37 protein-coding genes and 1 pseudogene (1 of these 38 running past the window's edge) are annotated in these 43,183 nt (G+C 46.9%); 35 read left to right on the top strand and 3 right to left on the bottom strand.

Going from position 1 to position 43,183, the window contains the following annotated elements:
- The 11 genes and pseudogenes from EKM75_RS08610 to EKM75_RS08560 form a co-directional block, all read left to right on the top strand.
- Positions 1-2,478 (top strand): annotated as a pseudogene (locus EKM75_RS08610) (serine-rich repeat glycoprotein adhesin); the annotation flags it as partial.
- Positions 2,479-2,626: 148 nt separating this feature from the next.
- On the top strand, positions 2,627-4,267 hold the full coding sequence (locus EKM75_RS08605; protein WP_125693784.1) for an AGE family epimerase/isomerase: 1,641 nt from the start codon (positions 2,627-2,629) through the stop codon (positions 4,265-4,267).
- A gap of 16 nt (positions 4,268-4,283) precedes the next feature.
- Entirely contained in the window at positions 4,284-4,487 is a 204-nt protein-coding gene (locus EKM75_RS08600) for a hypothetical protein (RefSeq protein ID WP_125682688.1), read from the top strand.
- Between the two features lie 391 nt (positions 4,488-4,878).
- Positions 4,879-5,274, top strand: a complete 396-nt coding sequence (locus tag EKM75_RS08595) for an HAD family hydrolase (RefSeq protein ID WP_125693782.1) — start codon at positions 4,879-4,881, stop codon at positions 5,272-5,274.
- The gene (locus tag EKM75_RS08590; RefSeq protein WP_125693780.1) at positions 5,271-6,917 is read left to right on the top strand and encodes a sugar phosphate nucleotidyltransferase; all 1,647 of its coding nucleotides are present in this window, start codon (positions 5,271-5,273) and stop codon (positions 6,915-6,917) included. Before EKM75_RS08595 ends, EKM75_RS08590 begins: the two co-directional genes overlap by 4 nt.
- Positions 6,918-6,919: 2 nt before the next feature.
- The gene (locus EKM75_RS08585; protein ID WP_125693778.1) at positions 6,920-7,141 is read left to right on the top strand and encodes a glycosyltransferase family protein; all 222 of its coding nucleotides are present in this window, start codon (positions 6,920-6,922) and stop codon (positions 7,139-7,141) included.
- Between the two features lie 51 nt (positions 7,142-7,192).
- Positions 7,193-7,639: a glycosyltransferase family protein gene (locus EKM75_RS08580; RefSeq protein ID WP_125693776.1), complete on the top strand. Its 447-nt coding sequence runs from the start codon at positions 7,193-7,195 to the stop codon at positions 7,637-7,639.
- Entirely contained in the window at positions 7,636-9,423 is a 1,788-nt protein-coding gene (locus EKM75_RS08575) for a hypothetical protein (RefSeq protein ID WP_125693774.1), read from the top strand. Before EKM75_RS08580 ends, EKM75_RS08575 begins: the two co-directional genes overlap by 4 nt.
- Before the next feature lie 4 nt (positions 9,424-9,427).
- On the top strand, positions 9,428-11,221 hold the full coding sequence (locus tag EKM75_RS08570) for a CapA family protein (protein ID WP_164508773.1): 1,794 nt from the start codon (positions 9,428-9,430) through the stop codon (positions 11,219-11,221).
- A gap of 59 nt (positions 11,222-11,280) precedes the next feature.
- Complete coding sequence (locus tag EKM75_RS08565; protein WP_125693770.1) at positions 11,281-13,137, top strand: hypothetical protein; 1,857 nt, start codon at positions 11,281-11,283, stop codon at positions 13,135-13,137.
- Positions 13,138-13,801: 664 nt separating this feature from the next.
- Positions 13,802-14,635 carry a CatB-related O-acetyltransferase gene (locus EKM75_RS08560; protein WP_225426687.1) on the top strand — a complete coding sequence of 278 codons (834 nt, stop codon included), beginning with the start codon at positions 13,802-13,804 and terminating at the stop codon, positions 14,633-14,635.
- An 85-nt stretch (positions 14,636-14,720) separates the two neighbouring features.
- Here EKM75_RS08560 and EKM75_RS08555 read toward each other — a convergent pair whose 3' ends face one another.
- Positions 14,721-15,584, bottom strand: a complete 864-nt coding sequence (locus tag EKM75_RS08555; RefSeq protein WP_125693768.1) for a CatB-related O-acetyltransferase — start codon at positions 15,582-15,584, stop codon at positions 14,721-14,723.
- 256 nt (positions 15,585-15,840) lie between these two features.
- Positions 15,841-16,470, bottom strand: a complete 630-nt coding sequence (locus tag EKM75_RS08550) for a copper homeostasis protein CutC (RefSeq protein WP_225426686.1) — start codon at positions 16,468-16,470, stop codon at positions 15,841-15,843.
- Between the two features lie 82 nt (positions 16,471-16,552).
- Between EKM75_RS08550 and EKM75_RS08545 the strand changes: the two genes are divergently transcribed.
- The 4 genes from EKM75_RS08545 (at position 16,553) to EKM75_RS08530 (ending at position 22,125) form a co-directional block, all read left to right on the top strand.
- Entirely contained in the window at positions 16,553-17,728 is a 1,176-nt protein-coding gene (locus EKM75_RS08545) for an AI-2E family transporter (RefSeq protein WP_125693763.1), read from the top strand.
- On the top strand, positions 17,715-18,566 hold the full coding sequence (locus EKM75_RS08540) for a methyltransferase domain-containing protein (protein ID WP_125693761.1): 852 nt from the start codon (positions 17,715-17,717) through the stop codon (positions 18,564-18,566). The genes EKM75_RS08545 and EKM75_RS08540 overlap by 14 nt, the downstream gene beginning before the upstream one ends.
- A 667-nt stretch (positions 18,567-19,233) precedes the next feature.
- On the top strand, positions 19,234-19,746 hold the full coding sequence (locus EKM75_RS08535) for a tRNA (cytidine(34)-2'-O)-methyltransferase (protein ID WP_125693759.1): 513 nt from the start codon (positions 19,234-19,236) through the stop codon (positions 19,744-19,746).
- Positions 19,747-19,767: 21 nt separating this feature from the next.
- On the top strand, positions 19,768-22,125 hold the full coding sequence (locus EKM75_RS08530; RefSeq protein WP_125693757.1) for a DNA translocase FtsK: 2,358 nt from the start codon (positions 19,768-19,770) through the stop codon (positions 22,123-22,125).
- A gap of 516 nt (positions 22,126-22,641) precedes the next feature.
- On the opposite strand, the gene EKM75_RS08525 is transcribed toward EKM75_RS08530, so the two are convergent.
- The gene (locus EKM75_RS08525; protein WP_125682660.1) at positions 22,642-22,758 is read right to left on the bottom strand and encodes a DUF4044 domain-containing protein; all 117 of its coding nucleotides are present in this window, start codon (positions 22,756-22,758) and stop codon (positions 22,642-22,644) included.
- Positions 22,759-23,445: 687 nt separating this feature from the next.
- On the opposite strand from EKM75_RS08525, the gene EKM75_RS08520 reads away from it, so the two are divergent.
- The 20 genes from EKM75_RS08520 to EKM75_RS08425 all read left to right on the top strand — a co-directional run.
- Positions 23,446-23,799, top strand: a complete 354-nt coding sequence (locus EKM75_RS08520; RefSeq protein ID WP_125693755.1) for a DUF3397 family protein — start codon at positions 23,446-23,448, stop codon at positions 23,797-23,799.
- 201 nt (positions 23,800-24,000) lie between these two features.
- Positions 24,001-24,432, top strand: a complete 432-nt coding sequence (gene mraZ, locus EKM75_RS08515) for a division/cell wall cluster transcriptional repressor MraZ (RefSeq protein ID WP_125682656.1) — start codon at positions 24,001-24,003, stop codon at positions 24,430-24,432.
- Between the two features lie 21 nt (positions 24,433-24,453).
- Positions 24,454-25,398 (top strand): 16S rRNA (cytosine(1402)-N(4))-methyltransferase RsmH, encoded by a 945-nt coding sequence (rsmH, locus tag EKM75_RS08510; protein ID WP_125682654.1) that lies wholly within the window; start codon positions 24,454-24,456, stop codon positions 25,396-25,398.
- Positions 25,399-25,440: 42 nt separating this feature from the next.
- Positions 25,441-25,842, top strand: coding sequence for a cell division protein FtsL (gene ftsL / locus EKM75_RS08505; protein ID WP_125693753.1), 402 nt, complete (start codon positions 25,441-25,443; stop codon positions 25,840-25,842).
- Positions 25,842-28,001, top strand: coding sequence for a penicillin-binding transpeptidase domain-containing protein (locus EKM75_RS08500; RefSeq protein WP_125693750.1), 2,160 nt, complete (start codon positions 25,842-25,844; stop codon positions 27,999-28,001). Before ftsL ends, EKM75_RS08500 begins: the two co-directional genes overlap by 1 nt.
- Before the next feature lie 21 nt (positions 28,002-28,022).
- Positions 28,023-28,994, top strand: coding sequence for a phospho-N-acetylmuramoyl-pentapeptide-transferase (gene mraY, locus EKM75_RS08495; protein ID WP_164508774.1), 972 nt, complete (start codon positions 28,023-28,025; stop codon positions 28,992-28,994).
- A gap of 150 nt (positions 28,995-29,144) precedes the next feature.
- Positions 29,145-30,524 carry a UDP-N-acetylmuramoyl-L-alanine--D-glutamate ligase gene (gene murD / locus EKM75_RS08490; RefSeq protein ID WP_125693748.1) on the top strand — a complete coding sequence of 460 codons (1,380 nt, stop codon included), beginning with the start codon at positions 29,145-29,147 and terminating at the stop codon, positions 30,522-30,524.
- Positions 30,524-31,618: an undecaprenyldiphospho-muramoylpentapeptide beta-N-acetylglucosaminyltransferase gene (murG, locus tag EKM75_RS08485; RefSeq protein WP_125682645.1), complete on the top strand. Its 1,095-nt coding sequence runs from the start codon at positions 30,524-30,526 to the stop codon at positions 31,616-31,618. Before murD ends, murG begins: the two co-directional genes overlap by 1 nt.
- Before the next feature lie 35 nt (positions 31,619-31,653).
- On the top strand, positions 31,654-32,511 hold the full coding sequence (locus tag EKM75_RS08480; protein WP_125693746.1) for a cell division protein FtsQ/DivIB: 858 nt from the start codon (positions 31,654-31,656) through the stop codon (positions 32,509-32,511).
- A gap of 141 nt (positions 32,512-32,652) precedes the next feature.
- Complete coding sequence (gene ftsA, locus EKM75_RS08475; RefSeq protein ID WP_125693744.1) at positions 32,653-33,981, top strand: cell division protein FtsA; 1,329 nt, start codon at positions 32,653-32,655, stop codon at positions 33,979-33,981.
- 22 nt (positions 33,982-34,003) lie between these two features.
- On the top strand, positions 34,004-35,266 hold the full coding sequence (ftsZ, locus tag EKM75_RS08470) for a cell division protein FtsZ (RefSeq protein ID WP_125693743.1): 1,263 nt from the start codon (positions 34,004-34,006) through the stop codon (positions 35,264-35,266).
- 38 nt (positions 35,267-35,304) lie between these two features.
- On the top strand, positions 35,305-35,736 hold the full coding sequence (locus EKM75_RS08465; protein WP_125693741.1) for a cell division protein SepF: 432 nt from the start codon (positions 35,305-35,307) through the stop codon (positions 35,734-35,736).
- Between the two features lie 12 nt (positions 35,737-35,748).
- A complete protein-coding gene (locus EKM75_RS08460; RefSeq protein ID WP_125693739.1) occupies positions 35,749-36,033 on the top strand; it encodes a YggT family protein in 285 nt (94 codons plus the stop codon).
- Positions 36,034-36,052: 19 nt separating this feature from the next.
- On the top strand, positions 36,053-36,832 hold the full coding sequence (locus EKM75_RS08455; protein WP_125693737.1) for a YlmH family RNA-binding protein: 780 nt from the start codon (positions 36,053-36,055) through the stop codon (positions 36,830-36,832).
- A 19-nt stretch (positions 36,833-36,851) separates the two neighbouring features.
- The gene (locus EKM75_RS08450) at positions 36,852-37,553 is read left to right on the top strand and encodes a DivIVA domain-containing protein (protein ID WP_125693735.1); all 702 of its coding nucleotides are present in this window, start codon (positions 36,852-36,854) and stop codon (positions 37,551-37,553) included.
- 714 nt (positions 37,554-38,267) lie between these two features.
- Positions 38,268-41,078, top strand: a complete 2,811-nt coding sequence (gene ileS / locus EKM75_RS08445) for an isoleucine--tRNA ligase (protein ID WP_125693733.1) — start codon at positions 38,268-38,270, stop codon at positions 41,076-41,078.
- Positions 41,079-41,642: 564 nt separating this feature from the next.
- Complete coding sequence (locus tag EKM75_RS08440) at positions 41,643-41,867, top strand: cold-shock protein (RefSeq protein ID WP_125682627.1); 225 nt, start codon at positions 41,643-41,645, stop codon at positions 41,865-41,867.
- Between the two features lies 1 nt (position 41,868).
- Entirely contained in the window at positions 41,869-42,411 is a 543-nt protein-coding gene (locus EKM75_RS08435; RefSeq protein WP_125693731.1) for an NUDIX hydrolase, read from the top strand.
- Positions 42,412-42,420: 9 nt separating this feature from the next.
- Positions 42,421-42,720, top strand: a complete 300-nt coding sequence (locus EKM75_RS08430) for a hypothetical protein (RefSeq protein WP_125693729.1) — start codon at positions 42,421-42,423, stop codon at positions 42,718-42,720.
- A 17-nt stretch (positions 42,721-42,737) separates the two neighbouring features.
- Positions 42,738-43,183 carry the 5' portion of a 5'-methylthioadenosine/adenosylhomocysteine nucleosidase gene (locus EKM75_RS08425; protein WP_125693727.1) on the top strand. 247 nt of this gene lie beyond the right edge of the window, so 446 of the gene's 693 nt are visible here — the first part of the coding sequence; it begins with the start codon at positions 42,738-42,740; the stop codon falls past the right edge of the window.

The following is a 43,183-nucleotide window of genomic DNA, read 5'->3' as shown; positions in this document are numbered from 1 at the left end:
GACAGTGATTCTGATTCCGACAGTGACTCAGACTCTGACAGTGATTCCGATTCCGACAGTGACTCAGACTCCGACAGCGATTCCGACTCCGACAGTGACTCCGATAGCGACAGTGACTCCGATAGCGACAGCGACTCGGACTCCGACAGTGATTCAGACTCTGACAGCGATTCAGATTCCGACAGTGATTCCGATAGCGACAGCGACTCCGATAGCGACAGTGATTCCGATTCCGACAGTGACTCAGATTCCGACAGTGATTCTGATTCCGACAACGATTCCGATAGCGACAGTGACTCAGATTCCGACAGTGACTCGGACTCCGACAGCGACTCCGATAGCGACAGCGATTCAGACTCCGACAGCGACTCCGATAGCGACAGCGATTCAGACTCCGACAGCGACTCAGATTCCGACAGTGACTCAGATAGCGACAGCGACTCAGACTCTGACAGTGATTCCGATAGCGACAGTGACTCAGATTCCGACAGTGATTCTGATAGCGACAGCGACTCAGATAGCGACAGCGACTCAGACTCCGACAGTGATTCGGACTCCGACAGTGATTCCGATAGCGACAGCGATTCCGACTCCGACAGTGACTCCGATTCCGACAGTGATTCGGACTCCGACAGCGACTCAGATTCCGACAGTGACTCAGACTCCGACAGTGATTCTGATTCCGACAGCGACTCAGACTCCGACAGTGATTCCGATAGCGACAGCGATTCCGACTCCGACAGCGACTCCGATAGCGACAGCGACTCCGATAGCGACAGTGATTCTGATTCCGACAGCGATTCCGATAGCGACAGTGATTCTGATTCCGACAGCGATTCCGACTCCGACAGTGATTCTGATTCCGACAGTGATTCCGATAGCGACAGCGACTCAGACTCCGACAGTGATTCCGATAGCGACAGTGATTCTGATTCCGATAGCGACAGCGATTCAGACTCTGACAGTGACTCAGATAGCGACAGTGATTCTGATTCCGACAGTGACTCAGACTCTGACAGTGATTCCGATTCCGATTCCGACAGTGACTCAGACTCCGACAGTGATTCCGATAGCGACAGCGATTCTGATTCCGACAGTGATTCTGATAGCGACAGCGATTCAGACTCCGACAGCGACTCCGATAGCGACAGTGATTCCGATAGCGACAGCGATTCAGACTCTGACAGCGATTCCGATAGCGACAGTGACTCAGACAGCGACAGCGACTCAGACTCCGACAGTGACTCGGACTCCGACTCTGACAGTGATTCTGATTCCGACAGTGATTCCGACAGCGACAGCGATTCAGACTCCGACAGCGACTCCGATAGCGACAGTGATTCTGACAGCGACAGCGACTCCGATTCCGACAGTGATTCTGACAGCGACAGCGACTCCGATTCCGACAGTGACTCAGACTCCGACAGTGATTCCGATAGCGACAGCGACTCCGATTCCGACAGTGACTCCGATTCCGACAGTGACTCCGATAGCGACAGCGACTCCGATTCCGACAGTGACTCAGACTCCGACAGTGATTCCGATAGCGACAGCGATTCAGACTCCGACAGTGATTCCGATAGCGACAGCGACTCCGATTCCGACAGTGATTCCGATAGCGACAGCGATTCGGACTCCGACAGTGACTCCGATAGCGACAGCGACTCTGATTCCGACAGTGATTCGGACTCCGACAGTGACTCCGATAGCGACAGCGACTCTGATTCCGACAGTGATTCTGATTCCGACAGTGATTCCGATAGCGACAGCGACAGTGATTCAGACTCCGACTCCGACTCCGACAGCGACTCAGACTCTGGCAGTGATTCAGATTCTGATGGCAATTCCGGTTCTGGCGACTCCGACTCAGATAGTGACTCCGATTCTGACAGCGATTCTGATACGAATGGTGGTGCAGGAGATGGAAACGGTTCTGAAGGCGACGGTGGCCCAGGTTCTGGTTCAGGGTCTGGTAATGGCTCCGGTTCTGGCTCCGGATCCGGTAGTGGTAACAGCAACTCCAATAATGGTGAATCTGGAACAACTGGTTCAGGCAATTCCAATGGCGGGGCATCTGCTGGTACTAATGGCGGGACTTCAAATGGTGGTGCTGCTACTACAACGCTTGCATACGCAGGAAACAATGGTGCTGTGACGCCAACTGCTACAAGCTACGCGCAACCTGTTGTAACGGACCTGACGAGTACTAACGGAACGAACGAAGATGGTAACGACTCTTCTGCAGACAAATCTAACGACAAGGCCAGCGACGATAATAACAAGTCGACTGACAAGTCAAATGCTTCGAAGAGTGGTGCAGCTGCTGATGCAACCAACCAAACTGCGGATGCTGATAAGGCATCACAGGCAAATGATGGCAATGGTTGGACTCTCTGGGGGTCAATCTTAGCTGCCATTGCTGCAGTAACTGGTGGTTCATGGTGGTACTTCGGCGGTAAAAAAAAGAAGAATGACTAAGTAAATAATTCTTCGAGAATTACCATGCAAAGCAACAATATGGTCCAAGAGTGGGTATGATCAATTTATGCTCAGCGGGTCCCCTTCGGGTCAAACTGGGGGGACCCTTATTATTAAAATGAAGTTAGTAGGAAAGGCGGCTCAATCTATGAAAAAGTCAGTAATCAAGCAATATCAGGTGGCTATTAGCAATCTTGGTAGTGTCAAGGATCGGGTGACTGGAAAGGTTACGCTGGCTTTGTCGGTATCTGATCGGCGTCATCGGGCAAAAATCCATTTTCTTCGGGATACCAGCATTGAACGTGTCTGGAGTCAGGTTGAGAGTATCTTGGCTGCGGCGCCACAGCATGCTTGGGTACGGATTGAAGTTGTTGAAGCAGTTCAAAGACAAAAGTTAAACAGTCTCAAGCAGAATCTGAATGATATGTTTCGCATGAATTACTGGCGTCGGGGTGTCAGTTTTGATGCTGACTTCAAGACAGCACTGTTAGAAATGGAAATTAATGGTCACGAGTTTTTTAAACCCAGTAAGCAACATAAAGTTGGCAAAAATGCTTCAGAATCTTGGATTGATTTTGACCAAATTAAAAAGTATCTCCAAGCTCGAGATGATCGTTCAGCTCAAGGCATTGAAGATACCCAATATGTTTGGACATTTGTTACTAAAGGTATTTTTTCAGATGGTGAAAAGATCTGGCCATTGCGTGAGGATGAAAGTCGGGGGATTGGCGTCAGGGAGCTCACTAATCCAAGAGAGGAGATCAACAGCTACCTGCACGCGGGTGAAAAATTTTTGATGAGGCAGATTAAGGATGATGGTCAGTTTATTTATGGTTACTACCCAGCATTGCAGCGAGTTCTGACAAATTACAACAGCGTGCGCCATTTTTCCTCGATCTATGCCTTATTGGAGGCGATTGATTTCACCAATCAGAATGAGGATGTTGCAAAGGCAAAGCTGGCACTTCAATGGGGGATTGATAACCTCACGTTTACTAAAGGTGATGCACTGTTTGCTGTTGAACATAATAAGAAGGCCAATGATGAGGTCAAGCTTGGTGCTCAGGCGATGTTGATATTGGCGCTGTGCAAGTACCAAGAAATCACAACGGATGATTCGTTTCTGAAATACGCTCAGCAGGCGTTCAATGGCGTCACAGCGTTCCGTCAAGAATCAGGACGCTTCAATCACGTATTGAATGTGGATTTGAGTGTTAAAGATGCTTTTCGAATTATTTATTACGAAGGTGAAATTACGTTTGCACTGGCTCGCTTGTTTGAATTGACTGGCGACGAGGCGGTTAAGCAACTGATCAAAGAAACATTAGACTTCATGGTTGCGAATAATTATGGACAGTACCATGATCATTGGATTTCTTACGCTGTGAACGAAGCGCTTCAAATTTTCTCAACAAATCGGGATTACATGTCGATGGGTCTAAAGAATGTTTTTGATCATCTAGACTTTATTGAGAAGCGGGATACTTCCTACCCGACGTTACTGGAGTTGTTAAATGCAGCCGTTAAGATGACGGACACCATTAAAGCAACTGGCAATGATGACCTGATGGAAGGCTATGATCTAGTTCGGTTACGGCGGGTTTGGCGTCAAAGGGCCGAACACGAAATGGCGACGGGAACGTTTGAGCCGGAACTGGCAATGTACTTTTACTATCCTGAAAAGTTTGTGGGCGCATTCTTTGCTCGGCATGATCACTTTAGAACGCGGATTGATGACTGTGAACACTTTCTGTCTGGCTTAATTAACTACTATAATTACAAATACTAAAGAGGAGTGAGTCTTGATGATAATTCTAACCAGTTTCTTTGCTTACAAGAAGGTCCAATTCTTCGTTCGAATGAGTATCTATGTGGTATTGGGAGTGGCAGTATTATTCGTCAGATTTAGAAATAAAAAGAAAACCCGTAAGCGATTGGATAAGCGGACTGAACGTATGATGAAACATACGCCAAAGAATGCGGATGGCAAGTATCCTTGGGAAGAATAGGGCTGAAAGCTTCAGGTGAATAGTTGGTAGCATACAAAAACTGCACACATGTATAAATATGTGCAGTTTTTGTTGAATTTTGATAGAAGTTATAAGTGGTTTAATTTTTTGAAGTAAGGCAAATTGACTAACTTATTCAAAACCCTAATAAACCAGCTACCCTCCACCAACACTACGATTAAAGCTCACGTTGGTGAGAATTCAAGAACAACAATCGGGTAACTTAGAACTAACCCAGACGGCAATAAAATAGTTATAGTAAAATAATGTATGTACAGTAAATTTGTGTTAACATGAACTTGTAAGCGCTAGCTCTTTCTTTGAGCTGGTGTAATGGTGTTTTAGATAATCTGTTGATGAGGGTAAGGCATCACTTGAGGAGGAATATGACATGGATAAAACAACCAGTTTAGTCGTTGATATTGATGGGACTTTGTGTGATTTAAAAACAAGTGACCAAAGTTATTTGGACGTTGCACCTAAGACAAGTGTCATCAATAAAATTCGAGAATGGCAGAAGCTAGGGTATCGAATCATTCTATTCACGTCTCGTCAGATGAGAACTTACGAAGGGAATTTGGGGAAGATCAATAAGTATACGGCACCCATCACTGAGAAGTGGTTAGCCAAGTATGATGTTCCGTATGATGAAATTATTTTTGGTAAGCCTTGGGCTGGCCGGGGTGGTTATTATATTGATGATCGGGCGTTTCGGCCGAGTGAGTTCCTTAAGAGTTCTCCCGAAGAATTAGAAGCGTTAGTAGATAAGGAGCGTGACGTACATTGACTAAGACATTGCTTATGCTTTCGGCTGCCAAAGTTGCCGATGATATGCAAGTGACCTTTGGGGATATCTATCCGGCTATGATTCCGGTGACTGATGGACAGTTGATTATTGATCGAACTGTTCAGCAGTACGCACCGCTCGGTTATCAGATGTACGTTGCGGTTAGTGCCAGTGATGAGAGCGTTGAAAGTCATATTGAAAAAAAGAACTTGGCAATTCGTCCCATCAAAGTGGCCAGCGGATTGAATCTGAGTGAAGCTGTTGCTCAATCAATGCAGACGTTGCGAAAAAAAGGCGACCTGCAAGAGCTGACCGTTATTTTTGGGGACACGGTCGTTGAAGCAACTGACCTAACCAGACCAGACACAATTTTCACGCATCACGTAGCCGACGCTGGCCGGTGGACCACCGTGACTTTTGATGAGCAGCAACATGTGAAATTTATAGATAAGATGGTTCCGCAAGGTGATCAGACTGAATATCAGGCGGCAGTCGGGGTTTTCAACTTCAGTGACGGGCGACACTTGGCTGATGAGTGGCAAGGTGCCAAGTCATTCTATGAGAACTTAAAAATCTACGATGAACAGCATCCACTGACTACTGCCGGTACGAAGCAGTGGTTGGACTTCGGTCATAGTGATAAGTATGCCGAAGCTAAACAAGTTGAAGCGAGATTCTTTAATAAAACCAATATTGATTTCAAACGTGGGATTATTCGGAAAGAGAGCACGGATGTTGATAAATTTTTGGGTGAAGTTAAGTGGTACTTGAAGCTGCCCAAGCGGTTGTCCTATATTGCACCGCGGATCTTTGATTATTCGTTGAACTATAATGCACCGTTCGTTGAGATGGAGTATTTTTCCTATGAGAGCCTGCACAATCTCTTCCTGTATGGGAATTTCGAACTAGGTTTTTGGCGAGAAATTATTGATGAAATGTTCTTCTTGCGCTCTGAAATGAACCAGTATCAGGTGACAGTCGATCACGATGAATATCAGAAGACAGTTGCGGATATGTATTTGAACAAGACGGTGGATCGGTTACACCGGTTGATTAAAGAAGATGAGTTCTACGCCAAGATTGCTGACAAGCCGCTGGTTATTAATGGTGAACAATACCCAAGCATCAACGCGATTATAGAAGCACTGCCAAAGGTGCTCGAAGAAAGTGGCGTCCTTAAGGGTGAGAATTTTGCGGTCATCCACGGTGACTTCTGCATGACCAATATTTTGTACGACAACTCTAAACACGTGATGCGGTTGATTGACCCCCGAGGCAAGTTTGGTAAATTTGATATTTACGGTGACGCTAAGTATGATTACGCTAAGATGATGCATAGTTTTTCCGGCAAGTATGACTGTATTATTTCGGACATGTTCCACGTCGAGGCGGATACGGATGGTCATTTGGACTATGGCTTGAGTGTTTCCGGTAATGAAGAACAGATTGGCCAATTATTTGAATCGATGCTGCAAGAACATTTGAATGATGCCGCTGCCTATGAGCAAATTCAATTGATTGAATCGTTGTTATTTTTGAGTATGATTCCGCTGCACAAAGATAAGCCAGAGCGGCAAAAGGCCATGTTGGCAGTGGGAGTCACTAAGTTCGCACCGTTTATGGAAAAGACTTTGGAGGGGTAATATTGCAAATTGTGGTCACGATGGCTGGACAAGGGTCCCGCTTCAGAAAAGTTGGGTATACAGTCCCTAAGCATGAAATTGAAGTTCGTGGTAAGAGTCTGTTTGAATGGGCCATGCTGTCGTTGAAAGACTTTGTGGATGAGGAGTTCGTCTTCGTTGTTAGAAAAGGGCAGTATGATCGTGAGAGATTGGAGAATCTGATTCAGCAGGCAGGTATTCATTAATTTCAGTTAGTTGAAATTGACGAATTGACCTCTGGCCAGGCATCGACGGTCATGGCTGCTAAGAACGTACTCAAGCCAGAAGCTGGGGTTGCCGTCTACAATATTGACACTTACGTAGAACCGAACAATATTTTAAAGGCAGACTTGGCAGGTTGCGATGGTAATCTGACGACCTTCACGGCTCCGGGGGATCACTGGTCTTTTGTGCAACTAGATGAAAGCGGTCACGTCACTGATGTCGTGGAAAAGCGGCGGGTCTCTGACCACGCCTCCGTTGGGTTCTACTATTTTGCCAGTTTTCAGCAATTTGCTGATATTTACCAGCGGTACGGAGCAGCTATCAAACAGGAATACGGCGAGGTTTATGTGGCACCGATGTATCATTACATGCTTCAAGAGGGTGCCAAGATAACTTATACGGATATTCCGTTTGATGTTGTACATGTGCTGGGAACGCCAGAGGAACTGGCGGTCTTTAAGGAGGCGGCAGCCAAATGAAACATGTTTGGGCAATTGTTTGTGGGACGCTCCGAGATGAAGTTGAGTTTAGTTTGATTATTGATCGGTTGTTAACGTGGAGAGAAAAGGGGACGATTGAGGGAATTGTCTTTTCAACCTGGAAGGATGAATTGGGTGAGAAGCAGGCATTGCGGGAGAAACTAAGGTTAAATGATGTGAAGTTGGTAGAGTCATTGCCTAATGATTCACGAGTAGGAACATTAAAGAGCAATTCAATAAATTATTGGCGACAAGCGACGCAATTGCAGGCTGCCTTAGATGTTATTCCTCGTGGAACGGTTATTTTAAAAACCCGTACAGATCGAGCATTACCAGCAACCCAGCGTTTAGTTGCAATACTCTCTGATGCCAACCCGTTACCAAAGGTGTCAAATGCTGCTGATAACTTTAAATTAAAGAATTTCCCGATTGAGTTTGGCCATCAAATTGCAGTTTTACAGGCTCGTTCCAGTAGAATTATGCAGTATACAGATTATGCTTTTTTGGGATATCACGATGATATTGAAAAGTTGATAAATTTTGACGTTTCCGAATTTTATCTGTCAAGGGATTTGGTTGCTAACACACAATTTTTCATATATCCATTTTTCAGAGATTTTCCTGTGATCAAGGACTATTTTCATCTGATTAATTTCCGCCCGCTAATTGGTGATTTAGAAAATTATACGTTGCATGAAGGAAAAAAATTCCCGCAATTTTTTGAAAGGGTATATGCTGCATTTTTCCAAATTCTATTGACACATTTTCGACTATTAAGCCCAAATCCAGAAAAATTGGGGTCTACTGGGCAACCAATTGAGTTTGCTGATTTCTTTAAGACTGGGCATAACGGTCATCTTGTTCATGATGCATTAGGAGTATCTTTTAATTCAAAAGAAATACTTGAAGATTTCGTGAAGCAAACAGGAGTTGAAAACAATTTGAGTACAAAGAACGTACTTAAATTATTTTCAACATTTGTACCTGATAATTTGCAGAGAGCTACTCCAAAGGAAATGGACGAGCTTGATGTTTTTCAAAAAGATGAAGCTTTTTCAGCTCACCATTGGCTTCGTAGAACGCGGATTGAGGTAAAGTCTACAAAATCGAACTATAGTGTTCCAATGTCATTTACTTTTCCAGGAGTTTCGTCTGAGGAGCAAGCGAAAATTTGGAATGCCTGTTCAAAATCAACTAACGTACCAAACTTTTTATTTGAATATTGGTGTAAGCATCAGCTTACACCAGCTGATACGCCAGTATACCTGTTGAGTTGTGCGAAGGCTGGTAATCAATATGGTATTTTGACTTTGACCAGATTATTAAGAGGACACAAGCTGAGCGATGAAGTTGCAAAAGAAGTAGTGCGTATCAATAATTTTCGGGCGAGCATGCATCGACTTCACGGAACAATCAACGTCAAGGTGAGTTGTTATATCTTGAGTTATTGGGCATATGTTCGGCACGAGCAGCAGGAAGTGACACCTGAGCTTTCAAAACAGGTTTATGCAGTACTGAACCGTTATCTCCCGGGAAGAGCTGAGGCATTTATGTTGGCTTCCAAGGAGCCCACAAAATTAGAAATGTTCTTTGACGAACAATTATCCAAGGTTGACGATGGTAAGCATCAAGTCCGTTATCGTCGACTAGTAGAATTAGCTCTAGAATTAACGAAGAAGAGTAAATACTGGGATATTTTAAATGGTCTTTTTACGACGAAAGAACCAAGAAACAAGGCAAACTACGAATTTGCTATTCGAAATTCGCTGTTGGGAGTTGATTGAAGCAATGTTTGCTCAAAAAATTTTGCTGGAACACAATCAGATTTTGAAAAGTATTGGGGATTCAAACACCCAAGTTGAATCTGGTATTGGGAATGCGGTTACGTTGTATGTTTTTCTGAATCTGATGAGCATTCAAAAAATCGAACCTAATACGATGACTCAACTATCAAAAAAATTTGTGAAGGAAAATGACCCAAGTCATAAACTTTTCGAAGAGGAAGAGGTGCTGAGTGCACAGCAATTAGTTGACTTGATGTTAGTTACGTCTAATCCAGCTGTGGCACTCGCGATTTGCCAGATGGTGCGCGAACAAACTCATAAAAAAATGAGTGCGCTTTATCGAGAACTTCCTTGGATAAATAAAATGGAAGGAGCTCTGGCAAATCAAACAGGGCGGATTCGGAATTCTGTTAGGCAAATATACGATATTAGAATGCTTCGCTGCTTAGGAGTGGTCTTCTCACAGCTGAAATTGTCGTATAGGGATTTGATGCATCAAACTGATTGTGTCCAATCAGGCAAGTACTTTTACAATTCGACGATGTTAGTGAAAAATGGTGAATTGACAGGTGGCTACTTTTTCGGACCAAACAATGGTGATGCTATTGCATTTGACCATACGAACATGTATGTGATATTGGGTGCAGAGAATGGATATCAGCGCGACATTATTCTTTCAAAACTGGTTGAAGATGTATATGAGATTTCTGGCTCTCAGTTGTCTGCTTATGCAATCGAGGAATTGAATCTAAAGTCCAATCAACCAGTCGTCAGCTTTTGGGGAGATGTTTATCCAGGTGAATTTTATTCTAAGCGGCGTTTGAAACGTCAACAATGGGATCCACTCTCGGAAAAAGGTTATGACTATACTTTTTTAGGGATGAAGTCCTATCTCCAAAAAAATAGCCTTAATGTCTTTAATTTGGAATCAGTTTTAGTGGATGATCTTGAAAGCTCAAAATTACTGAATTCAAAGGCATTTGTACTTGGAAGTAAGCCTCGTAAAACATTGCAGGCTCTTAAGAAAGCAAATCTAGGATTGGCTTTGATGGCCAATAATCATGGTGGGGATTATGGAGAAAATGGATTTGAACAATCCATCGAATATTTAGAAAAAGCAGAGATTCCTCATATTGGTGTGGGACAGGATATTGATAAGGCAACAAACCCCGTACGAATAAATGGACAGGGTGTCAAGATTTCTCTCTTTAATGCATATTGGTACAACAAGAGATATTATCGGGAATACGAGTTTTACTCGTTGTTTGGCAAGATGGGTGTATCACCATTAGGTGAAGTACTATTTCGTAAAATTGCTTGGGAACGACTCCAGAATCCAGAGAGGTTGATAGTTGTTTCACCACATTGGGGTACGGATTTTCAACCGGTAGCTGAACGTCAAAAACAATTAGCAATGAAAATGATTGGCGCAGGGGCAGATATCATCATAGGACATGGGGCACACGCGTTGCAGGATATTGAGTTGATTTCAGGTCATCCAGTTTTTTATGGTCTTGGGAATGCTTTTTTCAACAGTGAAGGAGAATTTAAAAAATACCCTCATTCATTACCTTTTGGTGGGTTCGTCGAAATAAGTGCCAATGAGGATGGTATGTTGTTAACTGTCCGATTTATGAACGCTGAAAATCATGAAACCAAATTTCAACCACGTGTGGTCACAGAAAATGAGTTTTCCAAGTTACTTCTAGGCTTGAAGTTAAATGGGAGTGAGTTAGACAACTGGAAGATTGACAATCAAACGTTGCAGTACGTGTATCGAAAAAATAGATTAAAATAAACAATTCAGCATATTTATATGGAATGCTAAATCATTAAATCTTTGTGGAGGGGATTCACTTGCGGACAGTATGGGCAATGGTTTGTGGAACAGTTAGAGATCAGGTTGATTTTAGTATGATAATGGATTTTTTATTGAAGTCCAGGCAGAAAGGAATCATCCAAGGTATCGTGGTAACTACTTGGAAAGATGAGTTCGCAAATCTGAAGTCGCTCCGTGAAAAGCTGATAGAGAATGACGTCGCGATTGTAGAATCTGAGCAGAATGATCATTTAGTTGCGGGGATGCGGTCAGGTTCAGTGAACTACTGGCGTCAGGCTAAGCAAATGCAAGCGGCTTTGGATGTGATACCAGCTGAAGCTATCGTTTTAAAAACGAGAACTGACCGAGCATTGCCAAGTACACGTAAGTTTTTAGCAATGCTTGATGAACCCGATCCACTCCCAAGGGTGGCTGATAAAGTTCAACAATGGAATCTACCAAATTTCCCACAAGTCTTTGAACATCAAATCGCAATCTTTAAAGCACGTACGGGTAGAATTCTTCAGTTTTCAGATTTTGCATTCATGGGTTATAGCGCAGATGTTCGCAAGTTAATTAACTTTGATATTGCAGAATTTTCGTTCACTAGGGGATTGGTTGCTAATATTCAATTCTTTATTTATCCGTTCATTCGACAATATCCAATCATCAGGGATTATTATCGGGTAGTTGATTTTTACCCGTTACTCGTAGATTTAAAGGAGTATACGCAGAATGGTGGAACTAAATTTCCGGGCTTTCTTGAAAGACTCTATGCAGTTTATTTTGGGATATTAGCAATACACTTTAGAATTAGTAGTTTTCAACCGGAAGGATTTTTCGAAGATACAGAGCTACCTATTGAATTTAGTGATCTTTTTCATTCCGGTCATAAAAAGCTTTTAGTACACGATGCTTTGGGTGTTACGTTTAACGCGCAATTGATTCTAGATGAATTTTTAAAGCAATCGATTAAAGAAAAAAATGTCACCAAAAAAAGCTTATTTAGTAGGTGGGTTAAATGGTCCGATGAACCCACAAGTGAGTCCGTCGTGGTACATGAAAGATCGACAAAAAACGTTTTGGCAATCTTGAAATCAAAGCAGACCGATATTTTTGATCGCATTACTAATACTGAACTAGCCGAATTAAAAAGCTTTTCACAGAACAAAGATTTTTCACCTAATCATTGGCTGAGAACAAATACTTCTACGTTGGTTGAGCAAGATATTGCTTATAAAAAATCACTGAGATACGAATTGCCGGGTATTTCGGATGAGCAGCGTCAGGCTATCTGGCAGGAGTGCGAGAGTGATCTAAGTGCAAGTAGTGTTTTATTCAAATTCTGGATTTCACATGATGTGGCGCCTAAATACAGTGCTCCCTACTTGATGAGCAGTGCTCGAACGAATAATCGTTTTAGTATTTTGACAGGAACAAGGCTTTTGCAAGCTGGTTATTTGAATGAAGGAGAGACTTCTGAAATACTTCGAATCAATAATTTTTTTGCTGGTTTTCATGTTCATCATCACGAAATGAATGCAGAAATTGCTTGTTATATTTTGGCTAGATATATGTACCTGAACGAGCATAAGATGAATATTCCTCGTGCAACGATAGCTCAAGTGAAGTATGTTTTTGAGCGGTTTTTGCCAGGAAAGTTCAGTGAATTTAATCAGCTTGTTAGTGAACCGCAAAAATTAATGACTTTCTGGGATAATCAGGTAGAACAACAAACTAGGGATTTTGCGCGGCAACGTGTCTTAGAATTGGCGTTAGAGACTACGCATCGGCAAGAATATTGGCAACAGCTTGAACCAATGATAAGTCATAAACCGAAGTTCTATAACTATTTGGCTGCATATCGGTATGGCGTAAAATGGCAATTGCTTTAGATCTATCAATAATTTTAGGCATTAGATTAATGTGATTTGCAATTTCGAAACAGAAATTGCAGATTCTAGGTCGTGAATTGCTTTCAGATTAGTATATGCAAGATTATGTGATCTGAGTCTTAAGGATAATGGGATGATTAGCAATGTCTTGGCTTCGTTGTTGTCTATCTTCTCCTAGGAGAAGATATTTGTTAGTGCGAATCATCGACTCACGCACACTCTAACCAATTAAGTATGTAAAGTATACGAGCAACCGAAATAATGATTACTATCGGATTGAGGTTGGAAATGAACAGTATGTCGTGGGTGTTGGGACTTTTGGATAACTGTTAAGTAGTTTATTGAGAATGTTTATTTTCACTTTAACGTGGTTATGGTTGAAAAATGGGATGCTGAATTCAGCATCCCATTTTTTATAAATCCAACATCATTTGAAGTTAAGAAACTATTAGTTGAACAAAAAAATTGTAATGAATCTCAGGAACAAACATTTTGTTACAATTTTAATTATGTGTAAGAATATTTTGAAAAGTGTTTGACTGAATCAAACTTAATCATTAATGAGAGAAGTGGTATATTGAAAACAGTTGATATTTTAGAGGCAGTTTTTGACAAAGGTGTTATAAGTAGTTTTTAATGAATAAATTAAGGGTGTGAATATGATATGGCAACAGAAATAAAAGGCGTCACTTTTTTTCAAAAAGGTTTAGTTTATGAGAAAGAACAATTTAGCAAAAGATTTGATTTTGCACCAGAAACTGGCAAGATGCTTAAGGACCACAAAATTTTTACCCGTTTTATGTCTGCAGATATCCGATTCAAATTGAATGAGAGACTTCATGTGGCCCGGAATGTGTCTGTAGAACCATACACTATTTTTGCTTCAGGGGGATATTTTTTTTCGATGGGCGCATTTAGTTATTCTCAAAGTAATTTACCAATTCATACGATTATTGGCCGGTATTCGGTGATTTCTGGTGCAGTGAGGGAAATGGGGCCTAACCATCCAATGAATCGCTTTACCTCGTCAATTCTGACCTACGACCCCCACAACGCTGCTCTCAATACATATAAAGAAGATTTCAACGCACATATTGAACCGGTTCGAAGTGATGTGACAAGGGAGTATCCAATCATCATCGGCAATGATGTCTGGATTGGAGAAAATGTGACCTTTTCTTCTAAGGGGATTGTGGTCAATGACGGTGCCGTCATTGGTGCTGATTCGGTAGTTACCAAAGACGTTCCACCATACGCAGTGGTAGTTGGTGTTCCAGCTCACGTGATTAAATATCGTTTTGACCCAGATACCATTAAAAGATTAATGGCATTGAAGTGGTGGCAATATGATTTTGGACAATTTACAAATATTAAAGTTGATGATCCAATCGACAAATTTTTGGACGAGGTTGAGAGCCTACAAGCAGCTGGTAAACTCAAGCCTTATGAACCTGAAATTGTGACGATGGCGGATTTTGACCGTTTAGAAGAAAAATAATTTGGTTACTTATAAAGAGAGGTTACTGATATCTGATCAGTAGCCTCTCTTTTAAGTACTTTTGATAGAGTAAAGACTAAAAAAACTAGTTGCTTTGGGGCTTTTTAGGGTCTTCCTCTTCAGTCTGAATGAAATCATCGATTCCGATTGGGGTGGGATTAAATGGTTGAATGTCACCCATGTCGATTAGGTGCTCCATTGAATGAATGAAATCTTCGATTTTGTCATCGCCACGAATGCCCTCGAAGTCAGCAAAGCCATATTGCCACCACTGAAGTTTTAATAGGTGTTGAATAATTTCAGGTGGGAATCGATATTTGAGAATTTTAGCGGGTACCCCGCCAACCACAGCGTACGGTGGGACATCTTTAGTGACTAACGCACCACCAGCAATGACGGCACCGTTGCCGACTGTAACACCTTTAGGAACAAAGGTAACGTTTTCGCCAATCCAAACATCATTCCCAATGGTAATCGGGCCACCATTTTTGACCTTGCTAGGAACATTTTGGAAGGATTTTCCCGCTTCCTCTAGGTAGTCCTGGTAGGCACTGTTATGCATATCATAGGTTAGCGTTGATGAGGTGAAACGATCGATTGGGTGGCTACCCTGCATTCGTCTAACTCCGCTAGCAATGGAGGAGTATCGACCAACGACAGTATTAAGTGGTAAATCATTATTACCTGTCAAGCTAAACGCACCCATGGAGAAAAAACGTCGGCCGCCAAGAAATAATGTATAAGGTTCTATTTGAGCATTTAGTGGAACTTCAATCAGAGAATCATATCTTAAACGGTGAGAGCCGTCTTTAATTATCCGTGTATAAATATGTTTCTCATTGAACATGTCTCGCAGTGACTGGTTAACCTTAAATTGCTTACGACGAGGCAAGTACATTGCTTCTAAACCATTCTGAGCAAAAGTAATGCCATTGATTTTTGATGTCATCCGGATGCTTCCTTTACGTTAAAGTTATTAGGTAGCAATACTAGCACTGTGAGATTACTCTTGCTGCCAGTTTATTTTTTATAATAACATTTTAAACTATTAAATAGCATTTGTCAGCAGCGAATACTAAGTTATAGGCTAACCAAGAAATATAAAAACCCCATGATTCGATATCTGTGCAAATAAATATTCTAAATAAAAAGATGAAATTGGGTAGAGAGTGCAATGCTCCCGTCCCAATTTCATCGTCAATTGCTTACAGCACATTTTCCCCATAAACCAATTTAACACCTAACGCATCAGCCACACTGGCTGCTTCATCAGCCGTCACATCAGCCGGTACGAGCACCACGCTATCTGCATCGGCCAAGCGTTTGCTGGCGATCCAGTCGGCTTCACGGTCGTCACTGAACTTACCCGTGCTCAGGACGCGGTCGACACCCTGACTACCCAACCAATCCAGTGCCGCACCGCGGTCCTGTGGTCGGATCTGATCGAAGGCCGTATCAAACGTCAACGTCATGCCACCAGCAGCGGCAATCAGCGTACTGAGGACTTCAACGTCCAACTGGTTCTGGTCGGTGAGGGCACCAAAGATGGCGCCGTCCGCTCCTAATTGTTGGGCTTCTAACAAGTCAGCCTCCATCATCTTGATTTCTACGCCGTTGTACGGTGATTTGCCACCCCGTGGCGCGATGATCAAGTCGAGGGCTACCTGGTGCTCATGAGCGTAACGTACGGCTTCACCCATGACGCCCTTGCTGACCGTGGTGCCACCAGCCGCCAAGTTATCAGCGAGGGCCACCCGTTTGGCACCCGCTCTAATAGCAGCGGGTAATTCAGTATAATTTTCTAGTAACGGTTCAACTAACAGCAAAATCGTCATCCTTTCTCTGGCCGCTTGCGATACAGCGGCGAACAGTATGGTACAATGTACGCACCATTTTATTTCTTTAGGGGTGAAACTATTGAAACCGGAATCTAAGCAGCATCGGTCGTGGTTCTGGAGCTGGGTCGTCAATAACCGCCTAGTTTCCATCCTGACAATCACGCTTCTTATTTTACTCATTTTACTTGTCCTAAGTAAAGTCCCATGGCTCGCAACCCCGTTTGTTTTGGTGGGACAGATTCTGGGACTACCGATTATTTTGGCCGGCGTGGGGTATTATCTCTTAAATCCCATGGTGGATTGGTTGGAAAAACGGGGGATTCACCGCAGTTGGTCCATCATTGGGCTCTTTATTTTGGTGGCCCTTTTGATTGCCTGGGGACTGCTCAGCCTGATTCCCATGATTCAGCGGCAAATGACGTCACTCATTACGGAGTGGCCGCACTACTGGCACCAGATTACGCAGACCAGTATGACCTGGCTGAAAGACGACCGGCTAGATGGCATTCGCAGCCAACTGGACCAATTCAACCAGCAACTTTCATCTAGTTCGTCGACCGCCATCTCCTCATTTGCCAAGAGTACGGTCAGCTCGGTAGGGGGAATCGTGAGTCGCGTTGTCTCCGTGGTGGTTGCTGTGGTAACGGCACCATTTATCCTGTTCTATCTCCTGCGAGATGGTCACCAGTTGCCTGATTATCTGGCAAAAATCTTACCGGTTAAACGCCGGGCCTCCGTGGTTCAGCTTCTGCGCGAAATGAATCGGCAGGTCAGTAACTACGTCCGGGGTCAGTTGATTGTGGCGTTCATTGTGGCCATTCTCTTCTATCTTGGTTTCTTGATTGTTGGCCTGCGGTTTGCCTTACTCTTAGGCATTGTTGCCGGGGTACTGAATCTGATTCCGTATCTGGGGTCGTTCCTGGCCATGGTACCGGCAGTTGTAGTGGCTGCATTCATTTCACCCTGGATGTTGGTCAAGGTGCTCATCGTCTTTATTATTGAACAAACGTTAGAAGGGCGAATCATCTCGCCACTTGTGTTAGGAAGTTCCCTCAAGATTCACCCGTTGACCATTATCTTTATCCTGTTAATTGCAGGGAAAGCATTTGGGGTGCTCGGGGTCGTCTTGGGAATTCCAGGCTACGCCGTCATTCGAGTCGTTGCCACGGAAATCTTCCATTGGTATCAGAAATTTGCGGGTGGTTATGAAGAACCCGTTGTCGAACAAGGAGTCAGTGAAAATGAAGAAAATTGATCAAGCGACGGCTTTTCTAGCCGCTCGTCCCACACTATTTCGGTGTCCTGTCTGTCTAGAACCGTACGCCACGGTCGAGGGTCACAGCCTCATTTGTCCGAACGGCCACAACGTTGACCTTTCTAAGAAGGGGACACTGTATTTCATGCAGCGCGCAGTTGCCAGCGAATATGACAATGCCATGTTAGCTGCTCGCCGGCGGATGTTACAGGCTGGTTTGTTTAAGGGCATCACGGATGCCTTTGCGTCTAAGTTACCAGCAACGCCACAAACGATTTTGGACGTTGGCTGTGGGGAAGGGACGCCGTTAGACGACGTTCTCGCCCAACGTGATGGGCAGGACACGGCTGTTGGTTTCGACCTGTCTAAGCCAGGAATCAACCTCGCCACGCAGCTTGAGAACAACGCGTTCTTCTGTGTGGCGGACCTAGCCCAAATGCCATTCGCTGACAGCCAATTTACGGCGATTTTAGACCTATTCTCGCCGTCTGCCTATAATGAGTTCAACCGGGTCTTGGCGCCTGGAGGACAGCTCCTAAAGGTGATTCCTAACGCCGATTACTTAATTGAGTTGCGACAAGCTATCTTCCCAGCTGGCAGTACCCACGCGACCTACGATAATAGCAACGTCTTGAACTTGTTCCAGCAGCATTATCCAGATTCAAGTGTTGAACGGATCCGTTACCAGGTACCGGTCCCAGCTGAGCTATTCAGCGACCTGATGTTGATGACGCCCATGCACTGGGGAGCATCGGAAGACCGGTTGGCCGCAGTTAAGGCTGATCCGTTCCCAGAGATCACCGTGGACGTGACCCTCTTAACGGCACAAGGGATTTAGTAAAACGTTAAAAAATCTTATGTAAAGTTCTTGAACAGCTAACGGGGGAGTGTTATATTGACCTATGAGAAATCGTTTGGCGGTCGACATCAGTGAATAACTGTTAGCGGCTGACAAGTAGCACTTCACTAAAGTAGTTCCTCGCCGTGCCCACACCGAGGAACTGCTTTTTATTTTGTCCTTTTTTAGATGGGCGAGGGAATTGCGCGGCCCTTTTGACTTGATCCAGTGACAGGTTTTTTGTGGCAGGCAATTGCTAGCCTGACCTGGTCTATTTGAGGTTTTAGTTGAATAGGCATTAGGTTGAAATCAGCTAATGCTAGTGGTCAATGGCATAATTCGATAAAACTTTATTGTAAGAAGTCAGCAATTTAAAGCGGAGGCGGTCGGGGTGGGGGCCAGCAGTGAAAATGTCGTTAGCTAGCGTATTTTGCTAGGTTACGACATGGGCGAATTTGAAGACCCATGAGTTTACGGGTCTTCAAATCGAGCGAGAAGCCCGGTCTTTGGCTGAAGCGTCCCCACAGCTGGTCCCCACCCCGACCGCCGGAGCGCGATTCACAAAATCTGCCTTTACCCCCGTTACTCTCTTGTCAAAGCCCACTGAAAATGGCTATAATGATGGGACAGAACGAATGTTTGATAACAGAACGGAGAAGAGAATTTTATGGCAAACCATATTGCGTTATTTGAACCGCTATTTCCCGCTAATACGGGAAACATTGCCCGGACCTGTGCCGGGACGGATACGATTTTAGACTTAATCAAACCCCTGGGTTTTTCCGTCGACGACGCCCACTTAAAACGGGCCGGCTTGGACTATTGGGACAAGGTTGACGTCCGGTATCATGAGAATCTCCCTGCCTTTTTAGACACGATTCCAGAGCCAACGCAACTCTACCTGGTCTCCAAGTTTGCTGACCAAGATTACACGGAACCGGACTATAGTGTGAACGAGAATGATCACTACTTCCTATTTGGGAAGGAAACCACGGGGTTGCCAGAACCATTCATGCGGCAACACAGTGAAAAGTGCATTCGGATTCCGCAAGACGACACACACATTCGGGCTCTCAACCTGTCCAACAGTGCCGCCATTGTGATTTACGAAGTCATGCGCCAACAGGCTTTTCCTAATTTGGAACGGGTGCACACTTATCCACACGATAAATTAAAATAAAAATTGAAAGGAGGCTCACCGTTGGCTACCAAACGAAAAACAACGCGCCGGAAAACGACGAAGCGCCAGCCAACGAAACGCCGAAAAACTTCGGCTAAAAAGCAGCCGTTTCTATATACCGCTAACGTAATTGGGTTAGTTTTGATTGCCCTAGCAGCTTTAGGACTGTTTAACTTGGGCTTACTGGGCACGCTCTTTGCAAACCTAGTCCGCTTGACTGTGGGGGACACCTATCAGTTTGGGCTCATCGTGGTGGCCGCTTTGGGGGCTACCCTCACCGTAACGGGAGAATTACCGCGACTAGCACGTCATTACTGGTTGGGAAGTGGGTTGATCTACGGTGGTTGGTTGCTATGGATCTCCGCCAACCACTTTTTACAGGTGGATCAACACAGTCAATTTATCAGTACAATTTGGCATGACGGTCTGTCTGATCTTTGGACCGGTGGTCTGACTGCCCAACTGGGTGGTGGGGTCATTGGGGCCGTTGAGCTGAGCATTGTGGCTTGGCTGATTGCCCTAGTGGGCTCCCAGATTGCTGCCTGGTTGGTGATGGCTGGTGGGGTAATCGTCTTTTTCCAGATTCCCTTCAGTACGATTCAATCCTGGTTGCAGACTACTTGGGCAGCGCTTCATCGGGGTGCTCAGGCCAGCGGCGTGGCGCTGAAACGGGGCGGAGAAAAGGTTCAGGAACACCGCAATCAACGGGCCAAATCTCGACCGGCCGCCGTCACAACTAATGACAAACCGGCCCCGAGTTTCCCCGCAGATCCGAACGACAAGGACTTGCCGGAACCCCATGCTAAAACTAAAGATGAACCAAGCTACCACATTACCGTGGCAGCCAATGAAAATTCTAAGCCGGCGCCAACTCATGAACCAGATGAGACGGCGGATACGACTGCTGAAGCTTTGGCTAGCAGCACGCCGGTCGATCCTAACTATCAGTTGCCAACGGCCGACCTGTTGAAACAGGTACCACCGACCGACCAGACCGAGGAAGTTAACGCCATTGATGCCAACACTAAGATTTTAAAGCAGACGTTGGACAGCTTTGGGGTGGACGCCGAGGTCAAGAATGTTAGCCTGGGACCGTCCGTGACCGAGTACGAATTGCACCCGGCTATTGGGGTTAAAGTCTCCCGCATTGTTAATTTGGCGGATGACCTGGCTTTGGCTCTGGCAGCTAAGGGGATTCGGATTCAAGCACCAATTCCTGGAAAGCCTTTGATTGGTATCGAAGTCCCAAATAAGGAAGTTTCAACGGTTTCCTTTAGAGACGTGGTTGAAGCACAACCGGCTCACCCCAACAAACCGTTGGAGGTTCCGTTAGGGCGTAACGTGACTGGTCAAGTGGTGACTATGGATCTCACGAAGATGCCGCACCTGCTGATTGCTGGGGCGACGGGGAGTGGTAAATCTGTGGCGATCAATGGCATCATTACTAGCATGTTGATGAACGCACGGCCAGACCAGTTGAAGTTGATGCTGATTGACCCCAAGAAGGTGGAATTGAGCGTTTACAATGGGATTCCACACTTATTAACGCCAGTAGTGTCTGAGCCGAAGAAAGCGGCACGAGCTTTACACAAGGTCGTGGCTGAAATGGAACGACGCTACGAACTCTTCTCACAATTTGGCCAACGGAAGATCTCCGGGTATAACGCCTTTGTTCAAAAGGCGAATGCCGAGGACGACCAGGCGTGGCCAACGCTGCCTTACATTGTGGTGGTCGTGGACGAACTGGCTGATTTGATGATGACGGTCTCGAATGAGGTTGAAGACGCCATTATTCGGCTGGCTCAAATGGGTCGGGCGGCAGGAGTTCACATGATTCTGGCTACGCAACGGCCTTCCGTGGATGTCATTACCGGCCTGATCAAGGCCAACGTGCCGTCCCGAATTGCCTTTGCCGTTTCTAGTGGGATCGACTCCCGAACTATTTTGGACGCGAACGGTGCCGAAAAATTGCTCGGCCGAGGAGATATGCTTTTCCAACCAGTCGATGCCAACTCACCGGTCCGGGTCCAAGGGGCCTTTATTCCGGATGACGATGTGGCTAACGTGGTTGATTTCATCAAGCAACAACAGTCCGCGGATTACGACGAGGACATGATGGTAACTGATGAGGAAATGCAACAGGAGGATGCTGGTGATAGCGATGATGAGCTGTTTGACGACGCCCTGAAATTTGTGGTCGAGCAACAGAAGGCTAGCACGTCTTTACTGCAACGGCGTTTCCGTATTGGTTACAACCGGGCTGCCCGCATGATGGATGACCTGGAACAGCGAGGCTACATCGGGCCCCAAGAGGGCAGTAAGCCACGTCAGGTTTACAAGCAGCCAGATAGCAATGCTGACCAATCTCAGAACGATTAACAATAACTTTACAAAATCTCTCCCACACCGCCACTATCTTTGGTTGGTGCTACTCAACGCGTTAAGCTATGGGTGAATGGGGGAGATTTTTTTGATTGAGTGGGGCACTGTGTCTGATACAACAAGGGTTGGGTGTTGGGGGTTAGTTGGACAAAGTGGAAAATTGCCGCCTTACCGTTCGCCAAATTTGAACTGGAACACGGTGGGAAGGACGGGACAAGCCAAAAGGCGGTCTTGCCCCTCGCTTGAAGCCGCAAATCACGTCTTCAAGTCGCCATTTTCAAGAAAATCACTTGAAAATCCTACGGCTGAGTTCAAGTTTCTATTTGAAGTCTGTCGTAAAAAGGCGTCGGTGGTCTATATATTTAGTAAGTATCTTAACCAACGTCTTGGACAATTATGGGTGCGTCACACCGATTTAGGTGATGAATAATTAGTAGCTTTGTATAAGATAAATCCACACAAAAAAGACGTCAACCGTTCATCAAGAACAGCTGACGTCTTTTAAATCATAATTTACTGCATCAGTGACGCAACGGCACCAAAGATTAAGGAGCCAATGGTTGCGATGATCATAATCCAAACAAATACGTTTGTAATTTTTTGAAATGTTGATTTTTTCTTTTTTTCCATACGGGGATAGCCACCTCTTTGCGTGCATTCTACTCAATTAGTTTACCGTGGCAAGGGGAGAATTGCAACCGGCTAGTGTAACTTGTCAACTGCTTGTCACAAATATGATTGAACTGCTCATACCCATGATGGATTAACCGCTTTTGGAACAATACTAATCAGAATTATTCCGTCATCAGTTGGCAGGAACGCCGCCCGGTGGGGCAGACCTGGGGCCAAAAAGTGGTCCCCAGGGCGCTTTGAAGCCTCAAACCCCGAGTCTTCAAAGTCGGCCGTCCTCTAAGTCTGGGAAGCCCGTCCAGTCTAAGAGGACCGACACGGGGTTCTGTTTCTGCCAACTGATGACTACCTTTGTTTGAAACAATTGTGTGGAGGTGACAGCTTCTAAGAATAGAAGAGTATCGTGCATCATAGATGCCGGGCTAGTCTATTAAGACTCAGTTATGGTAGGGTACAAGTTCATGTTTGAAGGCAGATTAGCTGGAGGATTTTGTGTCAACACAATCTGCTACGCTAAGCAATCATGGTTAAGTAGGAGTGATTATGTGTGCCTAATCCCGTAGAATCGTTTAATCCCACCCCTGGCAGCCGGAGGCGGCCGTACTAGTTTTTAAGTGCAAGACAGAATTGCAACTCCCAAAAGAAATCTCTATAATTAGAAAAAACGAGTTATTAGGGGGAAGTTAAATGGCGTTTTGGGACTCACCCGTTGCCCAACTAGCGATTTTAGCAGTGGGCTGGCTGCTGATTCGGCTGGTGAAGCGGGTATTTGGCAAACACTGGCCAGCACAAGTGAATACGTGGGACCTGATGACGCCGTTACTACTGCTATGTTCACTGCTCCTGATTCCGCACGGGGCGGGGGCTTTATTACCCTGGCTGGTGATCGGCTGGATGGCAATTGGCATCATGGTGACACTTATTCAGGCAATTCACAACAAAGAGTTGCTTTATCCCACATTTTTTCGAACATTTTGGCGGCTGACAGATCTTTATTGGATTATCGGATTCGTGGTCTGTTTCATTGTGGCTATCAGCTGATTTTATGCATAAATATTAATTATTTTGACTTTTGACTCATTTTTAGTAAGCGCTGTGAAGGCCGTTAAGCCGTGGTGAACACTTGTTCGCCACGGCTTTTTTGGTCTTTGTGGGGAAATTTATAAAAATTCGGAAACGTTGTGGTAGAAAGTGGGGGCATGTGGTAAACTTGGTGATAGTTACAAATGGGAGTGATTGGCTATGTTTATGGGCGAATTTGAACACGCAATTGACACCAAAGGCCGGTTAATCATTCCCGCCAAATTTCGAGACCAACTGGGCGACCAGTTTGTGGTTACTCGGGGGATGGATGGTTGTTTATTCGGCTACCCGATGACCGAGTGGTCTGCCTTGCAAGAAAAATTGAAAGCCTTGCCAGTTAATAAGAAGGATGCCCGGGCCTTTGTCCGGTTCTTCTATTCCGCAGCGACCGAATGTGAGCTCGACAAACAGGGAAGAATCAATTTACCTAAGTCATTACGGGACCACGCAGCGTTAGTTAAACAGTGCGTGATTGTCGGGGTGGCTAACCGGTTTGAAATTTGGAGCGCAGAGCGGTGGCAGGACTTTTCCACCTCAGCAGAAGAAGATTTCGATGATATTGCCGAAAATTTGATTGATTTTGGGATGTAGAACCAGGAAAGGAGAGTGTTCATGGAGGACTTTCATCACGTTACAGTTTTACTTAAAGAGGCGGTCGCTGGCTTGAATATCGACCCCACGGGAGTCTACGTTGATTGCACTCTCGGCGGTGGTGGTCATAGCCAACGCATCCTGGAACAGCTGACAACTGGTCACCTGTACGCGTTTGACCAGGATCAGACCGCAATTACGTATAACGAGGAACATTTAAAAAAGTACTTAGACGAAGGCAAGTTAACTTTTATCAAGAGTAACTTTCGCCAAATTAAAGAAGAACTTGCACAACGGGGGATTACCAAGGTCGACGGTATTCTGTATGACTTAGGGGTCTCCTCACCACAGTTCGACGAAGCCGACCGCGGGTTTAGTTACCAGCACGACGCCCCGTTGGACATGCGGATGGATCAAAGCCAAAAGCTCACGGCGTGGATTGTGGTCAACGAGTGGGAATTCAACGACTTGATGCGGATTTTCCACCGCTATGGCGAAGAGAAATTTGCGAAGCCAATTGCCCGGGCCATTGAACGGCACCGCGCTACGGCCCCCATCGACACGACGGGCCAGTTAGTTGAGATCATCAAGGAAGGGATTCCCGCAGCCGCTCGTCGGCACGGTGGTCATCCCGCTAAGAAGGTTTTCCAAGCCATTCGAATCGCCGTTAACGACGAGCTAGGGGCTTTGGAAGATTCCTTGGAACAAGCTGTTTCCCTGATCGATCTGAACGGGCGAATCAGCGTCATTACTTTCCAGTCCCTAGAGGATCGGCTGGTTAAGACCATGTTCCGTGAACAATCGTCCTTACCGGAACTTCCGCACGGGATTCCTGTAATTCCTGACAATCTACAACCGGATTACAAGTTAGTTAATCGCAAACCAATTCTTCCCTCAGAGGAGGAATTGGCGGAGAATCACCGGGCACATAGTGCAAAGCTACGAATTTTAGAAAAAATTAAGTAGTTAAACCAAACAATAAATATCGACATAGGAAGATGATTATTTATGGCGCAAAATAGTTTAGCTGAAGCCGTTCCACTCACGCAGGAACCCCAACAACGCCCAAACATAGAACAACCGCAGCGGCGGGCTCAACCGCAAAGTGCGCCCCAACAAAATCCACGGGGCAACAAGCTGCCGGTTTCTAAATTCGAAAAATGCTTAATGACCGTCCTGGGCCTCATGCTGGCGTGCATGATGGTACTGGTCGTGTCTTCAAAGATTTCTCTCTCCAATGCGCAACACAACTTACAAAGTGTTAACAGCCAAGTGACCACTTATCAAAACCACAACACAAACGACCAGCAACAAATAAATGAGTTGCAGAGTCGGAGTCGGCTTGATAAAATTGCCAAAAAACAAGGTCTCAATTTAGAAAATGCTAGAATAAGGAATGTTAACAGATAATGAAAGATTCCCAAGAGCGACAAACGATAAATAAGCAACCACGCAGAAACCGGAAGCATTTTGGCCAGTTTCTGTTTTTCATTTTCCTTTTGGTGTTTGTGATCATCGTTGGTCGCTTTTCGTATATCGCCATCGGCAAACGGGTGCAGAACGTTAATTTGAGCGCGCAAGCCCAGAAGCTATATACGGCCAACGAGACCCTCAAGGCTAAACGGGGGACTATTTACGATGCTAACGGTCAGGCCATTGCCGAGGATACCAGTGTATATTCGATCTACGTGGTGCTGGACAAGCGCCAGGTGGGGTTAAACGGTCAGAAACTGTACGCCACCAACAAAGAAAAAATGGCAACGGTATTGTCAAAGTACCTGACTATCAGTCGGAAAAAGGTGTTAGCTACGTTGAATCCTAGCCAGGGCCATCCGTTCCAGGTTGAATTTGGGACCGCGGGTCAAAACATTTCGTTGACGACTAAGCAGAAGATTCAAAAGGCTCACCTGACCGGGGTCAACTTCGTCCAACAAGAGGCCCGTCTCTATCCTAACGGCATCTTTGCCTCTCACTTGGTAGGGTTGGCTGAGCAAAAAACGGATAAGAATGGCCAGACGTCCTTAGTAGGGAGCATGGGGCTCGAGCAGGCGTTCAACAAGCAACTGACCGGGACTAATGGGTCGCAAAAGATTAAAAAAGATATGTACGGGTACCAATTACCCGGGACGAAGCAAAAGTACAAGAAGGCTAAGAATGGTGACAATGTGTACACCACGTTGGACACCCGCCTTCAGACCTTATTGGAAACCGAAATGAGTAGCGTTCAGGGTCAGATCAAGGCCAACTCGATGAACGCTGTGTTAATGAACGCTAAAACTGGGGCCATTCTGGCCGCTACGCAACGACCAACGTTCAATGCTTCCACCAAGGAAGGGTTGAACCAAATTTGGCGGAACACCTTGGTCCAGGATGCTTATGAGCCCGGCTCCACCATGAAGATCTTTACGCTGGCTTCCTCCATTGATAGTGGTCACTACAATGGGAACGCGACGTATCAATCTGGGAAATACGCTATCGGAAATCAAACTGTTCCTGACTGGAACACCTCCGGGTGGGGGACCATTACCTACAACAAGGGGTTTGCTCTCTCCAGTAACGTGGCCATGGCCCATCTGGAACAACAAATGGGTGCCAAGACCTGGAAGAAATACATTGATCGCTTTAAGTTCCTGAAGAGCACCAATTCGGGTTTGCCGGGTGAAATGTCCGGAAGCATCGCGTTCAAGCGACCAATTGAACAGGCTGATACGTCGTTTGGACAAGGGATTCAAGTTACCGTTTTCCAAATGCTACAAGGCTTAACGGCGGTCAGCAACAATGGTAAAATGATGAAGCCTTACGTGATCAGCAAGGTTACGGACCCGAATACCAACAAAACGGTCGCCAAGTACTCACCTAAGTCGGTTGGTCATCCCATTGCGTCATCAACGGCGCAGGCTGTTCGCAAGCACATGGAAGACGTCGTGTACAAGAGTTATGGTATCGGGAGTGACTACAAAATGAGTGGCGAGCGGGTGGCCGTTAAGACTGGTACCGCGCAGGTCAGTAATGGTTCCGGGTACCTTTCCGGAGACGATAACTACCTGTACTCCGTTGCCGCCATGGTCCCTGCCAGCAATCCCAAGTACGTGATGTACATCACCATGAAGCAACCTCATCTGGGCGGTAAGACCGCTTCGCAGCTACTAGCTTCGATCATGAAACCAGTTATGGCACGGGCTTTACAAGAAGACGTCCAGACCAAAACTAACAGTACCAGTAAGATGCCAGATGTCACTGGTCAGAGTGTGACCAAGGCAGCTGCCACCTTGAAGAAGGCTGGCGCGACCGTGACTACTTTAGGAACCGGTGGCAAGGTTCAAAAACAATCGGTTTCGACCGGAACAACGCTATATCAAGCTCAGCGCGTGTTCTTAACGACCGGTGGGACCGTTTCACTGCCAAGTTTGGTAGGCTGGTCCAAGGGTGATGTGGTAAAATTAGCTCAGATAGAAGGTTTGAAGCTAACTGTCTCCGGTGACGGTTACGTCACGAAGCAAAGCGTGAAGGCAGGAACCACGGTTGGTTCCGGTGCCACGCTGTCTGTAACGTTGAAACAAAATAAATGAGAATGAGGATTGAGTAAGAAAATGATGAATGTGATTCTGCCACTATTGGGTGGATTTATAATTACCGCGGCGTTTATGCCAGCACTGATTCGGTACTTCCGAGCCCGCCACGAAGGGCAAATGATTCGTGACGAAGGCCCGACCTGGCACGAAAAAAAGTCCGGAACACCCACGATGGGCGGTCTGTTATTCATCATCGCCATTGCTGTGATGACGCTAGCAACCAGCTGGCTGTTAGCACCACACCACGTTCTGTCGACTACTTGGATCTTGGTCTTCATCCTGGTCCTGTATGGGGCTTTGGGTGCGTGGGATGACAGTATCAAGCTGTTCCACCGTCAAAATGAAGGCCTCAAGGCTTGGCAAAAATTGCTCGGTCAAATCGTCGGGGCATTGATCCTATTTTGGGTCTACGCCCACGAACACCTCCCAATGGCGTTGCACGTTCCTGGGATCGGTAACTGGCACATGAGTGGCTGGTATGCCATCTTCATTATCATTTGGCTGGTTGGATTCAGTAACGCGGTCAACCTGTCCGATGGTTTGGATGGGCTGGTCAGCGGGTTAGCTAGCATTGCATTCTTGGCGTACGGGGTTGTTGCCTGGCACCAAATGCAACTGAATATTGCAATCTTTTGTTTTGCCGTAGTTGGCAGTCTGCTCGGCTTTCTCATCTTTAATCACAAACCAGCCAAAATCTTCATGGGTGACACGGGTTCCCTTGCTCTAGGTGGGGCCCTCGCCGCAGTGTCGATTTTGTTGCACCACGAATTATCTTTACTGTGGATTGGATTGGTCTTTGTGATTGAGACGGCGAGTGTTATTTTGCAAGTTGCCTCATTCAAGTTAACGGGCAAGCGGATTTTCCTGATGAGTCCAATTCATCACCACTTCGAAATGAAGGGGTGGAGTGAATGGAAGATTGATTTCACTTTCTGGGGAATTGGCTTAGTAACCGCGTTAAGTGGTGTGTGGGTCATCTTAGCAAAGTAACAGGTCTGACCGACTAATGGGCTAACTTGCTCGTTGACGGGTCAAGTTGGCCTTTTTGTTTGTCCTTTGGCCGGGTTACCGGTTGAAGTGGGGTCGACCGACTTAAAATTTATAAAATAATCAGAAATGAATGGAGAGCGAACGGTAATCATGAAGCAAATCACAACGTATACGGATAAAAAGGTATTAGTCCTCGGACTTGCCAAGAGTGGGGTCAATGCGGCCAAACTCTTGAAACGCTTGGGGGCTCAAGTGACCGTCAGCGACGTGAAGCCGTTGGCCGAAAATCAGGATGCGCAGGACTTGCAGGCAGCTGGTTTCACCGTTATTACGGGTGAACAAACCGCTGACCTCTTGGACGCTGGTTACGACCTCATGGTCAAAAACCCTGGGATCACTTACGACGTTCCCGCCGTTAAACGGGCTCAGGAGTTGAAGCTCCCGATTATCAGTGAAATGGAGCTGGCTAGTGAGGTGGCCGAGGCTGAACTGGTTGCCGTGACCGGGAGTAACGGGAAAACGACGACCACGACCATGGTTCAAAAGATGTTAGCGCATGACCGTCAGGCAGGTAAGTCGGTTTACGCCGGGAACATTGGCATCCCAGCCAGCAAGGTGGCCCAAGAAGTTACCGCTGACGATACCTTGGTCTTGGAGGTTTCCAGCTTTATGTTGGTGGGAACAACTGAATTCCATCCACACATCGCTGTCCTGACCAACGTCTTCTCCAATCATTTGGACTATCACAAGACGCGAGCTAACTATGTTGCCGCCAAAATGAAAATTACGGCTAACCAAACGGCCGAAGACTACTTTGTCATTAACTACGACACGCAGGAATGGCGTGATTTGAGTAAGCTGACGGCAGCCCAAGTGGTGCCATTCTCCCGGCAAGATGTCACGGAAGATGGGGCCTACGAAAAGGACGGCGACCTGTACTTTAAGGGTGAAAAAATCATGCCTGCCAGTGAGATCAAAGTGCCTGGCGACCACAACGTTGAAAACGCCCTGGCGGCCATCGCGGTAGCTAAGATCAAAGGTGTTAGCACGGCGGCTATCGTCGCTGTCCTGCGGTCTTTCGGTGGGGTTCGTCACCGGACACAATTTGTGTTAGAGGCTGAGGGCCGTCAATACTACAATGACTCCAAGGCAACGGACATGGAAGCCACCGAAATGGCTTTGAAGGGTTTCAAAGCGCCAGTTATTCTGTTAGCTGGTGGCTTGGATCGGGGATATACCTTTGAAAAGATGATTCCATCCTTCAAGGAACACGTCAAAGCAATTATTTTGTTTGGTCAGACAGCGAAGTTACTAGAAGATACGGCCAAGCAAGCTGGTATTAAAACGATTAAAATGACTGAGAACGTTGAAACTGCCGTTCCATTGGCTTACGACTTAAGTGATGAGGGTGATATCATTCTCCTGTCACCAGCCAACGCCAGCTGGGATCAATACCCGAACTTTGAAACGCGGGGCGACCTCTTTATTAAGGCCGTTGAGCAGCTCACTGGTCAGCAGGAGGAAAAGTAATGCGATTAATGGTATCGGGTGGCGGTACCGGGGGGCACATTTACCCGGCACTCGCTCTCATCAAGGCTTTAAAGAAACGCGACGCAAACGCTGAAGTCATGTACGTGGGGTCGGAACGAGGACTGGAAAGTTCCATCGTCCCAGCCAAGGGGATTCCGTTCAAATCCACTCGAATTCAAGGTTTCAAGCGCTCACTGTCGTTAGAAAACTTCAAGACGGTCTACTTGTTCTTGAAGAGCGTGCACGCCGCTAAGAAAATGATTCGAGAATTCAAGCCTGATGTTGTTGTGGGAACGGGGGGTTACGTTTCCGGAGCCGTGGTTTACGCCGCTGCTCGGTTACATGTGCCAACGTTGATCCATGAACAAAACAGCGTGGTCGGTGTAACCAACCGCTTCCTCAGTCGTTACGTTGACCGGATTGCGTACGTCTTTGATGCCGCCTTGGATCAACTGCCAGTCAACAAGATGGTTAAGACTGGGAATCCCCGGGCACAAGAGGCCGCTGAGGTCGTGAGTCACTTTAGCTGGTCTGAATACCAGTTGCAAGACGACGTCCCAACCTTATTGATCTTCGGGGGGTCCCAAGGGGCCCTGAAAATCAATTCAGCGACCGTCGCGGCAATTCCAGCGTTTAATGACCGTAAGTACCAGGTCGTCTTTGTCACGGGTCAGAAGCGCTATGATGGCGTTATGGACCAACTGAAGGATACGAAGATTGCAGCCAATGTGGTGGTTAAACCCTATATTCCGAACATGCCTGAGGTCTTACCAAAGGTGGCCGCTATTGTTGGACGGGCTGGCGCAACTAGCTTGGCGGAAATCACGGCGGACGGGATTCCTTCAATTTTGATTCCTAGTCCGTACGTGACGGCCGACCACCAAACCAAGAATGCCAAGTCCTTGGCCACGGTCGGTGCTGCCGAGATTATTACGGAAGCTGACTTGACTGGTGAGACGTTAGTTAAGAAGGCCGACCAACTGATGAACGACGACGCTTTACGTCAGGATATGGCAGCGGCCTCCAAGCAACTGGGGGTTCCTGATGCAGCTGATCGCGTCTTGGACGTGGTTCTCGAACTCAAGCGTGACTAGCACGCAAATCCAGTGAATGGGGGAGGTGTGCAGCCATGAAATTCCGGTTAAACCGTGATGATTCTAAACAACAGCGTTCGATGACGCCGTGGGAAGAGTACCAAGTCCAGGCGGAACGGAAGCGTAAGCAGGACCAGGCACCTAAGTGGGTGCACAGGGCCAAACGAATCGGGGATAAACTGCCCCGGTTAAAGCACCAGCGTAACCGCAAGCTCGTTCGCCGCATGACAATTTTGCTCACCACGTTTACCGTGGTGATTCTGGCCATGGTCTATCTGGTGTCACCGTTGAGTCATTTTAAGACGGTACGGGTGACTGGGGCCGATGTTCTGACGAGCAAGCAAGTTCAAAAAGCTGTGCGGGTGCGCCCCGGCGACTCCATTTACAACGTGGTGGGCCATCAACAGCAGCTTGCTCGGCGGGCAGTCCAACGGAATTCACGGTTAAAAACCGTTAAAATTCAGTTTTGGCAACCTAATCACGCGACAATTCGGGTAGTGGAGTACGCCACGGCAGGGTACGTGATGAAGCAGGACCGGTACTATGAAGTATTGGAGAACGGCATTGTGAGTCAACAGTCCGTGACCCAACCCAAGAGTGGCACACCAGTCTACGGGAGCTTTAAACGGACCCAGAAGCTGCACCGAATGATTCTGCAGTATGCAAAGTTAGATAATGAAATCAAAAGTAGTATCAGTGAGATTCAAGATTCCCCAACCAAAGACAACCCCAACCGCATCCATCTTTTCATGAATGACGGCAATGAGGTCTACGCTAGCATCCCGAGTTTTGCCAAGAAAATGGCCTATTATCCAAGCATTGCGGCCAAGATGAAACACAAGGGTGTGGTCAATTTGGAAGTGGGCGCTTACTCATACGCCTTTAAAAAATAATTTCATTTTGATTGCAGCAAAGAAAAAGCGTCATAAAGGCTTTTTTAACCCCTAGTAAATGTGGTAAACTGTAAAATAATTAGGGAAAAAGCGAATTCATGCAGTGTTATAGATAGATTAACTTAGGAGGTTCCTTTTTCTATGGATAATTCAGGGATGTACGTTGGCCTCGATATAGGAACCACCTCAATAAAAGTCATTGTTGCTGAGAATGTTAAAGGGCAAATGAACGTTATTGGTGTGGGAAACGAACGTTCGAACGGTGTTAGCCGCGGTGTCATCGTGGATATTGACAAAGCCGCTGAAGCAATTCAACGGGCCGTTCGGCAAGCCGAAGAGAAGGCCAGCATTGAAATTCACGATGTGATTGTGGGAATACCCGCAAATATGTTAAAAATTGAACCTTGCAGTGGCATGATTGCCATTGATGATCAGTCTCGGGAAATTACTGGCCGAGACGTACGGAACGTTGCCCAAGCGGCTTTGATTCAAAACTTGCCACCGGAACGTGAAGTGGTTGAGATCCTCGCCGACGAGTTTATCGTGGACGGTTTTGATGGTATCAAAGATCCTAGAGGCATGGTCGGGGTTCGCTTAGAACTTCGGGGGACGCTCTTTACTGGTCCCAAGACCATTATGCATAATACCCGCAAGGCCGTTGAACAAGCCGGCTTGAGCATTCGCGGGACGGTGATCAACCCAATGGCTCAAGGGATGATGGTCATGAACGATGGTGAACAAGACTTTGGGACTGTCCTGATCGATTTAGGTGGTGGCCAAGCGACCGCTGCTGTGATTCATGATCACCAACTCAAATACATTGACGTTGATCAAGAGGGTGGCCAATTCATCACGAAGGATATTTCGGTTGTGTTGAATACGTCACTAGATAGTGCGGAGAAGTTGAAGCGTGATTACGGTTACGCCGATTCCGCTCAGGCAAGTGACGAGGATGAATTTCCGGTCGACGTGGTCGGTCAGAGTCAGCCAACGCCCATTTCAGAAAAATACTTAGCAGAAATTGTCGAGGCCCGGTTGGACCAAATCTTTGGCCGTCTCCGGACGAACCTCGATAAGGTTCAGGCTCTCGAATTACCTGGGGGTATCGTTTTGACTGGTGGGGTGGCTGCCTTACCAGGAATCACTGAACTGGCAACTGCAGAATTCGATACTAACGTTCGGGTCTACGTGCCAGATCAAATGGGACTGCGCCACCCGTCATTTACGTTGGCGTTGGCCTTAGTGAAATACTTTGGGGGGCTGAGTGAGATTGATTTGCTCATCAAGAGTGCCTTGACGGGCTCCACCCAACTAGCCGATGAAACCGACGAGATTCGTCACCGTGAACAGGCTGAAGAGTCATCTGTAGCCAATCCGGCACGTTCGAGTCAGGGTAAGCAACCAAAACCAAAGAAGAAGAAAAATCGGACAGAAGGGTTCAAAAAATTCTTCAGCGACTTCTTCGACTAACGCGAGATGGAGGAATACACAAATGGAATACTCACTAGATTCTGCGCAAAATAATGGCGCAATCATTAAGGTGATCGGTGTTGGTGGCGGTGGTAACAACGCCGTTAACCGCATGATCGCTGAAGACGTCAAAGGTGTCGAATTTATCGTGGCCAACACGGATGTGCAGGCCCTGGAAGCCTCAAAGGCTGAAACTAAGATCCAACTCGGGCCGAAGCTGACCAAGGGTTTGGGTGCCGGTGCTAACCCTGAGGTTGGTGCCAAGGCTGCTGAAGAAAGCGAAGAAGCTATCACCGAAGCCTTAGAAGGCGCCGATATGGTCTTCGTGACTGCCGGCATGGGTGGTGGTACTGGTAACGGTGCTGCGCCAATCGTGGCTAAAATCGCTAAGGAAAGTGGCGCTTTGACCGTTGGAGTCGTCACGCGACCATTTAGTTTTGAAGGCCCACGGCGCGGTCGTTTTGCTGCCGAAGGGGTTGCAGAAATGAAGGAAAACGTGGATACGTTGATCGTCATTGCCAACAACCGCTTGTTAGAAATCGTGGACAAGAAGACGCCAATGATGGAAGCCTTCCAAGAAGCCGACAACGTGTTACGTCAAGGGGTTCAAGGGATCTCTGACCTGATTACGAGCCCTGGTTACGTTAACTTGGACTTCGCTGATGTGAAGACGGTTATGAAGGACCAAGGAGCTGCTTTGATGGGTATCGGTTCCGCTAACGGTGAAAACCGGACGGAAGATGCCACCAAGAAGGCCATTTCTTCACCATTGTTGGAAGTTTCCATCGATGGCGCCGAACAGGTTCTGTTGAACATTACCGGTGGACCAGACTTGTCCTTGTTTGAAGCCCAAGCTGCTTCACAAATCGTGTCTGACGCTGCTACCAGCGATGTCAACATCATCTTTGGGACGTCTATCGATGAAGACCTTGGCGATGAAGTTCGGGTCACGGTAATTGCTACCGGGATCGACAAGAAGAAGGAAGAACGCGAAGCTGCACAACACAGTCGGGTTGCTCGGCGTGAAGCTAGTCAACCACGGCAAGCCAGCCAATCGAATGAACCAGCTCAGGAAACTGAGAAGGATCCATTTGGAAACTGGGACATTCGCGAACCAGCTCACCGGCCAGCACCAGAAAGCCAAGCAACTGGGCATGATGAATTTGCCGGTGTTGATAAGCCTGATTTCAACATCTTTAACCCGAGCTCATCAACTGAGAGCTCAGCTAGTGATGATAACAAGGGCGAAGACACGCCACCATTCTTCAAGCGGCGGCGCAAGTAATTTCGTCAAAAAATTCGTTGTGAGAGGAGTGGCCAACCATGGCGGAGAAGTTTAGTCTTAGTAAGTTTTTCGGAATGAACGATGATTATGACGAAGACTATCAAGAGGACCCAACCCCGGTAGCTAAGCCAACATCAGCTGCCCCAAGTCGACCGAACGATAGTCGAAAGGTGGTTGCCATGCGGACAGCGAAACCAAATATCAGTCACATCGCCATCTGCGAACCGCGGATTTACTCAGATGCGAAGTCGATTGCCAAACAGCTTACTAACGGTGATGCCGTTCTGGTAAACTTTGCGCGGGTCGATGAAACGCAAGCACAGCGAATCGTGGATTTCCTGAACGGGACCGCGTTTGCCGTAGGCGGTGAGATCAAGCGCATCGGTGAACAGATTTTTCTGTGCACCCCTCATAATTTTGAGGTCAGCGGAGACGTCGCAGCTAACTTAGGAACGCAGTTTAAGCAGTAAAGGAGCGACGTTGTGCTAACACTTGTACTTTATCTTTTTAAAGCGCTGAACTGGGTCGTGTCGGCTTACATCTTACTGATTGTAATCTACGCGTTACTCAGCTGGCTACCGGGTGGTTATCAGTCGCGCATTGGCCAAATCATTGTGCGATTGGTGGAACCATTCTTGAAATACTTTAATTTTGTGGCGTTAGGACCGATCGGTTTTGGACCCGTTGTGGCCATCATCGTCTTATCGCTGGTGCAATACGGAATTCAGGCAATCGAAATGGTTGTCCTGCGCGTATTGTTCACTTAACCTGAAGGGAGAAACGACTGTGGATGAGAATGTCTTGCAGCATTTTCGGCCTGATGAGGGGCCGTTCATTGATGCAATCGGCGGCTGGATCCAGCAAGTTCAAGACGAATACCGTCCAGTTCTCACTCACTTTTTGAACCCCCGACAAGTTTACATTGCGACCACTCTGGCGCGACGTGCGGACATGCACGTGGCGTTTAGTGGGGGTCATGAACACGCTGAGATGCAGCGCGCACTATTTTACCCGGATTACTACGAACCGGCTGAGAAGGACTTTGAAGTCACTTTAATGCGAGTTGATTATCCCGTAAAATTTGCGACCCTTCATCACAGCCAAATTCTGGGAACGTTGTTAGGGGCCGGAATTGAACGAGAGATCTTGGGTGATATTCTGACGGATGGTGAGGTCTGGCAAGTCATTACCGAACGCTCTATGGCGGATTATTTGATTGGTCAGGTCGATCACATTGGTCGGGTAAAATCCCGGTTAGTGACGACGACCTGGGATACCTTGGTGGCACCGTTGAATGAGTGGGAATCTGAGGGCGCATCGCTCTCATCGCTGCGGTTGGACAACATCGTGGGGACGGGCTTCCATTTGTCACGGCACCGGGCCAAGGAACTGATTGAGGCTGGGCGTGTCAGATTGAACTGGGCGGAAACAATGAAGCCCGACTATGAATTAGACGTGGCCGATATTGTTTCCGTGCGTGGCTTCGGCCGAATCCGATTGGATGAAGTTGGTGGCCGCACCAAAAAGGAAAAAATTCGGGTCACCCTAGCGGTACTGAAGAAATAGATGCGGAGGGAACAGTGCGATGGTACTTAGTCCATTAGATATTCATAATAAAGAGTTTGGTACGAAGATGCGTGGTTACAACGTTGATGAGGTCAATGATTTCTTAGATCAGGTAATCAAGGATTACCAAATCACGTTGAATCACAACAAAGAATTAGAGGAACAACTGGATGCTGCGAACGGGAAACTCAAGTATTTCAATGACTTGAAGGATTCCTTGAACCAATCCATTCTGGTTGCTCAAGAGGCTGCTGACAAGGTCAAGGCCAACTCACAAAAGGAATCTGAAATTATTATCCGCGAAGCCCAAAAACAAAGCTCCGATATCGTTTCCGAAGCCACGAACAAGGGTAACCAGATTATGGCGGAAGCTTCCCAACGGGCCAAGAAGTTGGCGGTTGAGACCGATGACTTGAAGAAGAGTACCCGGGTCTTCCGGCAACGGCTCCAAGTTATGCTGGAAAGCCAGTTAGAAGTGGTTAAATCCAACGATTGGGATCGTTTGCTGAAGGAAGGCTCCATGTCCAGCTACGAAGAAATCAAGAAGGTCGTTGGTGACCGACTTGACAATGAAGCTGCCCAGGGCGTAAACTCAGTAGCATCGCAACCAGCCGAAGAAGCTCCGGTTGCGGAGGCACCTGTCACGGATTCCGGCGATGACAACGGCGAAACGGTTGTCATTTTCCCGGACAATGACCAACAACAATACGATAAAAACTAGATAAATACGGCCAGAGAAACGAGCCGATTAAAAAGATGGTACTAGCGAGTTAGCGATGGTGGAAGGCTAACAACCCGCTCTTTTTAACAGGTATCATTCTCCCAAGTTCCACAGCTGAACGCGTAGTAAGCTATGGCGGATCGCCCCGATAACGGCATCTGAGGGTAGGCAACGTCACCGTTGTCTGCCGAATTTGGGTGGTACCACGAACGACTTCGTCCCTTGCGACGGGTCGTTTTTTGTTTGTCTTGCGTTAAGGTAGTTGTGGTGTTGAAGATTTGGTTAGCTGAATTGGGCTAAACGGATTTTCATGGGGTGAAGTGGCTGGTTGTGAACAAGGTTTTATTGTCAGTAATCAAGCACAATATTCTGAGCCGGTTTAACACATGTAAACAAAGACGGGTGAAGAATATTGGGTGAGTGGTGAATGTTAGCCGAGAGGGAGCCAGCCAGGGGCTCAGCCGTGGAATTGCCTTATCACGGTGGTTTTCCGTGGTTAGGCAACGCCGGCTTGGGAGACCGTACTTTGGCTCCCAAACGCGCGCACAGCGTTCCGGCACCTGGCTGGCGACCGGTAAGGCGAAAAACACTCACCACTACCCAAAAGATGGTGAGGGAAACTAACGGTCGGGTTGACCGGAGAGCTGAGACTGCCAAGCAGTTTGAGCTCACCGGTTCACCAACCGAGTAACAAAAATCAAGGAGGAAAACGGTATGCGAGTGAAAGACACACTGAACTTGGGTAAGACTAAGTTTAAGATGCGCGGGAACTTACCAGTCAAAGAAGTTGACCGGCAAAAGGCCTGGGCCGATAACAAAGTTTACGAAGCCCGTCAAAAATTAAATGAAGGGAAGCCCAGCTTTATTTTGCACGATGGGCCTCCATACGCTAACGGTCCCATTCACATGGGTCACGCGTTAAACAAAATTTCAAAGGATATCATCATTCGCTACAAATCAATGAATGGGTTCCGGGCACCTTACGTTCCTGGTTGGGATACTCATGGTTTGCCAATTGAACAACAATTGACCAAGGCCGGCTACGACCGGAAGAAGATGTCAACCGCGGACTTCCGTGACCTTTGTCGTGAATACGCTTTGAAGCAAGTTGACCAACAACGCGAAGGTTTCAAGCGTCTAGGGGTTGCCGGCGAATGGGATAAGCCATACTTGACGTTGAATCCAGAATTCGAAGCCCAAGAAGTTCGGGTCTTCGGTGAAATGGCTAAGCGTGGTCTGATCTACAAGGGGAAGAAGCCAGTTTACTGGTCATGGTCCTCTGAATCAGCCATGGCTGAAGCCGAAGTTGAATACCACGATGTGACGTCACCTTCTGCTTACTATGGGTTGAAGGTCGTTGACGGCAAGGGTGTTTTGGATAACGACACGTACTTGGTTGTCTGGACGACGACGCCTTGGACGGTGCCCGCTTCTGAAGGGATTACCATTGACGCAGGGTTGGAATACCAAGTTGTTCAACCAGCTGGTGAAGACCGTAAATTTGTTTTAGCTAGCACGTTGATTGACGAAGACGCTAAATTGTTTGGTTGGGAAGACGTCAAGGTCTTACAAACTATCAAGGGTCAAGACCTCGAAAAGATTACGGCGCAACACCCATTTATGGACCGGAAATTACTGGTTATGCTGGGTGATTTCGTTACTGATGAGACTGGTACCGGTTTGGTTCATACCGCGCCAGGCTTAGGGGAAGATGACTTTAACGTTGGGATGCAGTATGGCTTGCCAGTCATTGTACCAGTCAACGACCAAGGGTTTATGACCGCTGAAGCTGGTCCCGACTTTGATGGTGTTTTCTACGAAGATGCCAATGACATTGCTTTGAACAAGCTGAAGGAAACGAATGCTTTGCTCAAGTACATGCCTTACGAACACAGTTACCCATTTGATTGGCGGACCAAGAAGCCCGTTATCTTCCGGGCGACGCCACAATGGTTTGCGTCCGTAGACAAGATTCGTGACGAAATCCTGGCTAACTTGAAGGACGTTAAGTTCAAGCCAGACTGGGGTCAACGTCGTTTGGCCAACATGATCAAAGATCGTGGCGACTGGGTTATCTCTCGTCAACGGGTCTGGGGTGTGCCATTGCCTATCTTCTATGGTGAAGATGGTGAAGCTATCATCACGCCAGAAACGGTCAGCCACGTTGCTGATATCTTTGAAAAGTTTGGGTCTAACGAATGGTTCAAGCGTGAAGCCAAAGACTTATTACCTGAAGGCTTTACCAGTGAACATTCGCCAAACGGTGAGTTCACTAAGGAAACTGATATCATGGACGTTTGGTTCGATTCAGGTTCTTCACACCAAGGTGTCTTAGCTGAACGGGATAACCTTGAATTCCCAGCTGATTTGTACCTGGAAGGTTCAGACCAATACCGTGGCTGGTTCAACTCTAGTTTAATTACGAGTGTTGCCGCAACCGGCAAAGCCCCTTACAAGCAAGTCGTTTCCCAAGGATTCACGTTGGACAAAGATGGTCACAAGATGTCTAAGTCCCTTGGTAACACGATTGCACCGGATGAAATCATCAAGAAGATGGGGGCCGACATCGTTCGTCTCTGGGTTACTTCTGTGGATTCATCTGCCGACGTGCGGGTGTCAACCGAAGCCTTCGTGAAGATCTCTGACAGCTACAAGAAGCTACGGAACACGATGCGTTACTTGTTGGCTAACACCAGTGATTTCGATCCTGAGACCAACGGCGTGGCATTTGACCAGTTAGAGACGGTTGACCGTCACATGTTGTACAAGTTGAACGCCTTCACCAAGAGCATCTTGGCCCACTACGAAGACTATGACTTCCTGAACATCTACAAGGAACTCACGAACTTTGTCATCACTGATCTGTCAGCTTTCTACCTGGACTTCGCCAAAGATGTTCTCTACATCGAAGCCGAAGACAGTCAGGCTCGTCGGTCAATGCAAACGGTCTTCTATCAAATCGCTGTTACGTTGACGAAGTTGATTACACCAATCTTGCCACACACGGCTGAAGAGATCTGGGACTTCTTGAAGGAACCAGAAGACTTCGTTCAATTGGCTGAAATGCCAAAGGTCCTGGACATGGACGATGCTACTGAAGTTGCCGGGGATGATGAAAAGTCAGCCTGGAATCACTTCATGAAGCTGCGGAGCCACGTCTTGAAGGCTTTGGAAGAAGCTCGGGATGCTAAGTTGATTGGGAAGGCTGCCGAAGCCCACCTCGACTTATACGTTGACGATGAAACGCAAGCAATGTTAGACAAGCTGGCGATCAACGTGCAACAAATCTTGCTGGTTTCTGGCTTAGATGTTGCTGCGTTAGACCAAGCACCAGCTGATGCATTGAGCTTTGATCACGTTGCTGTTAAGGTAACGCCAGCTGCTGGTGATGTTTGTGACCGTTGTCGGTTGGTTAAGGAAGACGTTGGCAGCGATACGGACTACCCACACTTCTGTGCGCGTTGTGCCGCAATCGTTCGTCAAAACTTCCCTGAAACTGCTACTGAAGGTTTCGAAGAAAAGTAATCAGTTAGCTGATTGAACTGGTCATGGCGTCTCCGGTTGACCGGGTCAGCACCTGCCGTGGGGACCGGAACAAGCCAGAAAGCGGTCTTGTTCCTCGACTTGAAGCCGCGGAAAGTCACCGTGTCTTCAAGCTCGTCCCGTGTTAGTTACCTGGAAATCACAGGCAACTAACACCTACACGGCTGGTGCTGACCCGGCCAACCTCCGAAACGGATAACTTTTATCGGCCATTCGGTAGGTATCACTATGTTCAACATTTGTTTTAGGTTGTGTAATGGCTACCGAGTAATTACGAGGTTGATCACTATCAACCGGAGGACGCTCTGCCGTTCCAGCCCATACCTGGCGGCCGGCAAGGCGACTGACTACGCTGAATTTCGAATTTAGCTAAAAAATAAGAAGTGCTATGAGAACCACCTCGTTCATTGGGAGGGGTGGTTGGCGTAGCACTTCTTTTGTGTGTCAAATTAGTTGTGATGCCGAATATAATGCCACAATAAGTGCCCCGGTTTGCGGTCGTCAACGCAAGCGAGTATAATTTGTGCTATGTATGGGAGGGATACCATGTTAACCGGAAAAGTAAAGAGTTACAGTGAACAACGCGGCTTTGGATTCATTACGACACCCGCAGACGGCGACATTTTCGTCTACTACACGGCCATCGTTGGTGAAGGCTTCAAGAAGCTGGAAGTTGGTCAAACGGTACAATTTGTTGTTGTCCAAGGGTTGCGTGGCCTCCAAGCGGCTAAAGTAACACCCGTTGTGACGGGCTCCACTGAGGAGGCTTAACATGGACTTAGAAGAACACGTTGAGAATACCGAAGAGATTTACGACGGTGCCATTTTAAAATTAGAACGTCAAGAAGTGCGGTTACCCGATGGTAAACAAGCATTTCGAGAAATCGTGCGGCATTCCGGTGCGGTGGGTATTTTAGCCCTGACGGCGGATAACCAAATGATTTTGGAAAAGCAGTGGCGCGCGCCGGTTGCGGCAGTGACCTTGGAAATTCCAGCTGGTAAATTGGACAGCCGGGATGCTGATAACGTTGAACACGCCGTTAAGCGGGAGTTAAACGAAGAAATTCGGATGCAACCAGGGCAGTTAAAACGAATTACCGGTTTCTATTCCAGCGTTGGGTTCTCGGATGAGTACATGACGCTGTTCTTGGCCACGGACTTGCAGCCCGTTCAAACCGAGTTGCCCCGTGACAAGGGTGAAAACCTGGAATTGCTGACGGTAACCAAGGAACAAGCGCAAGCCATGATTGAAAGTGGCGAGATCAACGATGCCAAGACAATTACGGCCATCTATTACTGGCTATTACAGAAGTAGGTGACAGCGATGCATTCAGACGAGCGAGAAACTAGTGACCGGCCAAAAACCCGGGCAGACTATCGTCGTGAACAGGAACAAGCCGAGCAGGAATTTCAAGAACGGGACCGAAAACGGGTTCAGGTAGAAAAGGAATACGCGCGACGGCATGGCAATGAGCCGGCCAATGATGAACGTCCTGAGGAACAGCGAGTCAACCCAACTGAAAGTAAGCAAAAACGGTTGGGCCACCGCTTAAATTGGGCCATTTTTTGGCTATCAGTTTTAATCATTATCGTTTATGTAATACTATTTTTTGTTGAAATTTAAGGAGTGGAACACAGCACATGACATTTGGAATTCTCTGCGCCATGGAAGAAGAAATTAAAGAACTGCACGATGCCTTGGAAGACGGTCAAACGATTGACGTTCACGGGTTGGGATTTTATCAAGGAACGATTCACGGTCAACAAGTCGTGTTGGTGCGTTCCGGTATTGGTAAGGTTGAAGCTGGCTTGACGACGGCCCTGTTGATTACTCAGTTCAACGTGGATATTGTGATCAACTCTGGTTCTGCCGGGGCCTTGGCGCCTGACCTAAATATTGGTGACGTGGTGGTCTCGACTGAAACGGCCTACCACGACGCTGATGCGCGGGCTTTTGGGTACGAATACGGCCAATTACCACAACAACCAGCGCGGTTTGTTGCCTCCAAGGAGTGGGGTCAAAAGATTGTGGCCGCTGCTGCTGACACAGGCTTGAAGACGAAGCTGGGCTTGATCGTGTCTGGCGA

Source organism: Levilactobacillus tongjiangensis (assembly GCF_003946345.1).
In the GTDB taxonomy this organism is placed as follows: Bacteria; Bacillota; Bacilli; order Lactobacillales; family Lactobacillaceae; genus Levilactobacillus; species Levilactobacillus tongjiangensis.
This window is presented reverse-complemented; position numbering and strand designations above follow the sequence as displayed.

Bases quoted from the DNA above. Each gene is read 5' to 3' on its own strand.
- EKM75_RS08605 (WP_125693784.1), top strand. From the start codon at position 2,627: ATGAAAAAGTCAGTAATCAAGCAATATCAGGTGGCTATTAGCAATCTT.
- EKM75_RS08600 (WP_125682688.1), top strand. From the start codon at position 4,284: ATGATAATTCTAACCAGTTTCTTTGCTTACAAGAAGGTCCAATTCTTC.
- EKM75_RS08595 (WP_125693782.1), top strand. From the start codon at position 4,879: ATGGATAAAACAACCAGTTTAGTCGTTGATATTGATGGGACTTTGTGT.
- EKM75_RS08580 (WP_125693776.1), top strand. From the start codon at position 7,193: ATGGCTGCTAAGAACGTACTCAAGCCAGAAGCTGGGGTTGCCGTCTAC.
- EKM75_RS08575 (WP_125693774.1), top strand. From the start codon at position 7,636: ATGAAACATGTTTGGGCAATTGTTTGTGGGACGCTCCGAGATGAAGTT.
- EKM75_RS08570 (WP_164508773.1), top strand. From the start codon at position 9,428: ATGTTTGCTCAAAAAATTTTGCTGGAACACAATCAGATTTTGAAAAGT.
- EKM75_RS08560 (WP_225426687.1), top strand. From the start codon at position 13,802: ATGGCAACAGAAATAAAAGGCGTCACTTTTTTTCAAAAAGGTTTAGTT.
- EKM75_RS08555 (WP_125693768.1), bottom strand. From the start codon at position 15,584: ATGACATCAAAAATCAATGGCATTACTTTTGCTCAGAATGGTTTAGAA.
- EKM75_RS08550 (WP_225426686.1), bottom strand. From the start codon at position 16,470: ATGACGATTTTGCTGTTAGTTGAACCGTTACTAGAAAATTATACTGAA.
- EKM75_RS08540 (WP_125693761.1), top strand. From the start codon at position 17,715: ATGAAGAAAATTGATCAAGCGACGGCTTTTCTAGCCGCTCGTCCCACA.
- EKM75_RS08535 (WP_125693759.1), top strand. From the start codon at position 19,234: ATGGCAAACCATATTGCGTTATTTGAACCGCTATTTCCCGCTAATACG.
- EKM75_RS08525 (WP_125682660.1), bottom strand. From the start codon at position 22,758: ATGGAAAAAAAGAAAAAATCAACATTTCAAAAAATTACAAACGTATTT.
- EKM75_RS08520 (WP_125693755.1), top strand. From the start codon at position 23,446: ATGGCGTTTTGGGACTCACCCGTTGCCCAACTAGCGATTTTAGCAGTG.
- mraZ (WP_125682656.1), top strand. From the start codon at position 24,001: ATGTTTATGGGCGAATTTGAACACGCAATTGACACCAAAGGCCGGTTA.
- rsmH (WP_125682654.1), top strand. From the start codon at position 24,454: ATGGAGGACTTTCATCACGTTACAGTTTTACTTAAAGAGGCGGTCGCT.
- ftsL (WP_125693753.1), top strand. From the start codon at position 25,441: ATGGCGCAAAATAGTTTAGCTGAAGCCGTTCCACTCACGCAGGAACCC.
- EKM75_RS08500 (WP_125693750.1), top strand. From the start codon at position 25,842: ATGAAAGATTCCCAAGAGCGACAAACGATAAATAAGCAACCACGCAGA.
- mraY (WP_164508774.1), top strand. From the start codon at position 28,023: ATGATGAATGTGATTCTGCCACTATTGGGTGGATTTATAATTACCGCG.
- murD (WP_125693748.1), top strand. From the start codon at position 29,145: ATGAAGCAAATCACAACGTATACGGATAAAAAGGTATTAGTCCTCGGA.
- murG (WP_125682645.1), top strand. From the start codon at position 30,524: ATGCGATTAATGGTATCGGGTGGCGGTACCGGGGGGCACATTTACCCG.
- EKM75_RS08480 (WP_125693746.1), top strand. From the start codon at position 31,654: ATGAAATTCCGGTTAAACCGTGATGATTCTAAACAACAGCGTTCGATG.
- ftsA (WP_125693744.1), top strand. From the start codon at position 32,653: ATGGATAATTCAGGGATGTACGTTGGCCTCGATATAGGAACCACCTCA.
- ftsZ (WP_125693743.1), top strand. From the start codon at position 34,004: ATGGAATACTCACTAGATTCTGCGCAAAATAATGGCGCAATCATTAAG.
- EKM75_RS08465 (WP_125693741.1), top strand. From the start codon at position 35,305: ATGGCGGAGAAGTTTAGTCTTAGTAAGTTTTTCGGAATGAACGATGAT.
- EKM75_RS08450 (WP_125693735.1), top strand. From the start codon at position 36,852: ATGGTACTTAGTCCATTAGATATTCATAATAAAGAGTTTGGTACGAAG.
- ileS (WP_125693733.1), top strand. From the start codon at position 38,268: ATGCGAGTGAAAGACACACTGAACTTGGGTAAGACTAAGTTTAAGATG.
- EKM75_RS08440 (WP_125682627.1), top strand. From the start codon at position 41,643: ATGTTAACCGGAAAAGTAAAGAGTTACAGTGAACAACGCGGCTTTGGA.
- EKM75_RS08435 (WP_125693731.1), top strand. From the start codon at position 41,869: ATGGACTTAGAAGAACACGTTGAGAATACCGAAGAGATTTACGACGGT.
- EKM75_RS08430 (WP_125693729.1), top strand. From the start codon at position 42,421: ATGCATTCAGACGAGCGAGAAACTAGTGACCGGCCAAAAACCCGGGCA.